At 45.3% G+C, this 40,893-nt stretch carries 35 protein-coding genes and 1 CRISPR repeat array; of the genes, 10 read left to right on the top strand and 25 right to left on the bottom strand.

Annotation, left to right across the window (positions count from 1 at the left end):
* Positions 1-186: 186 nt before the first annotated feature.
* The 3 genes from I6E38_RS06775 to I6E38_RS06765 all read right to left on the bottom strand — a co-directional run bounded on the left by I6E38_RS06775 (position 187) and on the right by I6E38_RS06765 (position 3,513).
* Positions 187-948 (bottom strand): hypothetical protein, encoded by a 762-nt coding sequence (locus I6E38_RS06775; protein WP_235393237.1) that lies wholly within the window; start codon positions 946-948, stop codon positions 187-189.
* Positions 949-1,311: 363 nt separating this feature from the next.
* Positions 1,312-2,433, bottom strand: coding sequence for a site-specific integrase (locus I6E38_RS06770; protein WP_235393236.1), 1,122 nt, complete (start codon positions 2,431-2,433; stop codon positions 1,312-1,314).
* Between the two features lie 129 nt (positions 2,434-2,562).
* A complete protein-coding gene (locus tag I6E38_RS06765; protein ID WP_235393235.1) occupies positions 2,563-3,513 on the bottom strand; it encodes a helix-turn-helix domain-containing protein in 951 nt (316 codons plus the stop codon).
* A gap of 377 nt (positions 3,514-3,890) precedes the next feature.
* Positions 3,891-5,227: a CRISPR direct-repeat array (repeat unit 30 nt; unit sequence GTTTTAATCGTACCTTTATGGAATTGAAAT).
* A gap of 255 nt (positions 5,228-5,482) precedes the next feature.
* On the opposite strand from I6E38_RS06765, the gene I6E38_RS06760 reads away from it, so the two are divergent.
* Positions 5,483-5,779 (top strand): hypothetical protein, encoded by a 297-nt coding sequence (locus I6E38_RS06760; RefSeq protein WP_235393234.1) that lies wholly within the window; start codon positions 5,483-5,485, stop codon positions 5,777-5,779.
* Between the two features lie 18 nt (positions 5,780-5,797).
* Positions 5,798-6,265 carry a DUF4143 domain-containing protein gene (locus I6E38_RS06755; RefSeq protein WP_262912343.1) on the top strand — a complete coding sequence of 156 codons (468 nt, stop codon included), beginning with the start codon at positions 5,798-5,800 and terminating at the stop codon, positions 6,263-6,265.
* A 61-nt stretch (positions 6,266-6,326) separates the two neighbouring features.
* Here the strand turns inward: I6E38_RS06755 and I6E38_RS06750 are convergent, their stop codons facing one another.
* From I6E38_RS06750 to I6E38_RS06740, 3 genes are read right to left on the bottom strand one after another with little or no spacing between them, the layout of a single operon-like run.
* Positions 6,327-6,827 (bottom strand): GNAT family N-acetyltransferase, encoded by a 501-nt coding sequence (locus I6E38_RS06750; RefSeq protein ID WP_235393232.1) that lies wholly within the window; start codon positions 6,825-6,827, stop codon positions 6,327-6,329.
* A gap of 38 nt (positions 6,828-6,865) precedes the next feature.
* Positions 6,866-8,149 carry a Y-family DNA polymerase gene (locus I6E38_RS06745; RefSeq protein WP_235393231.1) on the bottom strand — a complete coding sequence of 428 codons (1,284 nt, stop codon included), beginning with the start codon at positions 8,147-8,149 and terminating at the stop codon, positions 6,866-6,868.
* Between the two features lie 28 nt (positions 8,150-8,177).
* Positions 8,178-8,615, bottom strand: coding sequence for a LexA family protein (locus I6E38_RS06740; RefSeq protein WP_235393230.1), 438 nt, complete (start codon positions 8,613-8,615; stop codon positions 8,178-8,180).
* Positions 8,616-8,762: 147 nt separating this feature from the next.
* Here I6E38_RS06740 and trxA point away from each other — a divergent pair, with 147 nt between their 5' ends.
* Positions 8,763-9,254, top strand: coding sequence for a thioredoxin (gene trxA, locus I6E38_RS06735; RefSeq protein WP_235393229.1), 492 nt, complete (start codon positions 8,763-8,765; stop codon positions 9,252-9,254).
* 9 nt (positions 9,255-9,263) lie between these two features.
* Here trxA and I6E38_RS06730 read toward each other — a convergent pair whose 3' ends face one another.
* Both I6E38_RS06730 and I6E38_RS06725 read right to left on the bottom strand, forming a co-directional pair.
* Positions 9,264-10,307 (bottom strand): carbohydrate porin, encoded by a 1,044-nt coding sequence (locus tag I6E38_RS06730; RefSeq protein WP_235393228.1) that lies wholly within the window; start codon positions 10,305-10,307, stop codon positions 9,264-9,266.
* Between the two features lie 565 nt (positions 10,308-10,872).
* Entirely contained in the window at positions 10,873-11,394 is a 522-nt protein-coding gene (locus I6E38_RS06725; protein ID WP_235393227.1) for a ferritin, read from the bottom strand.
* 253 nt (positions 11,395-11,647) lie between these two features.
* Between I6E38_RS06725 and gyrA the strand changes: the two genes are divergently transcribed.
* The 3 genes from gyrA (at position 11,648) to I6E38_RS06710 (ending at position 16,717) form a co-directional block, all read left to right on the top strand.
* Positions 11,648-14,194 carry a DNA gyrase subunit A gene (gene gyrA / locus I6E38_RS06720; protein WP_235393226.1) on the top strand — a complete coding sequence of 849 codons (2,547 nt, stop codon included), beginning with the start codon at positions 11,648-11,650 and terminating at the stop codon, positions 14,192-14,194.
* A 22-nt stretch (positions 14,195-14,216) separates the two neighbouring features.
* On the top strand, positions 14,217-15,422 hold the full coding sequence (locus I6E38_RS06715; protein ID WP_235393225.1) for a tetratricopeptide repeat protein: 1,206 nt from the start codon (positions 14,217-14,219) through the stop codon (positions 15,420-15,422).
* A gap of 89 nt (positions 15,423-15,511) precedes the next feature.
* Positions 15,512-16,717, top strand: a complete 1,206-nt coding sequence (locus tag I6E38_RS06710; protein ID WP_235393224.1) for a tetratricopeptide repeat protein — start codon at positions 15,512-15,514, stop codon at positions 16,715-16,717.
* Between the two features lie 123 nt (positions 16,718-16,840).
* Here the strand turns inward: I6E38_RS06710 and I6E38_RS06705 are convergent, their stop codons facing one another.
* The 12 genes from I6E38_RS06705 to I6E38_RS06650 form a co-directional block, all read right to left on the bottom strand.
* Positions 16,841-19,330 (bottom strand): transglycosylase domain-containing protein, encoded by a 2,490-nt coding sequence (locus I6E38_RS06705; RefSeq protein ID WP_235393223.1) that lies wholly within the window; start codon positions 19,328-19,330, stop codon positions 16,841-16,843.
* 63 nt (positions 19,331-19,393) lie between these two features.
* Positions 19,394-20,302, bottom strand: a complete 909-nt coding sequence (miaA, locus tag I6E38_RS06700) for a tRNA (adenosine(37)-N6)-dimethylallyltransferase MiaA (protein WP_235393222.1) — start codon at positions 20,300-20,302, stop codon at positions 19,394-19,396.
* A gap of 90 nt (positions 20,303-20,392) precedes the next feature.
* The gene (gene lpxA / locus I6E38_RS06695) at positions 20,393-21,163 is read right to left on the bottom strand and encodes an acyl-ACP--UDP-N-acetylglucosamine O-acyltransferase (protein WP_235393221.1); all 771 of its coding nucleotides are present in this window, start codon (positions 21,161-21,163) and stop codon (positions 20,393-20,395) included.
* A 24-nt stretch (positions 21,164-21,187) separates the two neighbouring features.
* A complete protein-coding gene (locus I6E38_RS06690; RefSeq protein WP_235393220.1) occupies positions 21,188-22,576 on the bottom strand; it encodes a bifunctional UDP-3-O-[3-hydroxymyristoyl] N-acetylglucosamine deacetylase/3-hydroxyacyl-ACP dehydratase in 1,389 nt (462 codons plus the stop codon).
* A gap of 6 nt (positions 22,577-22,582) precedes the next feature.
* Positions 22,583-23,611 (bottom strand): UDP-3-O-(3-hydroxymyristoyl)glucosamine N-acyltransferase, encoded by a 1,029-nt coding sequence (gene lpxD / locus I6E38_RS06685; protein ID WP_235393219.1) that lies wholly within the window; start codon positions 23,609-23,611, stop codon positions 22,583-22,585.
* Positions 23,612-23,812: 201 nt separating this feature from the next.
* A complete protein-coding gene (gene pyrF / locus I6E38_RS06680) occupies positions 23,813-24,640 on the bottom strand; it encodes an orotidine-5'-phosphate decarboxylase (RefSeq protein WP_235393218.1) in 828 nt (275 codons plus the stop codon).
* Positions 24,641-24,704: 64 nt separating this feature from the next.
* On the bottom strand, positions 24,705-25,817 hold the full coding sequence (prfA, locus tag I6E38_RS06675) for a peptide chain release factor 1 (protein ID WP_235393217.1): 1,113 nt from the start codon (positions 25,815-25,817) through the stop codon (positions 24,705-24,707).
* Positions 25,818-25,865: 48 nt separating this feature from the next.
* Positions 25,866-27,014 (bottom strand): AIR synthase-related protein, encoded by a 1,149-nt coding sequence (locus I6E38_RS06670; RefSeq protein ID WP_235393240.1) that lies wholly within the window; start codon positions 27,012-27,014, stop codon positions 25,866-25,868.
* 67 nt (positions 27,015-27,081) lie between these two features.
* Positions 27,082-27,834, bottom strand: coding sequence for a shikimate dehydrogenase family protein (locus I6E38_RS06665; RefSeq protein WP_235393216.1), 753 nt, complete (start codon positions 27,832-27,834; stop codon positions 27,082-27,084).
* Between the two features lie 36 nt (positions 27,835-27,870).
* A complete protein-coding gene (gene ubiE / locus I6E38_RS06660) occupies positions 27,871-28,608 on the bottom strand; it encodes a bifunctional demethylmenaquinone methyltransferase/2-methoxy-6-polyprenyl-1,4-benzoquinol methylase UbiE (protein WP_235393215.1) in 738 nt (245 codons plus the stop codon).
* A gap of 105 nt (positions 28,609-28,713) precedes the next feature.
* The gene (locus I6E38_RS06655; protein WP_235393214.1) at positions 28,714-29,664 is read right to left on the bottom strand and encodes a phosphoribosylaminoimidazolesuccinocarboxamide synthase; all 951 of its coding nucleotides are present in this window, start codon (positions 29,662-29,664) and stop codon (positions 28,714-28,716) included.
* Positions 29,665-29,690: 26 nt separating this feature from the next.
* Complete coding sequence (locus I6E38_RS06650; protein WP_235393213.1) at positions 29,691-30,668, bottom strand: PhoH family protein; 978 nt, start codon at positions 30,666-30,668, stop codon at positions 29,691-29,693.
* A gap of 134 nt (positions 30,669-30,802) precedes the next feature.
* Here I6E38_RS06650 and I6E38_RS06645 point away from each other — a divergent pair, with 134 nt between their 5' ends.
* Positions 30,803-31,630, top strand: a complete 828-nt coding sequence (locus tag I6E38_RS06645; protein ID WP_374690002.1) for a DUF5715 family protein — start codon at positions 30,803-30,805, stop codon at positions 31,628-31,630.
* Positions 31,631-31,759: 129 nt separating this feature from the next.
* On the opposite strand, the gene I6E38_RS06640 is transcribed toward I6E38_RS06645, so the two are convergent.
* A complete protein-coding gene (locus I6E38_RS06640; protein ID WP_235393212.1) occupies positions 31,760-33,085 on the bottom strand; it encodes a YihY/virulence factor BrkB family protein in 1,326 nt (441 codons plus the stop codon).
* A gap of 140 nt (positions 33,086-33,225) precedes the next feature.
* On the opposite strand from I6E38_RS06640, the gene I6E38_RS06635 reads away from it, so the two are divergent.
* From I6E38_RS06635 to I6E38_RS06625, 3 genes are all read left to right on the top strand, one after another.
* Positions 33,226-34,341 carry a phosphatidylinositol-4-phosphate 5-kinase gene (locus tag I6E38_RS06635; protein ID WP_235393211.1) on the top strand — a complete coding sequence of 372 codons (1,116 nt, stop codon included), beginning with the start codon at positions 33,226-33,228 and terminating at the stop codon, positions 34,339-34,341.
* Positions 34,342-34,363: 22 nt separating this feature from the next.
* Positions 34,364-36,418 (top strand): alpha amylase C-terminal domain-containing protein, encoded by a 2,055-nt coding sequence (locus I6E38_RS06630; RefSeq protein WP_235393210.1) that lies wholly within the window; start codon positions 34,364-34,366, stop codon positions 36,416-36,418.
* A gap of 113 nt (positions 36,419-36,531) precedes the next feature.
* A complete protein-coding gene (locus I6E38_RS06625) occupies positions 36,532-37,572 on the top strand; it encodes a DUF6057 family protein (RefSeq protein ID WP_235393209.1) in 1,041 nt (346 codons plus the stop codon).
* 91 nt (positions 37,573-37,663) lie between these two features.
* Here the strand turns inward: I6E38_RS06625 and I6E38_RS06620 are convergent, their stop codons facing one another.
* From I6E38_RS06620 to I6E38_RS06605, 4 genes are all read right to left on the bottom strand, one after another.
* The gene (locus I6E38_RS06620; RefSeq protein ID WP_235393208.1) at positions 37,664-38,317 is read right to left on the bottom strand and encodes a 4'-phosphopantetheinyl transferase family protein; all 654 of its coding nucleotides are present in this window, start codon (positions 38,315-38,317) and stop codon (positions 37,664-37,666) included.
* Between the two features lie 27 nt (positions 38,318-38,344).
* On the bottom strand, positions 38,345-39,694 hold the full coding sequence (gene gldE, locus I6E38_RS06615) for a gliding motility-associated protein GldE (protein WP_475595048.1): 1,350 nt from the start codon (positions 39,692-39,694) through the stop codon (positions 38,345-38,347).
* Between the two features lie 13 nt (positions 39,695-39,707).
* Positions 39,708-40,127, bottom strand: coding sequence for a single-stranded DNA-binding protein (locus I6E38_RS06610; protein WP_235393207.1), 420 nt, complete (start codon positions 40,125-40,127; stop codon positions 39,708-39,710).
* 88 nt (positions 40,128-40,215) lie between these two features.
* Entirely contained in the window at positions 40,216-40,770 is a 555-nt protein-coding gene (locus I6E38_RS06605; RefSeq protein ID WP_235393206.1) for a hypothetical protein, read from the bottom strand.
* Positions 40,771-40,893 lie beyond the last annotated feature (123 nt).

Genomic DNA, 40,893 nt, shown 5'->3' with positions numbered 1-40,893 from the left:
CTGCTTCATGCCCACCACTTCATCCCGAAGCTGGGCAACGACCATTGGAAGGTCGTTGAAAGTTAATTCCTTACTCATTCTGATACTTTGTTAATAACTGGTACAAAGGAACAGAATGATGCTTCCGTTACTGAGGTTCGTGACAGTCATTTGTCATTCACGAAGGAATAACTCTAACAATGGGGATTATTCGGAAGTTTTCTCCGTCACATCATGGAAATCGTATCCACCATTGTCTGGCTCATCAATCGGAATGACATCATTGGAGCATGGTGCTTTCAGGTTCTTCAATGTGCTGTAGTCCAAGCCTTCAAACGGATTTGGAAACAGTGCCTTGACAAAGGCTATTCGCATTGCCATTGTGTAATCACGTTTACCCAAACGTTCTGCGATATTCCACACGAAGTGCCTTAAAGGGATATTCTCAACATTCTCCTTGAAACGGTTTATTGCTGTTGGGGTATAGTTGGTGTCGTTACTCCATTCATTGACTGCCTCTATCACCTTATTCAAATCTTCCTCATACAGAAACCTTGACATTGTACGATGCACATAGTCAAGTACGGCTCTCGTTCGCTTTTCCTTTTCCTCCTGCGCTTCTTTTTCTTGTACCTCTACACACTTGGCATAGTCTTCATGGCTGTATTTTACTGGCTCTGTTTGTGGTAAGGTATGCATTGGCTGTTCTGTTACCGGCTCTGCTTCTACCACGTTTTTCTTTGTCTTGCCGTTGCTACCAATAGTCATCAATTCATAGGGACAATTCACCATGGAAATGAATATCGCCCAAAGCAGGATGTTGCTTCCAACAAAGATGATTGACTCGACAAACAGATTTTGGTGAAAGTCATTGCCTACATACATCGCCACGACAAGAGAGATGGCGAGAATTGCTGTACCAACAAAAGCGTAGATGGTACAATCTGAAATTGTCTTGTTTTCTGTCATTATCGTATTGTTTTATTGTTATTCGTTCAAAAACTTCCACAAAGTTAGACGCAGAAGCATGTAAAAACCGCATTTACGTTCTCTGGCACTCTTACTTTTACGCTTTATTAGCGTTCTAATATGATATCAGACTCTGAATCATACTTTAAACTGCTCGTTAATGTCAGTTATAGCTGATTGCTTGTCGCAAAGATAATAGGGAAGAAACGAGAAACTTACTGTTGTTTTTCAATATCAACAGATATAAGGGTGCGTTTGGTGGATTGGTTCTATCTGTAACAGCAAATAGAACCAATAAAAACGGAAAAGGACTGCTGGAACACTTCATTCCAACAGTCCTACACGAATAAGGTTGTGTGAGAGTTATTTCTTCAATGTGATGCAGCCCATCGAAGCACGCTTCTGAGCATCGGAAATCTTGGCATAGACCTCTGTTGTCGTAACATTTTTATGACCGAGGTAACGTTGCACCACCATAATGCTTGTTCCTGCGTCGAGCTGGAGACAGGCGAAGCTGTGCCTGCTGCAGTGGAAAGTTATATGCTTGGTTATCTCTGCATCTTTCAGCCAGTTCTTCAATGGAGCCTGCGTCATGGAGTCTTTGAAATCAGGGAACACCTTGCCTCGTTTATCTGGTGAATAGCCTATCAGTTCCAAGGCTTCCTCACTGATTGGGTTATGCACGATGTCTTTTGTCTTCTGCATTCGTGTGGTGACATACATCACTCCATCGCTGCCGTATGGCTGTATCTCCTCCCAAGTGAGTTTCTTTATGTCGCTCTTTCGCAATGCCGTTAGGCAAGAGAACAGGAAGGCTCGCTTCAAGGCAGGAGCAGAGCATGGTGTGGATGCCAAGCGGATAACCTCGTCTTGTGAAAGATGCTCTCTGTCTGTCGGAATGGTCTCGATGCGTTCCAGAAACCCATTCGGGTTCTCCTTTATCTTTCGGTCACGAAAAGCTGTATGTAACAAGGCACGGAACGTTGACCAGTAGTTGGCTGCCGAATTGATATGTAGCTTTCTGTTCTTATGCAGTCCCTGTGGTGCTGTCAGCAGATACTCACGAAATCTGTTGCACAAGTCCACGTTTATCTCCCCGAAGGTACACTTGCCTTGCGTGAAGGTACGAAAGTGCATATAGACGTGTTGCCACTTGGAGTTTTTCTTGTCTGCCAGTCTCTTAAAGTAGGCAAGGAAATCGCCTTTCATCTTCTCCTTATCGAAGAAATCGTAACGCTCGTTGACAATAGACTCAAAACGACGGCAGCGTATCGCTTCTGCCCTTTCAGCAAGGTTCTGGTTATACTTTAGTTCTGTCTGGTTCTTTGGCTTGGCATAAATGTAGATGCCAAGCGACTCATGGCGGATGACTTTCATCGTGCTCTCGTCACGATAGCCTGGATAATAGTCAAGATAATAGGACAGCATGCTTCCGTCCTTGATTTTGCGTGTACGTAATGATACGGTCTTGCAAATGTTGCTCATAACTGATATGTATTATTGATGATTATTCGTGGTGAAGTGTCTCTTCACGGCTGCAAAGGAATAAAATGATACTTCCGTGACTCCAATTATTTGCAGTCATTGATGGATAATGCTGAAATCATTTGCTTTTCACAGTCCTTTAGCAGCTCTTTCTGCCATTGCACGCTCCACATCTGTCTTCAAAAGTAGGTTCTTTACACCCACTTTTACCTTGCTGATATGGTGTACTTTCACTATATGGCAGATATTGGTACTTGTCAGACCATATAACTGCTGCACTTGTTCTGTGGTATAATAGCTGTCATCGCTCATGAGGTCAGTCCTGCGCAATTCTTCAATATGCTCCTTGGAGTAATAAGTATGACCATACTCACGTTTGGTCGGTATCTTGTGACGATAGGCGTATGCCCGAAGTGCCGATTTGCTCATGCAGAAAGCATCCTCTACATCATCAGCAGTCACCCATTCCGTGATACTGTTGAGGTCAACGGCAGTACCGAAGAACTCATCAATATGCCGTTTGCTGTAATAGTTCTTGCCAGCAATACGACACATCGGTATCTGGTTGCGTTTGGCAGAGGTGTAGAGCCAAGACTTCTTGACTTTATAAAGGGACATCACTTCCTCACCAGAATAATAGTCAAGCACCTCATTCTCTTCTTTCCCTTTTTTCGATTCCTGCTTTTGTGTTGGCTTTTCTGTTTTTGCCTTTTTACGGGGTTTGCTCTTGCTGGCAGGAATCACACGCTTGTAGGGATTACCCTCAAACATCTTCTCTATATCAGCCTTTCTTACGAATGCCATTCGACTGCTCAGTCTTGATGCCTTCAACTTGCCGTTAGCAACAAGTTTGTAGATATACTGTCGGGTGCATCCCATCAGTATGGCTGCTTTGGAGAAGGTAAGATACTCCTGATGTTGCAGATCCATGATAGGCTCAATGCCGTTAATCAAGTCCTGCTGTCTTTTCTTCCTAAGACGTTGTGCCTCTGCCTGACATTCTTCGGAACAGTATTTCTGCATACCACTCCTTGGCACAAATGTCTTGCCACAAAATTCACATTTTCTTGTCGGTCTCATACTCTTTGATATTGCTTTGTTCAAATTCATTTGAGTATTCCACTGATGGAGTAAACGGAAGTAAACCATTGACAACCTTTGTCAACCCAGTCCACGATATTACGCTTTTTGCCTATCGCTTCAAATCTGTCCTCCATCGTAACCACTCGTAAATCATTGTAAACTACGTTCACGATATGACAAAATAAAAGCTCCGCAAATTCTCCACGGTAGAAATATGCTGCAAAAATATGTGGAAAATCGGGAACTGCCAAAAAGCACTCAGAAAGTGTTAAAAATCAAAGAGTGTTGAAAATCAAGACTTTATGGTTAGTTAATCATAGTAAGTTATGGTTAGTTATAAGGCTCTAAATACAGCAACAGTAGGCGAGGCTGGGGTTTTAATCGTACCTTTATGGAATTGAAATCTATGTCGTGTGCCATCTGCGGTATGCTCTCTTCGTTTTAATCGTACCTTTATGGAATTGAAATGATGTTTCTGCGTCTTCATCCGCTTTGTCAACTGGTGTTTTAATCGTACCTTTATGGAATTGAAATTCCCGAACGTCTTCAATTAACTGATTAGTCTGTAAGTTTTAATCGTACCTTTATGGAATTGAAATTTGAAAGATTAGAACTTTGATTAGAAAGAGTAGAAGTTTTAATCGTACCTTTATGGAATTGAAATGAGTGAGTTCGATTTTCTTTGTTTTCATAATCGTTTGTTTTAATCGTACCTTTATGGAATTGAAATTTACTCTGACCGTCTCCTACCCTACCTCGTCAAGGGTTTTAATCGTACCTTTATGGAATTGAAATTTTCTGTATGACGGTATTAGCTTATCGTCCTTTGCAGTTTTAATCGTACCTTTATGGAATTGAAATTGGAATTAAAGCGGTTAATAATCTTCTGTTGCTCGTTTTAATCGTACCTTTATGGAATTGAAATATATTGTTCTGTCAAAAGTTTTACGGTTGTTCTTGTTTTAATCGTACCTTTATGGAATTGAAATGAGGTATCGGCAGGAGTTTCCATTGAAAGATTAGGTTTTAATCGTACCTTTATGGAATTGAAATTCTGAGCGTACTGCGCATCTATAGAAGACTGAGGAGTTTTAATCGTACCTTTATGGAATTGAAATGAGGAAAGGAATCATTAAATGATTCAACATCAACAGAGTTTTAATCGTACCTTTATGGAATTGAAATAGTCTTGCGACATAATTCAACAAACTCAGACCAAGTTTTAATCGTACCTTTATGGAATTGAAATGAGAGAACCATCCGAACGAAGATAGTGACACAAATAAGTTTTAATCGTACCTTTATGGAATTGAAATTGTGAAACCTCTGATAATGTTGAAAATCAACCCTCGTTTTAATCGTACCTTTATGGAATTGAAATGTAGATAACGTTTCAGTTCCAGCTGATGATAATTTCAGTTTTAATCGTACCTTTATGGAATTGAAATATCAGTTAATCGAAAGTGTTCGTGATGGAAAACCTGTGTTTTAATCGTACCTTTATGGAATTGAAATCGCGGTCGGGCGAAATATGCTGTGCTCCTTTCGTTGTTTTAATCGTACCTTTATGGAATTGAAATTCTCGAACACCTTCAACTAACTGATTAGTCTGTAAGTTTTAATCGTACCTTTATGGAATTGAAATACGTCACCGTTTACAGTGTCAGATGTACTAAAGACAGTTTTAATCGTACCTTTATGGAATTGAAATACAGCAAGTTCCGTCTACATCACCCATATTGCTAGTCGCCAATCTATGTGGGTGCGTGGATTGAAACTACCGTCACCTCGTTTTCGGGCGTGTGGGTAGGGCGTCGCACCCTACGTGGGTGCGTGGATTGAAATTCGCTGACACCATCGAACTTTGTGGCGGCGGGATTTCGTAGGGTCGGGGGCTTTATATCGTAACTCACGAGTGTTAATAATATTCAATACAATGCTGGTTCGTGTGAATAAATGTAAGTCTATGGTGAATATTCGTGCAAAAAAATGTAGATATGAAGAGAAATATTTTTGTGAAGATGCTCCTCAATATCATGTAGCCGTAGCAGGTTTGTTACTTGGCATTTCGCTTTATCGTGACACATCGTTCCCTGTAGGTAAGGTTGATATGATAAAGATGTATCCGATGACTTTCGACGAGTTTCAAGAAGTGCCACGCATCAATATGGTGTGGGACTCTATACCCGTGCAACTTGCCAAGGAGAACAAGAAATTCATCTTTGGTGCATTGAAGAAAGGGGCAAGAGTTTCTGAGTTTTAAATTGCCATACAGTGGCTCTTGGATGCTGGACTCATATATCAGATCAATCGAATTACGACACCTTCAGTTCCATTGAAATTCTATGAAGAGATGTCCGTATTCAAACTGTTTGTACTTGACATTGGATTGATGGGGGCTATGGCTGATGCTCCGGCAGAAAGCGTCATTGTGGCTGACACTCTGTTTAAAGAATATAAAGGTGCTTTTACTGAGTTGTTTGTCCTGACGCAATTGATAACTGAGGACTTGCCTATATATTATTTTAGCAGCAATGATTCGAGGGTTGAAATCGACTTGATAGTGCAAAAGGGGGCTACGGTTGTTCCTATTGAGGTTAAGGCAGAAGAGAATGTGCATGCCAAATCATTGCGGACATTTATAGGCAAACATCCAGAACTTAAAGGCTTGCGTCTTTCAATGATGCCATACCAAGACCAGGAATGGATGGAAAACAGACCCTTGTATGCTGTTGGCAATTGGGTATAGATTGGAGTTTTTAATACCGAATGTTGAGTTTTGAATTGTCGCCGTTGGCGATTTTGAGTTATTATATCTTGTGGAACGCCAGGCGTTCGTCGCCGTTGGCTACGTGTATGATTCCGCAGTAGTGGAAGCCGTGCTTTTCGAGCAGGTGTCGCATGATGGTGTTGTCGCAGAAGGTGTCGATGCGTATGTTGCTGCAGATGCCGAAGCTGTAGTTGAGTACGGCGGCGAAGGTGCCGTGATTTTCGGGCAGACTCGTAACGCGGTGTACTACATAATAGGGTTCGTCGTTGAGCCATGCGCCGTTGTAGATTTTAGAGTAGGTAGGGTCGGGGCCTGGTTTCAGGGCGAACGATCCTACCGCTTTGCCTTCAGACATGAGGATGTAGCAGGTGTGGGATGTGATGTCGTCCATGATGATGTCTTTGCCGGGATAGCCGTCTTTCCATTGTCCGGTGTTGCCGCTGTTGTGCATTATCTGGATTGCCGACTTCACGAGCTGCATGATGGTGGGGAGGTCGGCTTCGGTGGCGGGGCGTACTGTGAATTGTGGTTTTGTTGTCATATTGCTTGTGTGATTATTGATGAAGGATTGTTTTTCTGTCATTTCAGTTTGATTATGTCTTTCCATCGTGTCGTGGGGCAGGGGCTCTTGTGCTCGTGCCTTATGGCATCGGCAAACTTGCGGCCCTGAGGGTATTGCTGCGACGAGAGTAGCACGGTCTCGGTGCCGTCTACCTTGTTGATTTTGTCGACAGCGGCGTCGAGCTGAGTCATGCGGTTGTGGTGCAGGGCGTCGAAGGTGAAGAGGTCGGGCTGTATGGCTGTGTCTGGCACCACGCCTATGAGCAATACTCCGGCTCGCTTGTAGTAGATGTCGGGGCGATAGATGCGGCGCAGGCAGGCGGTGGCTGCCTTGACGATGTCGATGGTGGACGACGACGGGGTGGCGAGGTTTTGCTCGGTCATGTTGGAGTATTGCTGCAGTTCGGGCCGGAAATGGTTGGAGTCGACAAACACGCCCACGATGCTGGCTGCCGACTGCTGCTTGCGCAGCTTCTCGGCGCAGCGTGCTGCAAAGTTGGCTATGTGGGTGCGCAGGGTCTCGAAGTCGTGCACCATGCCGTCGAAGCTGCGGCTCGTGCAGATGCTCTTCTTGCGTGCGGGGATGTCGTCGGGTTTGCAGTCGGTGCCGTTGAGTTCAGCCCACGTGCGCTCAACGACTATGGTACGGAATGTGGAGTTTATCCATGTGGCTGAATGGCTGGCGAAGTCGTGGGCGGTGTTGATGCCCATGCTGTTGAGGCGTGCGGCGTAGCGTCTGCCGATGCCCCACACTTCGTCGATGGGGTAGAGGCGCGATGCCTTGATGCGGCGCTCGTCGGTGTCGATGATGCAGCAGTGGTTGTAGCCGGGGTGCTTCTTGGCGAAGTGTGACGCCATCTTGGCGAGGGTCTTTGTGGGGGCTATGCCTATGCTGAGGGGCATTCCTACCGACTGCAGCACTCGGTCGTGGAGCTGTGTGCCCCACTGCTTGAGCTGAGTGGGCGTGAAACCGTCGAGTATGGCGAACGCTTCGTCGATGGAGTAGCGGAAGCACATGGGCGACATGTCGCGTATGATGGCCATGACGCGTGCTGTCAGTTCGCCATACAGTTCGTAGTTGGACGAGAATGCTTCTATCCTGGCTTGGGGCAGCTGCTGGCGCAACTGATAGTAGGGTGTGCCAGCTTTGATGCCGAGCTGCTTGGCCTCCTTGCTGCGCGCCACTACGCAGCCGTCGTTATTGGACAGTACGACGACGGGCTTGCCTTCCAGGTCGGGCCGGAAGACACGCTCGCAACTGACGTAGCAGTTGTCGCAATCGCAGATGGCATACCATTTCATGTTTTCTTGTATTTATATGTTGTTATTGTCAGCGTCTCCATTGCTTGATGGTCCACACCACTACGCCCCACACGCGGAAGTTGTCGTCGGCATCGATGCGTATGGGTGAGTAGGCGGGGTTGGCGGGCAGCAGCTCGACGTAGCCCTCTGCCATGTGGCTGAGGTTGAGGCGCTTGATGGTGAATTCGCCATTGACGAAGGCTACTATCACGTCACCGTCGAGCGGCTGGAGCGAGCGGTCGATGACGGCAATGTCGCCGTCGCAGATGCCTGCCTCAATCATGGAGTCGCCCGACACGCGACCGTAGAATGTGGCTTCGGGATTCTTGATCATGTCGCGGTTGAAGTCGAGACTGTCGTGCAGATAGTCGTCGGCAGGACTGGGGAATCCGGCTTTTATGGTAGGGGCGAGTGCCAATGACAGCTGGCTGGCGAAGTCGCCCTTGAGTAGTTCTATCTTTTCCATGTAATGCAAAATTACATTATAATTGCTGTATAGAGGTGCTGTGGGTTGTTAAAAAAACTAACGGCGTTGGATTGCCGTAGTTTGAAATATAATGTTTATCTTTGCAGCATTACTGAAAATCGTAACTAAAAACAGAATTGCAAAGAAATGAAAACTCCACTTTATATTCTTTTAGCTTCAGCCCTGATGCTCACGGGCTGTACTAACAATAAGAAGGCTGACAACAGCGTACAGATGTCTACTGCTGCACAGAACACTGATGCCACTGCTGCATCTGCCGACGGCACCGTGACTTATCTCTCTACAGCCGACTTCCGCCTGAAGATTATGGACTATGAGACGCATCAGACGGAATGGGTGTTTGAGGGCAAGCGCCCTGCCGTAATAGACTTCTACACCACATGGTGCGGACCGTGCAAGATGATGGCGCCTATTGTAGAGGAGATGGCCAAGGCGTATGCCGGCAAGGTGGACTTCTACAAGGTGGACATCGACAAGGAGCAGGAACTGGCTCAGACGTTTGGCATTCAGAGCATACCCACTTTCCTATTCATCCCCGCCAAGGGCAAACCCACAATACAGATGGGGGCTATGCCTAAGGAGACTTTTGAGAATATGGTGAACGAAATCAGTAAATGACACATACAATCAGAAGCTGATGCACATACGGGCGCAAAGCACAAAGAAGTCGCCATTGTCATTGTTGATGTACTGGAACGAAGGCTGCAAGGCTATTGTCTTGTTGATCTGTCGTCGCCATGTCAGTTCGACAGAACGTTCTGTGCCCTGATTGAAACGGGCGTATTGTGCTGACAGTCCACATTCATTGCTGCTGTCGGTATATGCGCATCCCAACTCGGCGTATCTGTAGCAGCCATTATCACGACTAGTATTCTCAGAATACTGTGCCATGCACGCTACGCTTCGGTCGGCTGCTGCCCATACTGTCTGTTCGCCATAAACCCACCATGCGCATGAGGTGTGGCGACATGCCTCATCGGCAGAGGCCATCTTGCCCTCTTCATCAATCGGAAACTGACGGTTGTGTACAGCCACTCCAGCAAAATAATTGGAGCCTCCGCGCGAATATTCCAGTTGCGAAATATTAAAGATACCATCTTTCTTGGGGCGCACTATGAAGGGATTGTCACAGCGCTTCCATCCGTTGTAGCCTACACCATTGTAAAGGCTGTTGCGGAATGTCCAGGCACCCTTTGTAACGTCAAAATAAACGGTAAGTCCCGACACGGGATAGTTGGCTATCGGATAGCTTGCGGCAATGGTTGGGAAGATACCTTCCGAGCCATTCAAGAAAAGCGACGTGACATCGGATGTGAAGAAGTCTTCATTGACATTGCGCACTCCTAAAAACACATGTCCCGACTTCCACTCGTGCATAAAACCTAATACAGCTATGGATGCAAACATATTGTCGGCTTCGATATTGGAGAATCCTTGCCAATCATCAGCAATGGTGTCGTCGGTTTTTGCGACATGCAGGGTTGCCGCCTCAAAAGAATCCTTACCATTGCCAAATGGGATGTTCAGGTCCAAACGGAGTTGGTTGACCCAGTTGGTTTTCTTCTTCATATCCCACTGCCATTCTGTAGTGTATTCGCCACTAATATTCTGCGCTCTCGCCAAGCTTGCATTTATACAGCCTAATAAAAAGACAAATAATACACGATTCATAATCGTACTCACAATGTTATAGTTATAGTACTCTTTTGGAATTGCAAAAGTACGACTTTTTTCATGACATAAAAATACCTAATAATAGGTAAATTATCCGCAATATTAGATTAGTATTAGAAAACCATTAGACTTATATTTGCATTTTTAATCGCTCAAAACTGCGAGTTGAACGCACGAAGAAATCTTTTGCTCAAAATTCTCGAGTTTTGCGCGCGCAAGCGTATATCACTTACACACAACAAATTACGCAAATACCGACAGAAGTGTGCAATTATCGCATAATCTAAAGTTGTCCTTTTCGTTGCTAAACGAATACATTTGTACATAAAATAAGCCTCCGTTACATTACAAAAGGAATCCCGAAAGCATCCCGAAGGAATCCCGAAGGAATCCCGAAGGACTACTTTTGTAATGCAACGGAGGCTTATTTGATAAAAACATGATGTATTACGCCGTAACAAGCAATAAAAACGGCTCTCGAAATCTCTAGAATCGTTTTTTTATTTGTAACACATTTTTACTGCCTGTACGATATTTGCATACTACAACACCTACATTTCAGCTATGCTTTGCCAGCCAATGGCGAAGGCTGAACGTATGTGCGTGCGGCAAGTTCCTTGTCGAGCATATAGAGTCCGTAGCCGTTGCCCTGAATCATTCTGAGATTGTCGATGATGTTTTGTGCGTTTTCTTCTTCCTCCACCTGCTCGTCGATAAACCATTTGAGCATACTTTGTGTTGCATAGTCGTTCTCTGCAGTAGAAAGAGCAAAGAGATTGTTGATGAGCGATGTCACTTTTTGCTCGTGAGCGAGCGTGGCTTCAAACACCGCAAGCGGCGACTCCCATGTAGTAGGCACCGCCTCGATAGGCTTTAGTTCTACTCGACCGCCACGCTGTATGATGTAATTGAACATAATCTTGGCATGGTCTTGTTCCTCCTTAAACTGTACTTCAAACCAGTTGCCCATTCCAGGATTACCATTGGCGTGAGCATAAGCAGCCATAGAGAGATAAAGATAAGCCGACCATAATTCGGCGTTAATCTGGGCATTGAGAGCCTCTTCGATTTTTTTGTTCAGCATAATAATTTTGTTTTAAAGGTTTACTATTGCAAAGTTATACATTATTTCTATTAAAATAGACAAAAATGGTATTTTTAGGCGCTATAAGTGCTGTAAAGTCATAAAAAAATAGTAATTTTACACTTTGAAAGCGATGCTGCAAATCGCTTAGAAGCGAAATAAACGGCAAAATCGGTGATTTTGCGCTTTTAGAGGCTTGTAGAAAGCAGTATGTGGCAAGCGTCAGAAAGAAACTTAAACAATATAATATAAAATGGACGAAAATCAGACAATTGATCAGGACAGGATTCTGAAGATTAACATTGAAGAGGAGATGAAATCCTCGTACATCGACTATAGTATGTCGGTGATTGTCGCTCGTGCCCTGCCTGATGTTCGTGACGGATTCAAGCCCGTACATCGCCGCATTCTTTACGGAATGCTGGGCATCGGAAACACAAGTTCTAACCCTTACAAGAAATGTGCCCGCGTCGTAGGTGAGGTGCTGGGTAAGTATCACCCGCACGGCGACTCTTCGGTTTACGGTGCACTGGTGCGTATGGGTCAGGACTGGAATATGCGATACATGCTTGTAGACGGTCAGGGTAACTTCGGCTCGGTGGACGGCGACTCGCCGGCTGCCATGCGTTATACGGAGTGCCGACTCTCGAAGATGGGCGAGCACATCATGGACGACCTTGAGAAGGACACCGTAGACATGACGCCTAACTTTGACGACACCCTTCTGGAGCCGTCAGTAATGCCTACAAAGATTCCTAACCTACTGGTGAACGGCGGTAACGGTATTGCTGTGGGTATGGCTACGAACATTCCGACACACAACCTCGGCGAGGTGATTGACGGCTGCTGCGCATATATCGACAATCCGGACATTGACGTTGACGGACTGATGGAGTATATCAAGGCTCCGGACTTCCCTACGGGTGCTTATATCTACGGTCTGACTGGTGTGAAGCAGGCTTACGAGACTGGACGCGGACGCATCATGATGCGCGCCAAGTCGGAAATCGAAAGCGGCGACTCGCACGACAAAATTGTCATCACTGAGATTCCTTACGGCGTAAACAAGGCCGACCTCGTGGCTGGCATTGCCGACCTCGTGAAGGAGGGTAAGATTACCGGCATATCGAACGTTAACGACGAGTCGGGCCGCCAGGGTATGCGTATCGTAGTAGACGTGAAGCGCGACGCCAATGCCAATGTAATCCTCAACAAGCTGTATAAGATGACTGCAATGCAGTCGTCGTTCTCGGTGAACTGCATCGCTCTGGTGAAGGGACGCCCACGTCTGTTGACGCTGAAGGAGTGTGTGAAGTACTTCGTAGAGCATCGTCACGATGTGACTATACGCCGCACCAAGTTTGACCTGAAGAAGGCGCAGGAGCGTGCCCACATTCTCGAAGGACTCATCATCGCTTGCGACAACATCGACGAGGTGGTGCACATCATACGCGCTTCGAAGACTCCGAGCGACGCTCAGCGCAACTTGGAGAAGCGATTCGACCTGGACGAAATACAGTCGAAGGCTATCGTAGACATGCGACTCTCGCAGTTGACTGGATTGCGTATGGATCAGCTGCATGCTGAGTTTGAGGAACTGGAGCGTCAGATTGCTTATCTGCAGTCGATACTCGACGACCCCGAATTGTGCAAGAAGGTGATGAAGGACGAGCTGAACGAGGTGAAGGAGAAGTATGGCGACGAGCGTCGTACTGAAATCAAGCCTTTCGAACATGAGTTCAACGCTGAGGACTTCTATCCTAACGACCCGGTGGTTATCACTGTGAGCCACATGGGATACATCAAGCGCACTCCGCTGAGCGAGTTCCGCGAGCAGGCTCGTGGTGGTGTAGGCTCGAAGGGTGCACGTACACGCGAGCAGGACTTCACCGAATATATATATCCTGCCACAATGCACCAGACCATGCTGTTCTTCACACGCAAGGGTCGCTGCTACTGGCTCAAGTGCTACGAGATACCTGAGGGTGACAAGAACTTCAAGGGTCGCGCCATTCAGAACATGCTCAACATCGAGCCGGACGACTCGGTAAATGCAATGCTGCGTCTGCGCGGACTGAACGACGAGGAGTTTGTAAATTCGCACTACGTTGTGTTTGCCACCAAGAACGGTACCATCAAGAAGACTTGTCTGGAGGCTTACTCACGTCCACGTACCAATGGTGTGAACGCCATTAACATCGTAGAGGGTGACGAGGTGGTAGACGTTCGTCTGACCAACGGCAAGAACGAGATTATCCTTGCCAACCGCAACGGTCGTGCCGTACGCTTCGACGAGAATACAGTACGCGCTATGGGACGTGTTTCGACTGGTGTACGCGGTATGCAGCTCGACGGCGACGACGACCAGGTAGTGGGCATGATTATCGTAAACGATGCCGAGACTGAGACCGTAATGGTGGTATCGGAGAATGGTTACGGCAAGCGTTCGCAGGTGGAAGACTATCGCAAGACCAACCGTGGCGGTAAGGGTGTGAAGACATTCTCTATTACGGAGAAGACCGGCCGACTGGTAGCAATCAAGAACGTGACCGACGACAACGACCTCATGATCATCAACAAGAGTGGCATTGCCATTCGTCTGGCTGTGAGCGACTGTCGTGTAATGGGACGTGCTACGCAGGGCGTTCGCCTTATCAACCTCTCGAAAAAGAACGATGTGATTGCAAGTGTGTGCAAGGTGATGAGCTCGGAACTTGAGGCAAAACTTGCCGACGACCAAGCATCGACAGAATCGGAGGCTACAGAGACTGCTGAGGCAAAGCCGGAAAATGAAAAATAAAACATATTAAATATATTTGAATATGAGAAAATTGTTTATGTTGGCAGTGATGGTAGCAGCTACCTCATCTGCATTTGCACAGGACGTGAAGAGCGTCCTCAAGTCGAAAGACTATGCTGAGGCAAAGTCTCAGCTCGGAGCTTGCCTCTCTTCATTGAACAATGAGGACAAGGCTAAGGCTTACAACAAGCTCGTAGAGCTCTCGCTCCAGAAGGTGAACAAGGAAATGGCCGTAATGAGCGAGAATCAGGTGATGGAACAGATGGGCCAGAAGGATGGCAAGCTGAAGCCTGTTGACAAGGAAGGCTTGTATGCTTCACTCACAAATGCTCTCAACGACGCTATGGAGTGCGATAAGTACGATCGTCAGCCTAACGCTAAGGGCAAAGTGGCTCCTAAGTTCCACAAGAAGAACCAGACTGCTCTGTGGCCTCTGCGTCTGAACCTCATCAATGCCGGTCAGGACTGCTTGCAGAAGGAGGACAACAAGGGTGCTTTCAACTTCTATGCTACTTATGTAAACAGTGGTACTTCAGCCTTGTTCGACGATTTCGACAAGACCAAGTCGCCGGATACTTATCTCGGTGAGGTGGCTCGTGTAGCTGGTGTTATCGCTTATCAGGCCAAGAACATGGACGATGCAAACAAGTACATCGACATCGCTCTGCAAGATACTGCTTCGTATAAAGACGCATTGGGACTGAAGCTGGCTATGATGCAGCAGTCGATGAAGACTAAGGAGGACTCACTGAAGTGTCTGAAGAGTTTCGAGGACCTTTATGCAAAGGACAAGAGCGAGACCATCTTCACAAACCTTGCTACTCTGTATGGCAACCTTAACATGAAGGACAAGCAGATGAAGGTTATCGAGGATCGCCTCGCAAGCGATCCTAACTGCTTCACAGCTTGGGCTGTGAAGGGTCAGGCTGAGATGAACGAGAGCAAGTGGGATGAGGCTCTTGCCGACTTCAAGAAGGCTAACTCAATCAAGGAGAATGCACTCGTTCTGACATGGATGGGATTCTGCAACAATAACAAGGCTGCTAACTTGCAGGACGTTAACGAGCAGAAGAAAATTCTGACCGAGACTCAGGGCTATCTGGAGAAGGCTCGCGATCTTGACCCCAACCAGCAGGAAGCTAACTGGAAGTATCTGCTTTATAATACATATTATGTTCTTTATGGTGCAGATGACAGCCGTACAAAGGCCTTGGATCCTAACAAGTAAATTGTAACAGCTTCAACAAAATCAGGTGCGCCACCATGTTCTGTGAAAGACATGATTGCGCACCTTTTCATTTTTTATATAGTAGGGATATGTTCAGGAAATTATTGTTTATGGTTTTGGCTTTCTGCCTCGGTATGCCTCTGACTGTCTGTGCACAGAAGAAAGAAATATCGAAGGCAAAGGATGATGTCAAGGCCGGAAAATCGTTGGTGGAGGCTGAGGCTTCAATGCGCAAGCTGCTTGCCGATTCTACCAACAAAGCCAATGAGAAGATTTGGCTCGTGCTTTTTGACGCTGTCAGAAAACAGTATGAAACGGTAAACGAACAGATGTATCTGAAACAAAAGGCGGATACAGCAAAACTCTTCCTTGCTGCCTACAGGATGTTTGGTGTGTTGGAAGGACTCGATTCGGTGGAATGGAATCTGAAGGGTGTGCAACCTGCCAAGATGAAGTATCGTAAGCGTCACGCCGAATATCTCAATCAACTGAGGGGTAATTTGTATAATGGTGGATTGTACTTCGTAGGCAAGAACGATTTCAAGAATGCCTATGGTCTGTTTGCTGCTTATATTGACTGCGCGAGCCAGCCTATCTTCACGTCGTACGACTATCAGAACAAGGACAAGAAGATAGCAACGGCAGGATTCTATACTGTATATTGTGGGTATAAGCTGAATGATGCTGAGCGAACATTGAACTACTCGAATATTGCCCAGACTGATACGATAAGACTGGAGATGACTTATCAGTATATTGCTGAAACGTATCGCAAGAAGGCTGATGTCGCCAAATTCGTTGAAGTGCTTGAGAGTGGTTTTGCACGCTATCCACAATCTAAGTATTTCTTCTCGCATCTGTTTGACCACTACTACAAGACAGGTAAGTATAAAACTGCAATTGCATTGTGCGATGACGCTATAAAGGCTGATACTGCAAGTGTGGTGCCATTGTTTGCCAAATCTACCGTGCTGCTTGCCAATCAGAATTTTGACGAATGTGTTAGCATTTGCGACAAGGTGATTGCGAAAGACAAGACTTTTGCTGATGTCTATCTGAATGCTGCTTTGGCTTACTTCAATCAAGCTACTTACATTGAAGGCACGATGAGGCACAGTAAGGAGAAGACACAGAAGCTGAAGACGCTTTACAGAAAGTGTCTGCCGTATATGCAGGAGTACAGAAAACTTGCTCCTAACGAAAAAGCTAAATGGGGAGTCCCTCTGTATACTATCTATCTCAACTTGAATATGGGACGCGAGTTTGAAGAGATTGACAAACTCTTGAAAAAATAATTGAGAGTTGAGTGTTATAAATTTAAAGTTGAGAATTTAGAGTTGAGAGTTATGATATGTTGATTTTGATAATAAAATTTATATCAAATGTAATCATAACTCTCAACTCTCAATTCTCAACTTTTATAAGTTGTCAAGACTCACGGGTTGTTCTTTCGGGGTCTTGTGTTCCTTTTGTTGCTGGTCGGCAGGTTGCTGCTCCTTATTGCTTGAGATAGGCAACTGACGTTCTACCGGATTACCGTCCTCGTCGAGTACGATTTCTTCTTCAACCCTTATACTGTCTTTGAATGATGTGTCAGCTTTAGCTCTTGGAACATAACTATTACAGTTGTACATAGACGATGTAATGCTTTCGTCCTTGGGCTTGCCGAACTTGGCATGATACTGACTGAATGCTGGGTCTTTCAACACAGCGTCAAGGAAGTATCCGCAGATTGGCAGTGCCGTACGCGAACCCTGACCTAAGGCTCCAGTGCGGAAGTGGATGCAGCGATATTCGCCGCCTACCCATGCTCCTACTACAAGGTTAGGGCTAACCCCCATAAACCAGGCGTCGGAGTGGTTGTTCGAAGTTCCAGTCTTTCCGCCCCAATCGGTGTCGCGGTATTGTCCTACATAACCATTGAGGCTCATAGATGTGCCGCCAGGCTCACGCAATCCACTCATGAGCAGTTGCTGCATGAGGTATGCACTTCTGTATGGTATTACCTGCTCTTCGCTGACAGATGGCCCATAAATCTCCTTGCCATTGCGGTCGATAATACGTGTTACGAGTCGGCGCTTGATGTACTTGCCGTCGTTGGCTACAGTAGAGTATGCGTTAGCCAATTCCAGCAGCGTCACGTCGCTTGATCCAAGTGTGAGTGACGGAGTTTCGTCGAGTGGACTCTCAATACCCATCTTGTGGGCGGTCTCGGCTATACGTGTAACGCCCATTTCCTGTCCGAGTCGAACAGCAATAGAGTTGATGCTTCGTGCAAATGCACCCTTCAGCGGAATTGAATCGCCTGAGAACGAACCGTTGGCATTGGTCGGTGTCCATGTTACTTCTGTTCCTGCTTTTTTGTCATATACCTGCATTGAGATGTATTCGTCGCGACGCTTGTCGCAAGGGGTCAGTCCCTGGTTCATCGCCTCGGTGTAGACAAACAGCTTGAATGTTGAACCGGGCTGGCGCATAGCAGTAACCTTGTCGTACTTCCACGACTTGAAGTCGATGTCGCCTACCCATGCTTTCACATCGCCTGTCTTAGGCTCCATTGCCACGAATGCACAGTGCATGAAGTGAACCATGTAGCGGATAGAGTCCATCGTCGACATATCCCTCTCAATAGTACCATGCTCGTAGTCGAACAGCTTTACCTTATGCGGACGGTTGAGATAGTACTGGATAGAGTCGGGGTTGTTTGGGAAGCGTGCCAGAAGATTCTTGTAAACTGGTTGCTTCTGGGCGATTCCTTCAATGAAGTTAGGGATGACGTTATGATTCTCGTCCTGCCATGGCTCTTGATTGCCCCAATGGTTGTTGAAGTTGCGCTGAATCTGCTTCATTTGTTTGGCAGCAGCTTCCTCTGCGTACCTCTGCATACGCGAGTCGATGGTGGTATAAATCTTCAAGCCTGAGCTGTAGAGGTCGTATCCGTTTTCGCGGCACCAGTCCTTGAGTTCTGCTGAGACAGCCTCTCGGAAGTAGAGTGCCTGACCGTCGTAGTTGCTCTCCACGCTGTAGTTGAGCTTTATTGGGTTCTGGCTCATTTCATCGTATTCGTCGCGTGTCAAGTCGCCATGTTTCAGCATGTTGCTGAGTACGATGTTGCGTCGACGCAGCGAGTTCTCGGGATGCGAGATAGGATTATAATAGGTGGTAGCCTTGAGCATTCCTACAAGTATAGCAGCCTGGTCGGTGGTGAGGTCCTTGGGCGTGCAGTTGAAGTAGGTCTTTGAAGCTGTCTTTATTCCAAATGCGTTAGAACCGAAGTCGACAGTGTTGGCATACATCGTAATAATATCCTTCTTGTCGTGTGTCAACTCCAACTTTGTAGCAATAATCCATTCCTTGGACTTCATGATGAGCATGCGAACACCAGGTATCTTGCCAAGCAATCCTGTAGAATAGTCGGTGCGCACACGGAACATGTTCTTAGCAAGCTGCTGGGTGATGGTAGATGCTCCACGAGCGTCGTGATGTAGAACAGCATCCTTCACAGCTCCTATAAGTCCGGGATAGTCAATGCCGTGATGGCTGTAGAATCGTTCGTCCTCAGTATCGATAAGCGCTTTCCAGAAAGCAGGATTTACTTCTTCGTATTTTACTGGTGTTCGATTCTCGTTGAAGTATTTACCAATCATTACACCGTCAGCACTGTAAATCTCAGATGCTTCATGTGTCTCAGGATTCATGATAGTGTAAAAACCTGGTGATTTGCCAAACAGCCACAAGAAGTTTGTGTCTACCATTCCAAGGTAGATGAAAAACGCAACTATGCAGGACGCAAATCCTACAAGAGTCTTGGTGTACCACGCTTTGCCTTTATACAAATTGCGATACCAAGGCCAAAACGCCTTGATCTTGCGCTTACACCAGATAAGAATGTCTTTTATTTTTTTCATCTTAAAATGATTAATTTTGTTTGCTAATCTTGGTATATTATCTTGCAAATGTACGAAAATAGTTTAATCTATCAGTTGCTTGTCTATATAATTTATGATTTCTTTAATGTTGTCGGGATGGAACCACATTATACTCTTGTCTCGTTTGAACCATGTCTGCTGTTTGCGGCAGTAGCGGCGGCTGTTGCTTTGTATGTTGAATATGCATTGGTTCATTGTAATAAGTCCGTCAAGGTATTCGAATGTCTCTTTATATCCGACAGTGTTCAGAGAGTTCAAACTTCGCTTGTCGTATACCGCAAGTGCTTCGTCTACGAGTCCTTCGTCGAACATCTGCAGTACACGTGCATTTATACGGTTGTACAGTTCTTCACGGTCGCGATTCAGCCCGACCTTTATTATATCGAAAGGACGTTGCTTCTTGGTGTTTTGTCTGAATGACGTGTAGGTTTTACCAGTCATGTGGCATATTTCGAGAGCGTGCACTACACGGCGTGGGTTGTTGCGGTCGACAATCTTCCAATGCTCATGGTCTAATACTTTAAGTTCGTCGACAAGCGCTGGCAAACCTTCTGTTTCCAATCGCTGCTTCATCCATTCACGTGTATTGTCGTCAATGGTAGGAATTTCGTCAATACCATTGCATACAGCGTCAATGTACATCATCGAACCACCGCTCATAAGCGCTACATCGGAGGTGTTAAAGAGATTGTCGGTGAGCAGATGCATTACATCTTCTTCAAATAACGAAGCGCTATAATAATCGTCAAGGTGGTGATTGCCGACAAAATAATGCTTTACACGCTTCTGCTGCTCAAAAGTTGGGGCTGCTGTTCCAATTGGTATTTCGCTGAAAATCTGACGCGAATCGGCATTGATAATAGGGATGTTGAGATGTTCGGCAATCTGCAAACATAATTCTGTCTTTCCTACGCCGGTGGGGCCTACAATAACAATAAGTTTCTTGCTCATTATTGTCTTAATGTGAATATAAAAAATGGGAGTTAAGTAGACATTTGTCTTTTATACTCTACTTAGCTCCCTTTATCTGATAAATACGTTTTAGCGTATAATACCTCTCTTTGAAGACTCTACGAAATCAATAATATATTGAACTTCCTTAGTAATCTCAAGTTCGTTCTTTATCTCTTGAATGCCCTCAGACATTATACCCTTAGAGTATAATTTGCGGTAGGCATTGTGGATGAGGTCAATCTTCTCGTTAGAGAATCCGCGACGACGGAGTCCAACAAGATTCAATCCGCAATATTTAGTCGGTTCTTTACCTGCAATGATAAAAGGAGGAATGTCTTGGCTGAATCGGCATCCACCCTGAATCATCACATAACCACCGATTCTGCAGAACTGGTGGCAAAGAACATTAGCTGAAATAATAGCATTGTCGTCAACTACAACCTCGCCAGCAAGTTTGGTAGAGTTGCCAATAATCAGGCCGCTACCGAGAACGCAGTCATGTGCAACGTGTACACACTCCATAAGCAGATTGTTAGAACCAACAATAGTCTCGCCTCTTGAGGCTGTGCCACGTGATATGGTTACATTCTCACGAATACTGTTGTTGTCTCCAACTCGGCAGATGGTTTCCTCGCCTCTGAATTTCAAATCCTGAGGTTTGGTAGAGATGCTTGCACCCGGGAAAAACTCATTGCTGTTTCCGATGCGTGCTCCTACATGAATGGTCACACTGTTTTGCATTACATTGTTGTCGCCAATTTCAACATTGCGGTCAATATAGCAGAACGGGCCAATGATATTGTTGTCGCCGAGCTTTGCTTCGGGATGGACGTATGCTAAGGGGCTTATCTGATTCATCTTGAAGTTTTTTTGAATTGAATTCTATTTGTTCTTAACAATCTGAGCTGTAAATGTGGCTTCTGATACTACATGGTCGCCTACAAATACATAGCCTTTCATTGATGAGATACCATGACGTAATGGCGAAAGCAGGTCAACCTTGAAGAGCAATGTGTCTCCAGGAACTACCTTATGGCGGAATTTCACGTCGTCAATCTTCATGAAATATGTAGACCAACGCTCAGGCTCCTCAAGTGTGTTGAGTACGAGCAGACCGCCACATTGTGCCATAGCCTCAATCTGAAGCACTCCAGGCATCACTGGCTCTTGCGGGAAGTGACCAGTGAAGAACGGCTCATTGGCTGTGACGTTCTTTACACCAACAATACTTGTTGCGCCAAGAGCTACAACCTTGTCAACGAGCTGCATAGGATAACGGTGGGGCAGAAGCTCACGTATTCTGATGTTGTCCATTATCGGAGTCTCGTTGGGATCGTATATAGGAGCTTGTATCTCGTGCTTACGAATCTCACGGCGCATCTGGCGGGCAAACTTATTGTTGATTGTATGACCTGGACGTGTGGCTATGATGCGTCCCTTGATAGGCTTGCCAATCAGGGCCATGTCGCCAATGATATCAAGAAGCTTGTGTCTTGTACACTCATTCTCCCATACGAGAGGCTTGTGCTGTATGTAGCCCAATTCATTAGCGTCACGACGCTCTACCTTCAGCATGTCGGCCAATGAATCAAGACGCTCCTGTGTGGTCTGCTTCTCGTAAATAACGATGGCATTGTCCAAGTCGCCACCCTTAATAAGGTTGGCCTTAAGCAGAGGCTCGATGTCACGAACGAAGACGAATGTGCGTGCCGGGGCAATCTCTTCAGCAAATTTTTCCACGCAGTCGAGTGTGGCAAACTGTGAATTGATGAATTTCGAATTGAATGAGCACATTGCTGTGAGTGAGAATTCCTCATCAGGCAGGATAGTGATGCAAGAACCTGTCTCTTCATCTTTCACCTCTATCTTATGACGGATTACATACCAATCCTTTGGCGCATTCTGTTCCTCAACACCAATTTCATTGATTTTCTGAACATACAATGCAGCACTACCGTCAAGAATAGGGAACTCGGGACCATTTACCTGGATAAGACAGTTGTCAATACCCATAGCATAAAGTGCCGACATTCCATGTTCGATGGTTGATACACGTACATCGTCCTTGCCCAGAACGGTGCCGCGCTGTGTGTCTACTACATTTTCGGCAATAGCCTGAATGATAGGCATTCCGTCAAGGTCAATTCGTTGTATCTTGTACCCGGTGTTTTCTGGAGCAGGATTGAATGTAACGGTAAGGCTCAAACCAGTGTGGAGTCCTTTGCCGCACAGGGAGAAACTACCCTTTAGTGTCTTCTGTTTTGATGACATATATTATTATTTTTTCAGTTGTTCTATTTCCTTTTTAAGGTCGGCTAAGTCTTTGTACATATCTGGCAGACGACGGAAAATCGCCTGTGACTTGAAGTATGCACGTGGATTCATCGGAGGAGTACCGATAAGCTCCTCTCCGCCCTTAATGCTTCCTGGTACGCCAGATTGTGCACCGAGGAAAGTCTTGTCGCCAATTGTGATGTGTCCGGCAAGTCCTACCTGACCGCCAAACATACACCAAGAGCCGACCTTTGTGCTACCAGCAATACCGACTTGAGCCGACATTACTGTATTCTCGCCAATTTCTACATTGTGAGCAATCTGAACAAGATTGTCAAGTTTCACACCCTTGCGGATAATGGTTGAACCCATTGTGGAACGGTCAACGCAAGTGTTTGCTCCAATTTCTACATTGTCCTCTATAGTGACGATACCTATCTGAGGAATCTTGTCGTAGCCATCGGCGTTAGGTGCAAATCCGAAGCCGTCGGCACCGATTACGCTACCTGCATGCAATGTGACATTGTTTCCCAATTTACAACCATGATAGATTGTTGTATTAGGATATAAAATACAGCCAGAACCAATTTTTACGTTGTCACCTACAATGGCATGTGGATAGATTTGACAGCCGTCGCCAATAACTGTGTTTTCGCCTATGCATGCAAAAGGTCCTACATAACAATCCTTGCCGACTTTTGCTGTCGGTGCAATGTAGGCTTGTGGCGCAATGCCTGTCTTCTTAGGCTTGCTTGCCTCATATATCTGAAGCAGTTTGGCTATGCTTTCATAGGCATTCTTGACACGTATGAGTGTTGTAGCAACTGGCTTTTCCAGCTCTACATCCTCATTTATTATTACAATGGATGATTTTGTGTCGTAAATGTAGTGGGTGTATTTGGGGTTTGAGAGGAACGAAATGGCTCCTTCAACACCTTCCTCTATTTTTGCAAAGGTGTGTACGGCTGCATTGTTGTTGCCTTCTACTTTTCCACCGATGACACTAGCGATTTGTTCTGCTGTAAATTCCATTTTTTATAATGTCTATTCTTTGTTTCTTATAAGTTAGTAAGTGTTGTGGCCGAATAGGACTAACGCCTTTTAGCCACAACACTGTAATATTATCTTTGCAAAAATAAGAAATTTTATTTAGATACAGCATTTTAGCACTATTAATTTCGTGTTTTGAACATAATAATGCCAACTTTTATCCCTAAAAAGGTTTATTTAGGGTTATATGCCGTACTTTTGAAGTTCTTGATCCATCTGTTTCTGCAGCTCTTCTGCCTTCTGTGCAGCTACCTCAGCAAAGTCTTCGCCGTTGGATGCGTAGATAATACCGCGTGAACTGTTCACAAGAAGTCCGCATTCTGAATTCATGCCGTACTTGCATACTTCTTCGAGTGAGCCGCCCTGTGCGCCTACGCCCGGAACGAGCAGAAAGTGGTCGGGTACAATCTTACGGATGTCCTCAAACATACGACCCTGTGTAGCGCCTACAACATACATCATATTGTCCTTTGAACCCCACAGCTGTGATGTGCGGAGCACTTTCTCAAAGAGTCGCTCGCCCTGCTTGTCTTCTGTAAGCTGGAAGTCGTGGCTGCCCTTGTTGCTTGTCAATGCAAGTACAATCACCCATTTGTCCTTATAGCCAAGGAACGGAGTGACGCTGTCCTCGCCCATGTAAGGAGCTACTGTGAGCGAGTCAACATCGTATTCCTCGAAGAATGTGCGTGCGTACATGGCACTTGTGTTGCCAATGTCACCGCGCTTGGCGTCTGCTACGATGAAGTGGTTTGGATAGTTCTCCTTGAGATATTTGATTGTCTTCTCAAACGAGATGAGTCCCTTCACGCCGAATGCCTCATAGAATGCGAGGTTTGGCTTGTACGATACACAGTAAGGAGCTGTGGCGTCGATGATGGCTTTGTTGAAAGCGAAAATCGGGTCTTCCTCGTTGAGTATGTGTGCCGGAACCTTCTTGAGGTCGGTGTCAAGACCCACGCACAGAAAAGAGCGCTTGGTCTTTATCTGATTTACTAATTCTGATCTGTTCATAACGATTAGTCTTTTATAAATTGATAATTCAATTAGTATTTACAACTGATGTTATAATTGATGATTACAATTCGTTCTCCTTCATCTTCTCTGCATTCTCAGCCACGGTGAGCGCGTCAATCATCGACTGGATGTTGCCGCCCATGAAGCCAGGAAGGTCGTATACGGTCATGCCGATGCGATGGTCGGTGACACGGCCCTGCGGGAAGTTGTATGTACGAATCTTTGCTGAGCGGTCGCCAGTAGAGACGAGAGTCTTACGGCGGTTGGCAATATCGTCAACATACTTCTGGTGCTCTTTATCATAAATATATGTACGCAGACGTGCAAGAGCTCTTTCCTTGTTCTTGGGCTGGTCGCGGGTCTCTGTACATTCGATGAGGATTTCTTCTACCTCGCCGGTGTTTGGGTTCTTCCACATATAGCGGGCACGCACACCTGACTCCACCTTGTTCACGTTCTGACCACCAGCACCTGAAGAGCGGAATGTGTCCCATTTGATTTCGCCCTCGTTGATGTTTACCTCAAACGGGTCTGCCTCAGGAAGAACGGCAACGGTAGCTGCAGAAGTCTGCATACGGCCGTTGGACTCTGTAACCGGAACACGTTGCACTCGATGAACGCCCGACTCATACTTCAATGTGCCGTATACGTTGTCGCCACTTACTGCAAAGCAGATTTCCTTGAAGCCGCCTACTGCGCCTTCACTCTCGCTTGTAACGGATACAGTCCAGCCCTTCGATTCGCAATACTTCTTGTACATCATGAATATCTCGCCTGCAAAGAGACAAGCCTCGTCGCCACCAGTTCCGGCGCGAACCTCCATCTGTACGTTCTTAGCGTCCTCAGGGTCCTTTGGTACAAGTGCAATCTTTATCTCTTCCTCGAGTTTGGGCTGAAGTTCTTCGTTTGTGGCAAGTTCCTCGCGCGCCATCTCCTTCATGTCAGGATCCTGCTCGTTCATGATGATGTCCTTTGCCTCAGCAATACCGTTAAGACAATTGATATACTTCTGGCGAAGTTTCATGATGTCTTCAAGGTCCTTATATTCCTTTGTCAGTTTCACATAACGCTGCTGGTCGGCAATCACCGAAGGGTCGGTGATAAGGGTTGACACTTCCTCATAGCGTGCCTCCAGTCCGTCAAGCTTTTCTAATATATTATTGTTTTCTGCCATTTGTTATTATTATGTAGATGAGTACTGAAATTGCTCAACTATATAAGATTAATATTCGAATTCACCATATTCCGACTTGATGAGCAGCGAGCGCTTGCCTTCCTCGATGTGGCCTACAATCTGGGCGTCGATGTTGAAGCTCTTGCTGATCTCAATCACCTTCTCGGCAACTTCAGGACGTACGTAAATCTCCATGCGGTGACCCATGTTGAACACCTTGTACATTTCCTTCCAGTCGGTCTGACTCTGCTCCTGGATTACGCGGAACAATGGAGGAACGGGGAACATGTTGTCCTTGATTACACGGCAGTTGTCGCCTACGAAGTGCAGAACCTTGGTCTGTGCGCCGCCAGTACAGTGAACCATACCGTGAATCTCTGGACGCAGTTCGTCAAGCAGTCGCTTGATTACCGGAGCATAAGTGCGGGTAGGTGAGAGTACGAGCTGACCTGCATTGACGGGGGCACCTTCTACCTCGTCGTCCAGACGGCAGCCGCCGCTATAAACAAGTTCCTCGGGCACAGCGTGGTCGTAGCTTTCGGGATATTTCTCAGCAAGATACTTTGAGAAAACGTCATGACGAGCACTTGTCAATCCGTTAGAACCCATACCGCCATTGTACTGTTTCTCGTAAGTAGCCTGTCCGAAAGAAGCAAGACCTACGATAACGTCGCCAGGACGGATGTTGGCATTGTCGATAACGTCCTTGCGCTTCATACGGCAAGTCACAGTAGAGTCGACAATGATAGTGCGTACGAGGTCGCCAACGTCGGCTGTCTCGCCACCGGTAGCATATACGCCAACGCCCATTCCGCGCAATTCGGCAAGCAGTTCGTCTGTACCGTTGATGATGGCCGAGATAACCTCGCCCGGAACGAGCATCTTGTTGCGTCCGATAGTGCTTGACACAAGGATGTTGTCTACAGCGCCTACGCAGAGCAGGTCATCAGTATTCATTACGATAGCGTCCTGAGCAATGCCCTTCCATACGCTGATATCGCCAGTTTCCTTCCAGTACATATAGGCAAGTGACGATTTCGTACCTGCACCGTCAGCATGCATGATGTTGCAATATTCTGGATCACCACCTAAAATGTCGGGGATAATCTTGCAGAAAGCCTGAGGATAAAGACCCTTGTCAATGTTCTTGATAGCATTGTGCACATCTTCCTTGGCGGCGCTGACTCCGCGCATCATGTATCTATTGGATTTGTCCATTGTTATTTTATTTGATATGTTTCGATTAAAATTTAATATGTATATATTATAGCTGCTCCTCGCCATTCCAGAAATCCCAGCTGGCAAAGGCTTGAAGCAATAGCATTTCCAGTCCGTTCTTGGTCGTAGCACCATGTTCTGCACCCTTCTTCATGAATAATGTTTCGTCGGGATTGTAAATCAGGTCGTACAGAATGTTGTGGCTGTCCATTGCTTCGTAAGGCAGGTTGGGACATGAGTCGGCCTTGGGATACATGCCGACCGGGGTGCAGTTGACGATGACGTTGTATTCCTTGATTATTTCAGGAGTCACTTCGTCGTATGTTATGCATCCGTCTCGTTTTGTCCGACTTACGAATAATGTTTCCAATCCTAATGTCTTCAATCCGTACTCTATAGCCTTTGATGCGCCGCCCGTGCCTAATATAAGAGCTTTCTTGTGGATTTTCTCCAGCATCGGCTCAATGCTTCTTGTGAATCCTATCACGTCGCTGTTAAAGCCTTTGAGTATCGGATTTTTCCCCTTGTGGGTTATTCTAATAACGTTTACTGCTCCAATTGACTTAGCTTCAGGGCTTATATCATCAAGATAGCTTATGACCTTCTGCTTGTATGGAATAGTTACATTAAGTCCTTTGAGTTCTGGATTTGAAGCCAGAATCTCGGGCAGTTCATCTATTTGTGGAATTTCAAAGTTTATGTAGCGCGCGTTGATGTTCTCATTGGCAAATTTCTCGTTAAAGAAACTTACCGAGAATGAGTGGCCCAATGGAAATCCGATTAATCCATACTTATCCATATATTCTACTTTTAGATGGTTATGAAATAGATGTTTTTACTTTGTTGCAAAATACATTGTGCAGATGCCAAGTGTAAACCTCTTGAATGACGCTTCTGCAAAGCCTGCTTTTTTCAATATCCCTACCATTACTTCTCCTTGCGGGAAGGCTTCTATTGTAGCTGTTAGGTATGAGTAAGCAGTCTTGTCGCCCGAAATCATTCTGCCGTATAATGGCAGTATTGTGTGCGAGTAGATCTTGAACAGTTGGCGCATGGGGAAGTGCACTGGTGTTGTCAGTTCCAATATGCAGAGATGTCCTCCCTTTTTCAATACTCGGTGCATCTCCTCTAGTCCCTTGTCAAGATTCTGGAAGTTGCGTATTCCGAATGCTGCTATTACAGCGTCGAATGAGGCTTCGGGAAAAGACAAATTCATGCAGTCTTCTTTGCTGAATGATATCGTGTCGCTAAGTCCGAGATTCTCGACTTTCTGTCTTCCGATATTCATCATCCCCTCACTTATGTCGGCTCCTACAACCTGCTTGGGGTTTAACATCGTGGCAGCCTGAATGGCAAAGTCGCCGGTTCCGGTAGCTACGTCAAGGATGTGCTGTGGCTTGAACGGTTTCAGTCTGTTAAGCGCCATCTTTCGCCACGCCTTGTCGATGTTCCATGACAGACGGTGGTTGAGCTTGTCGTAGGAGTGGGCGATGTTGTCAAACATCTGTTCCACTTGTTCTCCCTTTTCCTGTGTATTGTTGTAAGGGGTTATCTTTTCCTGTTTGTATGTCATTGTTGCAGTGTTACAGAAATCAAAAAATGTTGGGTGTTGAACGTTATTTATGTCAGCCTCATTGTCAGCCCATTAGATAACATTCATCACCCAACATTTCCTATACTACTTGCGTGTAGCGAGGTATGAAGCTACATTCTTTTCGATACGTGTGGCAATGTCGCCGTCTTCTGCAGTCTTGTCAAACTTCTCACCAGTGATGTGCTCGTACAGCTCGATGTAGCGGTCGCTTACGCTTTCTGCATACTCGTCGGTGATTTCGGGCATAACCTGTCCAGGCTCATTCATGAAGTTGTGTTCAATGAGCCACTGGCGTACGAATTCCTTAGAGAGCTGCTTCTGCGGCAGACCCTTCTCAAACTTCTCCTCATAACCGTCGGCATAGAAGTAGCGGCTTGAGTCGGGAGTATGGATTTCGTCGATGAGGTAAACCTTGCCGTCGCGCTTGCCGAACTCGTACTTGGTGTCTACAAGAATAAGTCCGCGCTTTTCTGCCATTTCCTGACCGCGCTGGAAAATACGGCGTGTGTAGTCTTCCATTACCGCATAGTCCTCTGCACTTACAATACCTTGTGCGATGATTTCTTCCTTAGAGATATTGAGGTCGTGACCCTCATCAGCCTTAGTTGTCGGAGTGATGATTGGCTCAGGGAAACGCTGGTTCTCCTTCATTCCTTCAGGAAGCTTAACGCCGCAAATCTCGCGGCATCCCTCCTTATAGGCACGCCAAGCCGAACCTGTAAGAATAGAACGGATAATCATTTCCACGCGGAATCCCTCGCATTTCAGACCTACAGTCACCATAGGGTCGGGAGTAGCAAGTTTCCAGTTGGGGCAGATGTCGGTGGTTGCATCAAGGAACTTAGCTGCAATCTGGTTCAATACTTGTCCCTTGAATGGAATGCCCTTGGGCAATACCACGTCAAAAGCGGAAATTCTGTCGGTGGCTACCATTACTATGACATCATCGTTGATGTCATATACGTCGCGCACCTTACCATGGTACACGCTTTTCTGTCCTTCAAAATGAAAATCAGTTTGTGTAAGTGCTTTCATACTTTCTAATATAAATTTATATTTGTTTATGAATCCTGCTTTGTTGTGCTCTCACGTTTTTCGTCATTGCTCTTGTCGTAAGCCTCGTAGGCGTTGACAATGCGTGTGACGAGCTTGTGGCGCACGATGTCCTTCTGCTCCAATGGCACAAATCCAATACCTTCCACGTCTTTCAAAATGCTGAGCGCCTCTTTCAGTCCGCTCTTTTGTCCGCGTGGCAAGTCTATCTGTGTCATGTCGCCCGTCACAATCATCTTTGTGTTCCAACCCATACGTGTGAGGAACATGCGGAGCTGTGCCGGCGTTGTGTTCTGTGCCTCGTCGAGTATCACTACTGCATCGCTAAGTGTTCGACCGCGCATGAATGCAAGTGGAGCTATCTGTATGACGTTCTTTTCAATCATGTCCTGCAGCTTTACTGCTGGAATCATGTCTTCGAGTGCATCGTACAGAGGTTGAAGGTACGGGTCAATCTTATCCTTCATGTCGCCTGGTAGAAATCCCAGTTTTTCACCGGCTTCAACGGCAGGACGTGAAAGGATAATCTTGCGTATCGTTTTTTCTTTCAAGGCTCTTACAGCGAGGGCTATACTTAGGTAAGTCTTACCCGTTCCGGCAGGACCGGTTGCAAAAACCATGTCGTTCTTTTCAAAAGCATCAACTAATTGCTGCTGGTTTTGGCTTTTGCATTTTATGGGCTTGCCGGATATGTTGTAGACAATTACGCCCTTTACTCCGTCTGCTTTTGTCTGCTTGCCTTTTATGATGTCGAGAATGTCCTCTTCGCCTATGCTGTTGTATTTCAGCACATGGCGGCGCATCTTCTCGATATTCTCCTCGAATGAAGCCATTTCCTCTTCATCGCCCAAAACGCGTATAACATTGTCACGCGCCACGATGCGTAGCTTAGGGTAGAGCGACTTGATCATTTGCAGATGCCCGTTGCCTACACCATAAAATACTACTGGGTCTATGTCTTCAAGTATGATATGTTTCTCTATCAAAATTTATAATATGTTATTTTAGATGCAAAGGTACGTTTTTTTGTACAAATTCAAAAAAAAAACTCAACTATTTCCAAAAATAAATTACCTCTGTTTTGGCAGTATTTGCATTCTTGTGTAACTTTGCACTTATTATGATGAAAATAACGAAGAAGAATTATACTCAGATATTCGGCATTACGGTTGTGTTGCTTGCAATCTTCAGGTGTGCGTCAATCGACCGTGCTGCTGGTAATGGCGCTGCCGTGGCTTCGGCAGATACTGTCAGTACTGATGCCGTGGCTGATTCGGTAGCTGTTGACGGAATGGATGAAATTACTTCAGCTCCGGTGGCCGAGATAAAACCTATAGGCAGACCGTCGCTGTTCTTTAATGCTGATGGTACGCCAGTGAAAAACCGTATTTACAGTGTACCGCATTTTGGCAATACTTTTCCCGATCAGAATGATGTGCAGCTTGCGGCTGCACAGCGTCATGGTGTGAAGGCTGTTCTCGACCGCGAGGATGCCGAGCGTCGAAAGTCGGAACTTGTGTATGTGGGCAATAATCCGTTTTTCCATGTTGACCGACTGAAGAACAGCATTCCTTATCTGGTGCCTTCGGCTTCCGAATTGCTTCAGGACATAGGACGAGCGTTTTTCGACAGCTTGCAGACCAAGCAGATTCCTCTCCATAAAATCATTGTCACATCGGTGCTTCGCAGCAAGGCAGACGTGGTGAAGTTGCGCCGACACAATTCTAATGCTACCGAGAATTCATGCCACTTGTACGGTACGACATTCGATGTTTGCTACAACCGCTACAAAACGGTGGAAGACCCGCAGGGACCGCGCCGCCGACAGGTGCGCAACGATTCGCTGAAGTGGGTGTTGAGCGAGGTGCTCAACGACATGCGACGGCAGAAACGTTGCTTGGTGAAATATGAAGTGAAACAAGGCTGTTTTCACATAACAGTAAACTGATAGAATAGAAGTTGCCCTTCTGCATTTCAAATTGTATTCTGTTTGAAATGCAGAAGGGCAACTTTATTAAGGCTATCGAATAACTTTATGAGTGCTAATGTACAACTTTATGAGTGCTAATGTACTGCTTTACAAATCCTTTACAAGAATACTCCTCTGAGCGTTGAGGTATTTCGAACGATTGGCATAGGCCTCCTTCCATTGTGGTGATGCCAGTTTGCGCAAGTCGATGCTCAAAGCCCACTTACCGTTTGCTTCCAGTCGGTCTATAAGAGTGCCTACAGACAGTCGTGTCAGACATTCGGCAGGTTGGTAATAAGTAGTCTCGCCCTTGTCACCGCTCGATATTTCGGTTATGATGTTTATCTGTGTCAGTTCGTACAGCAATTCATTTACGATGCGGATAGGTATGCCGGTGCGTAGCTTAAGATCGAGCGCCGAGTAAGGTTTGCCTCCTTCGGCAAATTGTTTGCATATCTGATTGGCCAATATCAGGCATAGCAATGTCTTGTAGCGATGGCTAAGGTCCTCGGCTTTAGTGCGGAAAGCGAAGTCTTCCATATTCTGAGTAGCATAGCACAGTTCGGCACCGAACAGACAGATAAGCCACGATATTTGTACCCAAAGCATAAACAACGGCAGGGCTGCAAACGAGCCATATATGGCATTGTATGAACTCACCCAAATCTGCGAATGAATGTAGAATATCTGTAATCCCTGCATTGCCACACCTGCTAAGATGCCAGGGGCAATGGCACAAGTGAGTTTCACCTTTGTATTGGGCATGAATACGTACAGGGCAATGAATACGCCAGACATGAGCACATAAGGCATCAGTTGCAGTATGAATTGTGTGAGCGGACCGATGAGCATGGTGTTTTCAATCTGCTTGAATATGGTGGCGAAGAAGATGCTCACACCTGAGGTTATTACGATAGTTATAGGCACCAGTAGGAACATTGACGTGTAGTCGGTAATGGTGCGGAATACGCTGCGCTGTTTCTTTATCTGCCAAATGTTATTGAACGTCTGCTCAATATTGCTGATAAGCATAATCACCGTGAAGAACATGAAGATAAGGCCGACTCCCAAGAACAGACCGCTTTTTGTATGTATAAGATACGAGTTGACAAAGCCAATGATAGTCTCGGCGGCTTGAGGCTGGCTTGAGAAGGAATCGCGAAACCATTCCTCAATGTATTTGTTGTATCCAAAGCCACGGGCAATGGCAAACACTACTGCCAAAATTGGAACGAATGCCAGTAGGGTAGAGTAGGTGAGTGCCGCCGCAGCACTTGTTATACGTCTTGCTGTTGTAAACTCTATGGCAAGGATAAGTCTTTTGGCAATTGAGAGCATGAAGTATTTAAAAGGCGAGATGCTTTCACGGTTTATGCCCCAAATGTCAATGCTTATAAATCGTTGGATTTTCTTTATTTTTTCTTTTGTAAGCATGTCGGTTGTAATTATAGTATAATTTACTGTGCAAATTTAATGTTTATTTCGCAATATTTCCGCTAAAAATCCTAAATTCATTTTGCTGTCTCATATTTAATTGATAATTTTGGCATAGAATAATTGTAAATTGAATAAAAGTGAAAAAATCTATATATTTATTTGTGCTTTTGTCTGTCTTTTCTGTTGGCTCATTTGCGCAAAAAATCACTCTTGGCTCGTGCATTACTCATGATGGTGGACAGTACAAGGGACAGATGCAGGCAGGAAAGCCACAAGGCAAGGGCAGTACCGTCTTCAAGAATGGTGATATCTTTGAAGGAGAATATGTCAAAGGTAAGCGTCAGGGACAGGGTATTTATACCTTTTCTGATGGCGAGAAATATGAAGGCGAGTGGTTTCAAGACCAGCAGCATGGTTTTGGTACATTCTGGTTTATGAACAATAATCGATACAAGGGAATGTGGTATCGTGATTATCAGCAAGGACATGGTGTGATGTACTATTATAATGGTGATATTTACGATGGCAACTGGCAGAAAGACAAGCGTCAGGGCAAGGGTAAATATACATTTGCAAGTGGTGCCTACTACGACGGTAACTGGAACAACGACCAGAAGTCGGGTAAGGGATTCTTTGCTTGGAATGATGGTACAACGTACGATGGCATGTGGCTCAACAACCAGCGCTCGGGCAAGGGGACTAACAAGTATGCCGACGGTGACGTGTATACTGGTGATTGGCTTAACGACATACAGAACGGCAAGGGTGTATACCGCTTCCAGAATGGCGATGTCTATGAGGGCGATTACGTTCAGGGCGAGCGCACTGGCGAAGGCATATTCAAGTACAAGAACGGTGACAAGTATACCGGTCATTTCAACGAAGGCGACAAGGACGGTATGGGCACATTCCTTTGGAAAAATGGCGATATGTATGTAGGGATGTGGAAGAGCGACCGCCAAAATGGACATGGCAAACTTGTCAAGAAGAATGGCGACGTATTTGAAGGCGAATTCAAGGATGGCAAGGTGAACGGACAGGTCATAATCCACTTCTCTGACGGTTCAAAGTTCAAGGGAATGTATAAGGACGGACGTCGCAATGGCGCTGCCATTGAAGAGTATAAAGACGGAAAGCGTTTTGAAGGTTCGTATGTCAACGGTCTACGAGACGGTAATTTCGTAGAGAAAGACAGTAATGGCCAGATACTGAAACGTGGTCATTATGAGAATGGCAAAAGATTTGAAGATTAACTAACGTACTAATTATATAGCTATGGCATTAAAATCAAAAAAAACACAGACTAAAAACTCAGAGTCCAAAGTTAAACATATTGGATTGGTGAAGAACGATGCTTACCTTGAGCCTTATGAAGAGGCTATAAAGGGACGTCACGATCATGCCCTGTGGAAACTCAACTCACTGACTAATAATGGAAAGACAAAACTCACGGATTTTGCCAATGGACATAAGTACTATGGACTGCATAAGGCAAAACGTGGATGGGTGTTCCGTGAATGGGCACCTAATGCTACCGCAATATATCTTGTAGGCGATTTCAACGGTTGGACCGAAAGCGAGCGTTATAGCGCTAAGCGTATTGACGAGGCTGGCAACTGGGAGCTGAAACTCTCAGAGAAGGCAGTAAAGCATGGCGACCTCTTCAAGATGCACGTATATTGGGATGGCGGAATGGGCGAGCGTATCCCGGCTTGGGCTACACGAGTAGTCCAGGACGAGGAGACAAAGATATTCTCGGCTCAGGTATGGAATCCAGAACCATATGAATGGAAGAAAACTAAGTTCAAGGCCAATAAGTCGCCGTTGCTCATCTACGAGTGCCATATCGGAATGGCTCAGGATGCGGAAAAGGTAGGTACATACAATGAATTCCGTGAGAATGTATTGCCAAGAATCAAGAAAGACGGATACAATTGTATCCAGATTATGGCCATTCAGGAACATCCGTATTATGGCTCATTCGGATATCATGTGAGCAGTTTCTTTGCTGCTTCTTCACGCTTCGGTACTCCAGAGGATCTGAAGGCTCTTATCGACCAGGCTCATAAGGACGGCATTGCTGTTATCATGGATATTGTACATTCACATGCAGTGAAGAACGAGATAGAGGGATTGGGTAATCTTGCAGGCGACCCCAACCAGTATTTCTATCCGGGCGAAAAGCATGAACATCCGGCTTGGGACTCATTATGCTTCGACTATGGCAAGGACGAGGTTATTCATTTCCTCCTTTCAAACTGCAAATATTGGCTTGAGGAATTCCATTTTGACGGTTTCCGTTTCGACGGCGTAACCTCAATGCTCTATTATAGTCACGGTCTGGGTGAGGCATTCTGCAACTACGGCGATTACTTCAACGGACATCAGGACGATAATGCCATCTGCTATCTGACACTTGCCAATCTCCTTATACATGAGGTTAATCCTAATGCTATAACTATTGCTGAGGAAGTTAGCGGTATGCCAGGTCTTGCTGCCAAGTTTACCGTTGGTGGCTACGGTTTCGACTATCGTATGGCAATGAACATCCCTGATTATTGGATCAAGACAATCAAGGAACTTCCGGATGAAGCTTGGAAGCCAAGCTCTATATTCTGGGAGGTTACAAACCGCCGTTCCGACGAACGTACCATTAGCTATTGCGAAAGCCACGACCAGGCTCTTGTGGGCGACAAGACCATTATCTTCCGCCTTATTGATGCCGATATGTACTGGCACTTCCGTAAAGGCGACGAGAACGACCGCGCCAATAGAGGTATTGCCTTGCACAAGATGATACGTCTCGTTACAGCGTCTACCATCAATGGCGGTTATCTCAACTTTATGGGCAATGAATTCGGTCATCCGGAATGGATCGACTTCCCGCGTGAGGGCAACGGATGGAGCCATAAGTATGCGCGTCGTCAGTGGAATCTTGTAGACAACCCCGAACTTGACTATCATTATCTTGGCGATTTTGATAAGGCAATGTTGTCAACGCTCAAGCTTGAGAAGAATATTCAGAACAAGCCGGTAGTAGAGATTTGGCACAACGATTCTGACCAGATACTCGCTTATATGCGTGGTGACTTGGTGTTCGTATTCAACTTCAGTCCGACACAATCGTTCGTTGACTATGGATTCCTTGTTCCTACAGGCTCGTACGATGTTGTTCTGAATACAGATTCAAAGGACTTTGGTGGTAACGGTCTTGCTGATGATTCAATCACCCATTTCACCAATTACGATCCGTTGTATATGAACGACCGCAAGGAATGGCTGAAGCTTTACATTCCTGCACGTTCGGCTGTAGTATTAAAAAGAAATTAATGAATAGGGTAAAGTATAGTCAGGATACTTTGACACACGTGTTGTGTACATTTGTCTTTGCATTGTTTTCGTTTTTCTACCTGTATTACTATCAGGCAGATTTGATGACAATTATGCAGCACGTGTTGTCGGAAGGACAAACCCATTACAATCACTTTGTAGGAGCGGTACTAATAACAATAGTACTGCTCCTCATTCAAGTGGGTGTTGTCCGTTTGTTTCAGCGCATGCGGTTGGCATGGGCTTTTACGTTCATTCCATCTACATTGTTGCTTGCAATGATTACGGATGTAAGCCAGTCGGGCGTAGCCAGTAATGGCTTTATTGAGTTTGGCTGGGGTGGATACGTATTGCCTTTATGTCTTATATCGTATTTTGTAGTTGTTTGGCTGTTGAATACATCTGGCATGGTCGAAAAGTATAGTCATGTTTTCATGGACCAGACACGTCAGTTGTGGGTTAGTTTGAGTGTCATGCTGCTTATGATGCTATTTGTATGTGGATGGGGCAATTCTGATAGAGTATTCCATGACCGTATACATGTAGAACAATGTTTGGTAGATAATGATGTTGACGAAGCTTTGCGTACATTGCAGCAGCACTCTGATGCTGATGAGAATCTGACAATGCTTACTGCTTACACTCTTTCGCGAAAAGGGCTTTTGGCTGAAAGATTGTTCGAATTCCCATTGAAGGGCGGTTCCGCTTCGCTAATGCCCAATGGCAATAACGTAGGTTTTGGATTGCTTGCCGATACTACCTTCTACGCCTATCTTGGCAACGCTTATCTGCAACGAATGTCCACCATGCATTATCTTGACTATCAGCGTAGGCATAAGCGTCTCAATCGTCGTACTATCGATTATCAATTGTGCGCTTACCTTATGGATAAGAAGCTCGATGCTTTTGCACACAATATCACCAAGTATTATGAGGTGAACGACTCTGTTAAGTTGCCCAAGCATTATAAAGAGGCTTTGATTCTGTATACCCATTTACATTCCAATCCTTGTATCGTTTATCATGACAATGTCTTGGATGCCGATTTTGAGGATATGCAGAAACTGGAGAAGTCGATAGCCGATGCCCGTGAGCGACAGACGGCTTTGCGCGATACTTATGGCAATACCTATTGGTATTATTATATGTACTGATTATACGTGATGTGAACTTATTATAATTATAAAACGAAAGCGGTTCAGAATCAGAATGACATTAATCATTCGGTTCTGAACCGCTTTCGATTTATACTAAGTATGTCAAGACTGTATTGTCGTTGACTTTATAGATTAACGTTTGAGTTTCTCCGTTCAATGTGTTCTTGCATCTAATACAGCCTTCGTATTTGTTGCTTTCTGTTATTCTTTCAATCATTATGTCGTGTAGCGCCAGATGTTCGTCCGAATAGTATTTGTACACCGTTTCCTTAGCACACCAGAATAGCAGCAGTATATATGCCTTGTTAATGTGAGTGTTGTCAGAGATTTTTATATTATTGCAGAGTGTCAGACTGTAATCACGTTCGTCACTACGCATGAATTTGTCTTCAATCTTAAATATCCTGTCGCTTATATATTCTATGTCGACAGCTACACGTTTGTGTCGCGATAAGATTATACTTGCATAGTTCTTGGTGTGGCTAATGCCTATTTCCATGTCTGAGCCTCTTAGTATTGGTCTTCCCGAGTCTTCGTGATCAATAGTCCAACCGCCTCTGCCGAGCATTTCGTTCAGCAATGCATAGACAGCAGCTGTTTCTTTCTGGCGATTATTGCACATTGTCATTGTTCGGTTGTACACATCAGACGGGCAAACGTCCTTTAGGTTAGTGCTTTTGTCAAATAACCAAGCTCCCAACTGCGTATTATCGTCAATTTTCTCAATATATAATAGAGGCATAGTCTACATTCTTGTTTCTCCCAAAGATTATTTCTCTTCAGAGTCTTCTTCTTTCTTCTCGTGTATTGTGACTTTAATTCTGCTGATGCGGCGTTCTTCTATGCCTACAATTTCGAATGTATAGTTCTTGAAATCAATCTTCTCGTGGATGCTAAGGAAGTCGCCTTTTATTTCCAGTAGCAATCCTGCAAGCGTGTCGGCATCACCCTCTACGTCTGCAAATTCCTCATCGTTGATGTTCAATGTCTTGCAGAAATCAGTCAGCAAAGTCTTGCCTTCGAATATATATGTATTGTAGTTCAACTTACTGTACAGCTTGTTTTCTTCGTCATACTCATCGTTGATTTCACCTACAATTTCTTCGAGAATGTCTTCCAGTGTAATCAAACCGCTTGTTCCTCCGAACTCATCTACAACAATAGCGATGTGTATCTTATTCTCTTGGAATTCGCGCATCAGGTCGTCAATCTTCTTTGTTTCAGGAACAAAATAAGGAGGACGCATCAGGCTCTGCCAACGGAAACTTGCGGGCTTTGTCAAATGGGGCAACAAATCCTTAATGTATAATATACCTCGAATGTTGTCACCGTTATCCTGGTAAACTGGAATTCGGCTGTAGTTGTTCTCAACAATACAGTTCAACACTTCTGTATAGTTCGATTTTATATCAAGTCCTACTATGTCTTGTCGGCTTGTCATCACCTCCTTGGCAGTTTCATCGCCAAATCGGATAATGCCCTTAAGCATGCTTTGCTCGTCCTTGATGTCGTTCTTGTCGGTCAGCTCAAGAGCGTGTTCCAGGTCGTCAACACTCAAAACGTGCTTTTCTTTCTGTACTACCTTCTCGGCAATTACGCCACTACGCAGTAGAATGTTCTCTATAGGCCAAAATATCTTTCTGCATATACATACACCCTTTACAGCTTTGCGGCAGAAATTGAGCGGGTCCTGACGGCTGTACACCTTGGGCATAATCTCGCCAAAGAGCAGAAGCAGAAAAGTCAACATTACGGTAAGCGACAGGAATTGCAGCCAATACGCCTTCTCTCCGAAATGAACGATATTGCCGAAGATATAGTTGCACAGCATGATAATCGTTACATTAACGAAATTGTTAGTGATAAGGATTGTTGCTAGCGTGCGCTCGCTGTCCTCACGTAAATTCAGTATATTGCTGTCGCTTGATGATTTCTGTGCATTCAATTCAGCCAAGTCGGATGGCGACAGACTGAAGAAGGCTATTTCCGAACCACTTGCAAATGCCGACATTGCCATAAGTATCATGGTCAGTACAATACATATTAATACGCCCGTAGTTGGAGCTACAAGGTAGACATCGGAGAGTGAATCGGAAATGAATCTTAAGTATGTTTCCACAATTGTTTATATATTAGAATGGTAACGTGTCGTTGTTCACGTCTTCTTTTATGTTAGTACGTGTGTTTTCTTTTGTTTGTTCGTTCTGTACCGTTGCTGAGACCTGTTTTGGTGTAAGCAGTTCCATGTTGTCGGCATATATCTCTGCTATAAATCTACGTTGGCCTTTTTTGTCATCGTAATATCTGTATCGTATTCTGCCTTCAACGTATATCTTGTCGCCTTTGTGGACATATCTTTCTGCTATTTTTGCAAGATCTCTCCACATTACAATATTGTGCCAGTCTGTTCGGTCAGGCACACGTGTGCCGTTTTGCAACACATATCCTCGTTCTGTCGTAGCTAAAGGGAATTGTGCTACAGCCTGGTCGGCATCATAATATTTCACGTCGGGTTCTTTTCCAACGTTTCCTATAAGCATTACTTTATTCATGATAGTCTGTTTTTGTTGTTATAGGATAAACCAAACATAGGATGCCGTGTTTTGAGCGACATCCTATGACATAATTATTCAATATGTTTTATTTCCACATACCAAGATACTTGTAGTGGAAGTTCTTTCCTTTGGCTGACGGGAACTGTGAACGGTTGTCCACACGGTCGCGCAGATGCTCTACAATGCGGTTGTAGCAGTCTTGTCCCGAATTGGCTTTGCATCGTACCACAAAGTGTGTGTCACGATATTCGTGCTTGCCTGTTGCTGGAATCAATACTACGCGCTTGAAGTCCAGTTCGCCTTCGTACCATCCCGGACGTTCCTCGTTGAGGCGTGAGGCCACTACCGAAGCCATATCATGCTTTTCTGCTGCTGCATTGTTATGTGGAGCCGGATGTAGAGCTTTCTTCTGCTTGAAGTCAAGCATGGTTGCTGCCGTTGTCTTGATAATAATAAAGTATACGCGTGGTCTTATTTTGTATCTTTTGGGGTAATAGACATCGCTGTTGGCATATTCTCTAACATCAGCTTCAAGGTTTGCATTCATTCCAATTTCCTGGATTGAACGCAAAAAATCCAATGCATCTTCAACGTTTGTTACTAACGTCTCCTTGTCAAAATATCTTAAGTATAAGTTCATTGAATTCTGTTTTGTTCTTCAAAAAAATACTGATTTAAAAATCTTTTAAAAGAAGAGCGGCAAACGAGACTTGAACTCGCGACCCCAACCTTGGCAAGGTTGTGCTCTACCAACTGAGCTATT

The organism is Leyella stercorea (assembly GCF_021531355.1).
Classification (GTDB): domain Bacteria; phylum Bacteroidota; class Bacteroidia; order Bacteroidales; family Bacteroidaceae; genus Prevotella.
This window is presented reverse-complemented; position numbering and strand designations above follow the sequence as displayed.

Bases quoted from the DNA above. Each gene is read 5' to 3' on its own strand.
- I6E38_RS06775 (WP_235393237.1), bottom strand. From the start codon at position 948: ATGACAGAAAACAAGACAATTTCAGATTGTACCATCTACGCTTTTGTT.
- I6E38_RS06770 (WP_235393236.1), bottom strand. From the start codon at position 2,433: ATGAGCAACATTTGCAAGACCGTATCATTACGTACACGCAAAATCAAG.
- I6E38_RS06765 (WP_235393235.1), bottom strand. From the start codon at position 3,513: ATGAGACCGACAAGAAAATGTGAATTTTGTGGCAAGACATTTGTGCCA.
- I6E38_RS06760 (WP_235393234.1), top strand. From the start codon at position 5,483: ATGGTGAATATTCGTGCAAAAAAATGTAGATATGAAGAGAAATATTTT.
- I6E38_RS06750 (WP_235393232.1), bottom strand. From the start codon at position 6,827: ATGACAACAAAACCACAATTCACAGTACGCCCCGCCACCGAAGCCGAC.
- I6E38_RS06745 (WP_235393231.1), bottom strand. From the start codon at position 8,149: ATGAAATGGTATGCCATCTGCGATTGCGACAACTGCTACGTCAGTTGC.
- I6E38_RS06740 (WP_235393230.1), bottom strand. From the start codon at position 8,615: ATGGAAAAGATAGAACTACTCAAGGGCGACTTCGCCAGCCAGCTGTCA.
- trxA (WP_235393229.1), top strand. From the start codon at position 8,763: ATGAAAACTCCACTTTATATTCTTTTAGCTTCAGCCCTGATGCTCACG.
- I6E38_RS06730 (WP_235393228.1), bottom strand. From the start codon at position 10,307: ATGAATCGTGTATTATTTGTCTTTTTATTAGGCTGTATAAATGCAAGC.
- I6E38_RS06725 (WP_235393227.1), bottom strand. From the start codon at position 11,394: ATGCTGAACAAAAAAATCGAAGAGGCTCTCAATGCCCAGATTAACGCC.
- gyrA (WP_235393226.1), top strand. From the start codon at position 11,648: ATGGACGAAAATCAGACAATTGATCAGGACAGGATTCTGAAGATTAAC.
- I6E38_RS06715 (WP_235393225.1), top strand. From the start codon at position 14,217: ATGAGAAAATTGTTTATGTTGGCAGTGATGGTAGCAGCTACCTCATCT.
- I6E38_RS06710 (WP_235393224.1), top strand. From the start codon at position 15,512: ATGTTCAGGAAATTATTGTTTATGGTTTTGGCTTTCTGCCTCGGTATG.
- I6E38_RS06705 (WP_235393223.1), bottom strand. From the start codon at position 19,330: ATGAAAAAAATAAAAGACATTCTTATCTGGTGTAAGCGCAAGATCAAG.
- miaA (WP_235393222.1), bottom strand. From the start codon at position 20,302: ATGAGCAAGAAACTTATTGTTATTGTAGGCCCCACCGGCGTAGGAAAG.
- lpxA (WP_235393221.1), bottom strand. From the start codon at position 21,163: ATGAATCAGATAAGCCCCTTAGCATACGTCCATCCCGAAGCAAAGCTC.
- I6E38_RS06690 (WP_235393220.1), bottom strand. From the start codon at position 22,576: ATGTCATCAAAACAGAAGACACTAAAGGGTAGTTTCTCCCTGTGCGGC.
- lpxD (WP_235393219.1), bottom strand. From the start codon at position 23,611: ATGGAATTTACAGCAGAACAAATCGCTAGTGTCATCGGTGGAAAAGTA.
- pyrF (WP_235393218.1), bottom strand. From the start codon at position 24,640: ATGAACAGATCAGAATTAGTAAATCAGATAAAGACCAAGCGCTCTTTT.
- prfA (WP_235393217.1), bottom strand. From the start codon at position 25,817: ATGGCAGAAAACAATAATATATTAGAAAAGCTTGACGGACTGGAGGCA.
- I6E38_RS06670 (WP_235393240.1), bottom strand. From the start codon at position 27,014: ATGATGCGCGGAGTCAGCGCCGCCAAGGAAGATGTGCACAATGCTATC.
- I6E38_RS06665 (WP_235393216.1), bottom strand. From the start codon at position 27,834: ATGGATAAGTATGGATTAATCGGATTTCCATTGGGCCACTCATTCTCG.
- ubiE (WP_235393215.1), bottom strand. From the start codon at position 28,608: ATGACATACAAACAGGAAAAGATAACCCCTTACAACAATACACAGGAA.
- I6E38_RS06655 (WP_235393214.1), bottom strand. From the start codon at position 29,664: ATGAAAGCACTTACACAAACTGATTTTCATTTTGAAGGACAGAAAAGC.
- I6E38_RS06645 (WP_374690002.1), top strand. From the start codon at position 30,803: ATGATGAAAATAACGAAGAAGAATTATACTCAGATATTCGGCATTACG.
- I6E38_RS06640 (WP_235393212.1), bottom strand. From the start codon at position 33,085: ATGCTTACAAAAGAAAAAATAAAGAAAATCCAACGATTTATAAGCATT.
- I6E38_RS06630 (WP_235393210.1), top strand. From the start codon at position 34,364: ATGGCATTAAAATCAAAAAAAACACAGACTAAAAACTCAGAGTCCAAA.
- I6E38_RS06625 (WP_235393209.1), top strand. From the start codon at position 36,532: ATGCAGCACGTGTTGTCGGAAGGACAAACCCATTACAATCACTTTGTA.
- I6E38_RS06620 (WP_235393208.1), bottom strand. From the start codon at position 38,317: ATGCCTCTATTATATATTGAGAAAATTGACGATAATACGCAGTTGGGA.
- I6E38_RS06610 (WP_235393207.1), bottom strand. From the start codon at position 40,127: ATGAATAAAGTAATGCTTATAGGAAACGTTGGAAAAGAACCCGACGTG.
- I6E38_RS06605 (WP_235393206.1), bottom strand. From the start codon at position 40,770: ATGAACTTATACTTAAGATATTTTGACAAGGAGACGTTAGTAACAAAC.